The following is a 56768-nucleotide window of genomic DNA, read 5'->3' on the forward strand; positions in this document are numbered from 1 at the left end:
AGGCGACGCTGCTGGCGCTGCTGGACGGCGTCAGCGCGGCGCTCGGCGCCGGTGACGACCTGGAGTCGGCGGCCCGGGCGACGCTGCGTGCGATCCGCACGGCGACCGGCTGGACGCTGGGCCACATCTGGGTGCCGGAGGGCGGCAGCGGCTACTTCGTCTCCTCGGGGGCCTGGACGGGCGCGGTCAAGGAGTTCCCGCTGCTGTATCGGGCCACGGCCGTCACCCGGCTGGCGCCGGGTACCGACATCGTGGGCCGGGCCGCGGCCACCGGCAAGCCGGTGTGGTCGCGCGACATCACCCGTGACCCGTCGTTCGTGCGTGCCCGCCAGGGCGTGGATGCGGGGATCCGGACGGCGTTCGCGTTCCCCGTGATGACCGCCGACGGCGTGGCCTCGGTGTGGGAGTTCTTCTGCCGGCAGGAGACCGAACCGGACGAGATCCTGCTGCGGGTGATGGCGGGCCTGGGCCACCAGATGGGCCGGGTGATCGAGCGCCACCGCGCCCGTCAGGAGGCCGAAGCCGCCCGGACCCGGCTGGAGCAGATCATCGAGACGTTGGTGGAGGCCTTCGTGTCGGTCGACGCCGACGGGCGCGTCATCGGCTGGAACGCCGCGGCCGAGCGCGTGTTCGGGTTCGAGCGCGGTCAGGCCATCGGCATGGTCATGCACGAGACGATCATGCCGGTCCGCTACCGGGAGGCCTATCTGGCCGACCGGGCCCGCTTCCTGGCCAGCGGCCGATCCCGGCTGATGGGGCAGCGGCTGGAGTTGGCCGCGCTGCGTTCAGATGGCAGCGAGTTCCCGGCCGAGATGGTGTTCTGGGCCACCCGCCAGGCCGATGTCTGGATCTTCAACGCCTTCGTCCATGACATCACCGACCGCCGCCGCGCCGAGCAGGCGCTGCGCGAGGCCTACAGCCAGCAGCAGGCCGTGCTGGCGCGTCTTGAGGAGCTGGATCGGGCCAAGGATGAGTTCATCGACAGCGTCGGCCACGAGCTGCGCACCCCGCTGGCGGGCATCCTCGGCTATCTGGAGATCCTCACCATCGACAACGACGACCTGCCGGCCGGCCGGCGCCTGCAGATGCTGGGCGTCATGACCCGCAACGCGCTGCGGCTGCAGCACCTGGTCGAGGACCTGCTGGCGGTCACCGCCGACGGCGAGCTGGACATCACCCCGGCCCCGGTGGTGGTGGGCGAGGTCATCGCCGAGGCGGTGCAGGCGATGTCCGCCCGGGCGCGCTCCGGTGATCACCCCGTCCGGGTGCAGCTGGATGCCGAGCTGCCGGCCGTCCGGGCCGATCGGGCCCTGCTGGTGCGGGCGCTGGGCGCGCTGCTGTCCAACGCGGCCAAGTTCTCCGCCGCGGGCAGCCCGATCACGGTGTCGGCCTCGGCCGCCGATGCCGCCGTATCGATCTCCGTGCGCGATGTCGGCATCGGCATCGCCGCCGAGGATCTGCCGCAGGTGTTCGACCGCTTCTACCGCACCCGCTCCAGCGTCGAGGCCGCCGTGCAGGGCATCGGGCTGGGGCTGACCGTCGTCAAAGCCGTCGCCGAGGCCCACGACGGCACCGTAACCGCCACCAGTACTGCGGGTGAGGGCTCGACCTTCACCCTCACCCTTCCCTGCCCGCAGCCGGGATCCCGAGAAGGCCCGGCGTCCCGGGAAGGCTCGGGGCACTCCGAAAAATCTTGAAAAGATCTGCGGGCGTCTGTCGAAAACGCCCCGCCTCGTTCGCCGGGTATGCACGGGGCCGGATGAGCCGGCCCCGCCGACACGAGGTTGAACGACCATGACCCAGCAGCTCGCCCGCCCTCCTGCTCCTGGACCAGGACCGCAGCCGCTGGGACCGGCCGCTCATCCGGCGCGGCCTGGCCGCGCTGCGCCGTGCCGAGGAACTGGGCAGGCTGGGGCCGTACGGCCCGCAGGCCGCCATCGCCGCCTGCCACGCCCGCGCGCTCACCGCGCGTGAGACCGACTGGGAGGGCATCGCCGCGCCGTACCGCCTGCTGGCCCATCTGACGCCCTCGCCGATCGTCGAGCTGAACCGGGCGGTCGCGGTCGGCGTGGCCTACGGCCCCGAACGCGGGCGGGAGATCGCCGACGCGCTCAGGGACGATCGCGCCCTGCGCGACTACGTGCATCCGCCGACTGTCCGCGGGGAGCTGCTGGCCAAACTCGGCCGGGCCCGGGGAGGCCGCCGCCGAGTTCCGGCGCGCCGCCGAGCCGACCAGGAACGGGCGCGAGCGCGATCTGTTCCTGGAGCGCGCCGCCGCGCTGTCGGCGTGATGCCCGGTGAAGCCCGGGCCGCCGCAGGTCACGGCCTTGCGCAAGCGGGTGCGGGATACGGCGGAGCCGGGCCCTGCCCACTCGTGATCGATCTTGCGGGCGCACCGGGAGAGCGCTCAGCCGCCGGGCGCCGGGCACCGGCTCGCACCGGAGCTCCGCGGCCGGGACCGCCACCGCGAGGCGGGGGAAGCGGCCGAACAGCGCGCGAAGGGCCACCTCGCCCTCCAGCCTGGCCAGAGCGGCGCCTGGGCAGCAGTGCATGCCGTGGACGACGATTCCGAGATCGCGATCCGGGTGCGGGACGGGCGGATCGCCGCCATGGCCGACGGGCCCGGCGCGGGGTACGCGCTCGCGGCTCAGCGCGCCCTTCCGTGACCGGTCCACGGGACCGGGCGGGGCGGCCGGAAAAATTTGAGAAATCGGGCCGGCGGATGTCGAGAATGCTCCGGCGGCTCCGTCCCCGGGGCGGATCACGACAACGGACCCGGAGGGACGGCCATGCGAGCGAACGAGATCACCGAGATTCTGGACCGGCCGATCAGCCGGGAGCCGCTGGCACGTGACGTGGCCCGGCTGGCGTACGTGGGCAAGGACGGCACGCCCCGGAACGTCCCGATCGCGTTCACCTGGAACGGCTCGGAGGTCGTCATGTGCACCACGAAGAACGCCCTGAAGCTCCCGGCGCTGCGCGAGAATCCGATGGTCGCCCTGACGATCGACACCGAGGTGCACCCGCCCAAGATCCTGCTGATCCGCGGCCGGGCCGAGCGCGAGCGCGTCTGAACACGGTCCCGACCACACTGAACCGAGGAGAACATGATGGCCAAGTATCTGCTGCTCAAGCACTACCGGGGCGCCCCGGCAGCGGCCAACGACGTGCCGATGGACCAGTGGACGCCGGAGGAGATCTCGGCGCACGTGAAGTACATGGAGGACTTCGCGAGCCGCCTGGAGGAGACGGGCGAGTTCGTCGACGCCAGGGCGCTCTCCCCGGAGGGCACGTTCGTCCGCTACGACGGCGAGGGGCGGCCGCCGGTCACCGACGGCCCGTTCGCGGAGACCAAGGACCTGATCGCCGGCTGGATGGTGATCGACGTCGACAGCTACGAGCGGGCGCTCGATCTGGCCGCCGAGCTGTCCGCGGCCCCGGGCGCGGGTGGGAAGCCGATCCACGAGTGGCTGGAGGTACGCCGGTTTTTGACCGAGCCCCCGACCATCACGGAGTGACGCACGGTGGACGAGGCCCTGCTACGGACTCTCACGCCCACGGTGATCGGTGTTCTCGTCCGCCGCGGAGCCGACTTCGCGGCGGCCGAGGACGCCGTACAGGAAGCCCTGGTCGAGGCCCTGCGCGTGTGGGCGGACGATCCGCCGCGGGACGCCAAGGGCTGGCTGGTCACGGTGGCCTGGCGCAAGTTCCTCGACGCCGCCCGCGCCGACAGCTCCCGGCGGCACCGCGAGGAGCTCGTCGAGGCCGAGCCCGCCCCCGGCCCCGGCGAGGCGGCGGACGACACGCTCCGGCTGTACTTCCTGTGCGCCCACCCGTCCCTGACGCCGGCCTCGGCCGTCGCGCTCACACTGCGCGCGGTCGGCGGCCTGACCACGCGCCAGATCGCGCAGGCCCACCTCGTGCCGGAGGCGACCATGGCCCAGCGCATCAGCAGGGCCAGGCGGACCGTCTCGTCCGTCAGGTTCAACCAGCCCGGTGACGTGGCCACCGTGCTGCGCGTGCTCTACCTGGTGTTCAACGAGGGGCACGGCGGGGACGTCGACCTGGCGGGTGAGGCGATCCGCCTCACCCGCCAGCTCTTCGCCCTGACCGACGAGCCCGAGGTCGCGGGGCTGCTCGCGCTCATGCTGCTGCACCACGCGCGCCGCGCTTCCCGCACCGGCCCCGGAGGCCGCCTGGTTCCGCTCGCCGATCAGGACCGGTCGCGCTGGGACACCCGCCTGATCGCCGAGGGGGTGACGATCCTGCAGGCGGCGCTGGCCCGCGACCGGCTGGGCGAGTACCAGGCGCAGGCCGCGATCGCCGCCCTGCACGCCGACGCCCCGAGCACCTGCGAGACCGACTGGGTGCAGATCGTGGAGTGGTATGACGAGCTGCTGCTCCTCACCGGCAGTCCGGTCGTACGGCTCAACCGCGCGGTGGCGGTCGGCGAGGCCGACGGGCCGCAGGCGGGCCTGGCGGCACTGGCCGGGGTGAGCCCCGGCCTGCCCCGTTACGCCGCGGTACAGGCCTACCTGCTCGAACGCGCCGGCGACCTCGGGCAGGCCGCCGAGCTGTACGCCGAGGCCGCCCGCGCGGCGACCAGCCTGCCGGAGCGCGACCATCTCACCCGCCAGGCCGCCCGGGTGCGGCAACTGCTGCAGGAGTGAGTACGGCCCGCCCCGGCGACTGCATACAGAAAGTAAATGATCGTTTATGGGGAAATGTGTAGGCAGAGCGGCCCGTAGGTAGATCTCGCGAGGAGCCCGCCCCGGCGTGAACCGCGGTCAGAACGTGGCGATCGGGTTGACCGGGCTGCCGGACGTACCGGCGAAGCGGACCGGCGCGACCGCGAGGTGGAAGTCCCACTGGCCGAGCTCGGCAGCCGTCGTCGCGCACGCCTCCAGGTCGCAGTTGTCGAGCATCCACAGACCCATCGCGACGAGGCTCACGGCGTGCACCGGCATCAGCACGTCGTCGTACCCCGACGGCTGAACGTCCTGGGGGGTGTCGGCGCCGATCAGCGCGACCTGCCGTTCGTGCAACCACGGCAGGCAGGACGCGTGCCAGCCGGCCTGCGTGAAACCGCCGGCCGGACCGGTCTCGTGCCGGGCTCGGCCATAGCCGGTGCGCAGGAGCACCGCGTCGCCGGGTCGCACCCGCACCCCCTGGCGGCGCTCGGCCTCCTCCAGATCGTCGGGGAACACCCCCTGCCCCGCCTCCAGCCACGGCACATCCCGAACCCTCGCGACATCCAGCAGGACGCCACGCGTGACGATCCCGTTGGCCGCCGCCGTGACGGCCGCCCACGCCGATCCCGTCGCGGCGCCGACCAGCGAGTGCGAGCGCCCGTTGTAGGTCTTGCCGTCCCAGAAGATGTGGCACGGCGAGTCGAGGTGGGTGACGGTGTTGCCGTGGAAGGTGATGCCGAGCCGTTCGGTCGAGAAACCCCAGCGCCGGTCGTTGCGGAACCCGGGCGCCGGCATGTTCTCGGCCCCCGGCATGTCGGCGGCGCACGGGCACGTCGTCGTCGACCGCTCCATGTCCTCGGGTGCGGCGACCTCCCAGGCGCACGACACGCTCCTGCCGTGGCGTACGGCCCGCGCCGCCGCCAGCCGGACGTCGTCGGTGATGTGGTTCAGAGTGCCGAGCTCGTCGTCGTCGCCCCACCGTCCCCAGTTCGACAGCGTGTCGAAGTACCCGAGCACGTCGTCCTGTGTGGGCGTCGGTCGCTCCGCCGTCATCCCAGCATCGACTCCTCCGGTCACGCGGTTCGAGGCACCGAAGGCAAGGTATCCCACCCTCTCCTCTGACACGGCCTCCCGAGTCGTCATCTTGTGTCTACCGGGTGTGGGTCGTCGGCAGGGGGCGAGGCGGTGAGGCGGGCCGTCAGCGCCGCCTTGACGGCCGGCCATTCGGCGGCGATCACGGAGAACATGGCCGAGTCGCGCAGCCGGCCGGTCTCGCCGGGCGCCCACGAGGGGGACGCATTGCGCAGCACGCCCTCGAAACGCGCCCCGAGACGCTCGATCGCCCGGAGGGACCTCTGGTTTCGGGCGTCGGTCTTGAGGTCGACGCGGGCCACGCCCAGTGTCTCGAAGGCGTGGGTGAACAGAAGCAGCTTGGCCTCGGCGTTGATTCCGGTGCCTTGCGCGGTGGCCGCCAGCCAGGTCCAGCCGATCTCGATGGCGTACAGCTCGGCCCGGCCCGGCCACGGGCGCGGGTTCCAGAACGCGGTGCATCCCACCGCCATGTCGTCCCGGACCCGGATCTGGGCGAACGGGGTCAGCCCGTCGAGGCCGAGCTGGACGCGCAGATGCTCCTCCATCCCGGCTGCGCGGGGGACCGTCGTGAAGCCGTAGGAGGAGCGTTCCTCCTCGGCCGCCCGCGCCAGGTCCGGAGCGTGCCGCATCGCCAGCGGCTCCAGCCGGACGCGCGATCCGTGCAGCACGGGAACATCGAGCCGGGGGGTCATGGCACCGTCCTCGTCGGTCTTCGGTGTCGGCGCCTTCCCGCAGGGAGGCCACCGGGTCGTCATCGGGCCGGGTCGCCCGGATCCTCCGGCCGAGGGTCCGTGCCCGATCGGAGGCTACTCGCGCTCGACCCTGCGCAGCCCCTGCGCGGGCGTCCACCACTCCACGACGAGCATCGTGGCCTTCTCGTCGAGGTGGGTGTGCACGACCTCGGTGATGTCGGCCTGGAACCGGTCGCCTTCCGATCCCTCGGTGGTCGCTCCGGCGAAGACCGCCCGGCCGGAGATCTTCGCCTCGCCCGGCCACTGCGCCTCGGAGCCCTCGACCGGGTCGACCGTGGCGCTGTGCAGGGCGAAACGCGGATCGCGGCGGAGATCCGCGCCCTTGCGCGAGTTCGGCATCGAGCCGAAGACCAGTTCGCCGTCCTCGAAGGCCGCCTCGATCCCGGAGATCCGCGGCGACCCGTCGGCTCGCACGGTGGCGATCGTCTTGTGCCTGCGGGCGTCGAACAACGCCCGCACGCGCTGCGCGAACTCCGGCTCCGTCTGTTCGATCTCATGCCACGCCGTCATACGCCCATGATGCACCGGCGGATCCGACGCGTCCCGCCTCTGCCCGGAACACGAGTCACCTCCTGCTCGGCGTCGAGCCGGACTCCGCCGGAGTGACCGCCGCCCGCGGGGCGCTCCACGCCAGCAGCACGCGCAGGGCGTCGTGGGACGGGGTGCCCGGCCGGGCGGCGCGCGGCGGCCGGGCCAGGCGGTGCAGATGCAGGGTCTCGTCCGCGTCCAGCAGCGGCAGGGCCTTCTGGATCGTGAAGAACACCCCCTTGAGGTTGACGTCGACGGTGTGGTCGAAGTCCTTCTCGGTGACCTCGTCGCCGCGCTGGAACACTCCGACGCCGGCGTTGGCGAACACCCCGTCCAGACGCCCGTGACGTTCCCGGATCAGGAGGGTCAGCCTGTCGAGATCCGGGAGACTGGCGGCGTCCGCCCGGACCGCGAGCAGACGGGAACCGTCCCCGCCGGAGGCGCGCAGCTGCTCGGCGGCGCGGCCGAGACGGGCGTCGTCCCGGCCGGTGATGATCACGTGGGCGTCGCCGCCGGGGAGCAGACGCGCGGTGGCCAGGCCGATTCCGCCGGTCCCGCCGGTGATCAGCACAACTCGGCCGTGGAAGGCGGCCGCATCGATGTGGTCGTCGGTCATGTCGACAGCCTCGCCACCGGGCCCGCGACCGGCCAGGTCCGGACCAACCCGGGTCCCCCGGGGCCGCCCGCCGCGGTCAGGCGGCGCCGCTGTGGGCCGGCCAGGCTGTGTCGTCGACGGCCAGCCATGGTTCGTCGACCGAGGCCGTGGGGGGCGCCGCGGTGAACGCGCGGACGTCGCGGTGGAGGTGGGACTGGTCGGCGTAGCCGCCGTCGGCGGCCACCCGGGCGGGGGCGTGTCCGCCGGCCAGGCGGTGGATGGCGTGGTCGAAGCGGACCAGCATGGCGGCGCCCTTGGGCGTCGGGCCGATCTGCGCGGCGAAGCGTGACCACAGACGCTGGCGGCTCCAGCCGGTGCGGGCGGCGAGGTCGCCGACGCGGACCCGGCCCCGGGTGGCGACGATGCGGCGCCAGGCGAAGGCGACCTCGGGGTCGATCACGCGATCCGCCCGGAGCCGGCGGGACAGCGTCGTGTGGATGAGCGCGAAACGTTCCGGCCAGGTCCGCGCGTGGTGAAGCCGCTCCCGGATGCGCTCCGCGTCGCGGCCCCACAGATCGTCGAGGGCGACCACGGTCCCGGTCAGCTCCGCCGACGGGACGCCCAGTACGGCGGGCACGACGAGGGGGGACAGGCGGATCTGCACGCACTCGGCGGACTGGACGTGCACGTCGACCGCGCCCGGCAGGAGCCCGACGGCCATGCTGCCCGACCATCTCCGGCCCGCCGCGTGGACGTCGAACGCGCGCCCCCCGGACTCGACGGCCACGGCGACGGCCGGGTGGGGGATGGCCCGCATGGCGAGCGGGCCGTCACCGCGATAGGAGAATCCGGCCATGTCGACGCCGGGCAACGCGCTCGTCCGTGCCGGCCGCGAGATCTCCCACGGAAGGGCCGGAGCCGTCTGTGCCAAGTCCGGTCGCACGTACGGACCATACGAACCCTCCGGCGGCCCGATCAACCACGAGCGGGGGCTGACATTTCTCCAAGACGCGTCACGCCCGCGGCCGTGAGGATGGCGCCGGCATCGCGGATCGACCGACGGAGGCGTCATGGACGAGATCACCACCTCGAATCACCCGCACGCGGAGCCGCGAGAAGGCGGCACGAGCGCCGGGTCCGGAGAGAACCTTCACGTCGTGCGCAGCGGGCCGCCCGGCGCGCCCACCGTGGTGCTCCTGCACGGCCTGGCCGGCTCGACGGCGTGGTGGGACCCGGTGCTGCCGGCGCTGCGGGACCTGCATGTGGTGCGCGTGGACCTGCTCGGGCACGGCAGATCGGCCAGACCGCCGGGTGGGTACGGCATCGCCGAGCACGCGCGCAGGGTCGGGGCCGTGCTAGACCGGCTCGGGGTGCGCCGCGCGACCCTCGTCGGGCACTCCACCGGCGGCATGGTCGCCACGTCACTGGCCGAGCAGCGGCGCGACCTGGTGAAGGCGATCGTGCTGATCGGCACCGGCCCGCGGGCGGACGCGTACATCGGCGACAGCCTGATCAGCCGCCTGCTCCCCGTGTCGTGGGTGGGCCGGCTGATCTGGGGGCTTCGTAACGACAACACGATCCGCGGCGCCCTCGGCACCGCGTTCACCCGCGAGGTGGCGATCCCCGACCAGATCGTCACCGACGTCCGGGACATGCCGTACCACAGCGTCATCGCGACCTCCCAGGCGTCGGACGCGTTCCTCGCGGAACGGCCCGTGCCCGACCGGCTCGCCGGCCTCGGCCTCCCCGTCCTGGTGATCTTCGGCTCCCGGGACCGGCGATGGCAGCCGTCCTCCGCCCAGGACTACCGCCGGGTCCCGCAGGCACGCATCGAGATCCTCGACGAAGTCGGCCACACGCCCATGTTCGAAGATCCCGGCACCACCGCGGCGCTCATACACGGCTTCGCCGCCACCGCATCACACTGACCGCGCGGTTCAAGGGCGGCGCAGGGGTGGGCGGGTGGTCCAGGTGGCCCAGCGCCAGAGCCATTCGAGGGGGCCCTGGCGATAGCGGCGCAGCCAGAGGGTGGACAGCAGCCACTGGGGGAGGAGGACGGCTCCGGCGATCAGGAGAACCGTCGACGAGGACCAGCCGTCCGGTGAGCCGCCGATGAGGCGGGCGGTCACCAGGACGAGGACGGTGGCGGACAGATAGTTGGTCAGCGCCATCCGGCCCAGCGGGGCGAAAACTCCCTGGAGCAGCGACCGGAGCGGTGTTCTGAGCAGGAGCAGTACGGCGCACACGTAGGCGCCGGCCATCAGCAGTCCGGCGAGGGCGAACCAGGAGCCGAAAGCGCCCGTCCCGCCGTCCCCGGACTCGATCTGCAGCCACAGGGCCGGTACCGCCCCCGCCGTGAAGGCCAGGCCGAGCACGGCCGGGACGCGGGTGGAGCGCTCGATCCGGTCGGTCACGCCGTACCGGGTCAGCGCCGAGCCGAGCAGGAACAGTCCGGGTACCAGGGGGATGCCGTTGCTGCCGAGGATCGGCGGCAACGCGATGAGGACCGCGGCGAGTCCCGCGACGGCCCACCGCGGCAGCCAGGTCGAGGGCAGCAGCACCAGCAGGCCGACGACGGCGTAGACGGTCAGGATGTCGCCCCGCCACAGCAGGAACATGTGCGCCAGGCCCAGGGCGAGCAGCGCCAGGAGCCGGCGCAGCAGGAGCAGCCGGGGGTTGGGGACGCGATCCGCGGCGGAGGCCAGCAGCAGCGAGAAACCGATGCCGAACAGCAGGGAGAAGATCGGGAAGAACCGCTGGTCGACGAACATCCCCAGCCAGGCGTCGCCCTGACCCGTCGTCACCACGGGCTGCACGGCCGGCGCGGCGCCGCCCATGTGGGCGATCGGTTTGATGTTGGCCAGCAGGATTCCGCACAGGGCGAACCCGCGGATGACGTCGAGTGCGGCGATGCGGGGGCGGGAGGCAGAACGCGGCCGCTCTTGAGCGGTGGCGCGCCGGACCCGCTGCGCCGCGGGGAACTCTTCACGTGACATGAGGACACATCCTGCGAGCCCGGGCCCGCGGCGGCACGGGTCGAAAGCAGGGTTCGCAGCGGGCCGGATCATACTTTCGGCCGGTTCGGGAGAAAGGACCGGCGGCCTAGCCTGAAGCGCGTGAACGGCCGGGATCGACTGGACGGGCGCCCGGCGGGGGCCGGGTTCCGCGGTGTGCGCATGGTGTCCGAGGCCGGGCTCGGGGTCGTGTCCGCCGGGCTGCTGGCCTTCTGGGCCTACCGGGTCGCCGGCAGCTGGGGCGGCGGTTACTGGTGGTTCGGGTGCGCGGCCGGGGCGGTCGTGTGCGGGCTCGCGCTGGTACGGCGGCGCGGCCGGGCGTGGGCGGCGCTCGCGGGGCTGGCCGTCGCGGTGGTCGCCGTCCTGGCCTCCCGGGCCGCCGGGCTGCCGGCCGAGCCGGGCCCGGCCATGGCGCTGGCCCTGTCCGTACTGGTCGGATCGGCGGTCAGAGCCCTCCCGGCCCTTACGGCCTGCGCCGTCGCGGCAGGCGGGCTCGCGGTGACCGCCTGCACCCTGCTGACCGCCCACCCGTCCGCCTCCTCCCCGCCGCCCGTGACGGCGCTGAACGCCGGTACGTGGCTCGCCGGGGTCGTGATCGGGCTGGGCGTACGGCTGCGGACCGCCCGCCGCCGGGCCGTGGCCGAGGACGTACGGCGCCGCGAGCGTCTCCGGCTCGCCAGGGAACTGCACGACGTCGTCGCCCACCATGTCACCGGCATCGTGCTCCAGGCCCAGGCCGCCCAGGTCCTCGTCCGCAGGCAGCCGGACCGGGTGGGCGGCTCCCTGTCGGGCATCGAGAGCGCAGGTTCCGACGCGCTGGCCGCCACCCGCCGCCTCGTCGGCCTGCTGCGCGAGGCCGACCCGCCCGCGCCGCCCCGCGAGAGCCTCGCCGACCTGGTCGAGCGCTTCAACCGGCCCGAAGCCGGCCTCGGAGACGGGCCTGAAGACGAGTGTGAAGACGGACGTGAAGCCAGACGTGAAGCCGGACGTGGAGCCGGACCCGAAGTGCGGCTGAGCCTGCCCGGTGACGGCGAGGACGAGTTCTCCTGGCCGCCCGAGGTGAGCAGCACCGTCTACCGGGTGGTCCAGGAGTCGCTGACGAACGTCGCCCGCCACGCCCCGCACGCCCGCCGGGTCGAGGTCACCGTCACCCGGCGGCACGACACGATCACCGTGGAGGTCTGCGACGACGCCCCGCCCGCCCAGGCACGGTTCCACCGTCGAGGCGGGTACGGCCTGCTCGGCATGCGCGAACGCCTGGAGGCCCTGGACGGCACGCTCCGCGCCGGTCCGCGCCCGGGGCCGGAGCCGGGCGGATGGTCGGTGCTCGCCACCCTGCCGCTGCCCGCCCGATCACCTGCCCGCCGGCCTGCCCGGACCGCCGGTGACCGTACCGGAGAGCGGCCGTGACCATCCCGGAACGCCGATGGCCGCCCCGGAGACCGGCCGTGATCTTCGCAGGACGCCGGCGGCCGTCCCGGGAATCGGCCGCGACCATCCCGGAAGGGCCGGTGACGACCCGGCGGAGGCGCCCATGACGATCAGCGTCCTGCTGGCCGACGACCAGGCGATGGTGCGTGCCAGCCTGCGCGTCATCCTCGAGGACCACCCCGGCATCACCGTCGTCGCCGAGGCCGCCGACGGCCACGAGGCGGTCGCCCTGGCCCGGCGGCTGCGCCCGGACGTGTGCCTGGTCGACGTCCAGATGCCCCGCCTCGACGGCATCGAGGTCACCCGCGCCCTGGCCGGGCCAGGCGTGCCCGACCCGCTCCGGGTGGTCGTGGTCACCACGTTCGACCTCGACGAGTACGTCTACGGCGCGCTCCGCGGCGGCGCCGTCGGCTTCGTGCTCAAGGACGCCGGACCGGACCTGCTGGTGGAGGCCGTACGGGCGGCGCACGCCGGGGACGCGCTCATCTCCCCGGCGGTCACCCTGCGGCTGCTGCGCCACGTGACCTCCCGCGGCGTCCCGGCTGCCCGCCCGCCGGGGCAGCCGCTGTCGGAGCGGGAGACCGAGGTCGTGCGGGCGATCGCCAGAGGCCGTACCAACCAGGAGATCGCCGCCGAGCTGTTCATCTCGCTCAGTACGGTCAAAGGCCACGTCTCCGCCGTCCTGACCAAGCTCGGCGCCCGCAACCGGGCCGAGATCGTCGCCTGGGCCTGGGAGAGCGGCCTGATGACCGCCTGAGGCGTCCGGAGACCGTACGCGCCGGACCCCCGATTCCCGTTGACTTTGTCGCAAGCTATGGCGCAACATATTGGTACAAAGCTTGCGACAAAAGGAGGGGGCATGGCTGACACATCCATATCCGACGGCGCGCCGCAACCGGCGGACATCCGATGGGCCGGGACCTGGCTGCAGCGGCACGGCCTGGGCGACGGTCCGCCGACGCCGCTGCTGACCGCGCGCCTGGCGGTGCGGGGGCGGGTGCGGGTGCTGGACAGCGTCCTGCAGGCCGTACTGATCATCGCGGCCTCCCTGGCGCAGGTCGCCGCTCTGCCGAAGCCCGCCGACCGGTCGGTGCCGGTGCTGGTGCTGAGCGTGCTGGTCGTCGTGCTGTTGCTGGCCCGGGCGCTGCTGGACGCCTGGGTACGGCGCGTCGACCGGCGGGCCGGGGCGGCGCTGGCCCGGCGTGCGACCCATTCGATGCAGCCCGGCCTGTGGACTCTGCTCGGATGGCCCTACGTCGTTCTGGCGGGCGCCACCTTCGCCGGCGCGTTCGCGCTGGGGGTGAGCGCGCTGGCCGTCGCCGAGGGCATCGCACGGCACGCGGCCGTCGTGCTGCTGGTCGCCGTGACCGGGGTCGCCCTCGGTGTGGCCCTGCAGCTGCGCGAGATACTCGCCCGGCCGGTCGTGGCCGAGGACGAGGCCTCGCTGACGGCCGACGTCGTCATGCGCATCGAGGACGCACGCGAGAGCGCCGTGCCGACCGTGCTGTGGTCGCTGCCGGTGGTGCTGCTGTTCGGGTTCATGTCCGGGTGGTGGAACGCCGCCTCGATGGCCTTCGTGGTGCTGGGGGCGCTCGCCTTCATCGCCGTGCGGGTCAGGGCGCCGTCGTGCGCAGCCACGGCGCGTCAGGCGGTGGGCCTTCGATGATCGTCATCGATGCGAATTCGCCGGTGCCGCCGTTCGAGCAACTGCGGGCCCAGCTCGCCCGGCAGATCCAGGACCGCACGCTGGCCGTGGGCGCCCGGCTGCCGACCATCCGCCGGCTCGCGGCCGACCTGGGCCTGGCCGTCAACACGGTCGGCCGGGCCTACCGGGAACTGGAGGAGGCCGGGCTGATCGAGACCCGGGGGAGGGCGGGCTCGTTCGTGTCGGCCGCCGGCGAGCAGGCCCGCGAACGGGCCCGCCGGGCCGCCGCCGACTACGCGGCCGTCGTGGCCAGCATCGGCCTGGACGAGAGCGAGGCGCTGTGCATCGTGCAGGCGGCCCTGAGATCCGGCGGCGCCGCGGCCTCCGCCTCGTTCTGACCCGGCGGCGGTGGGAGACGCGGGAGCGGTACGAGATCCGGGGCGGCGCATGGGCCGGCGGCGGTCCGGGATCCGGCGGCGGTCCGGGATCCGGGGGCGGTCCGGGATCCGGGGGCGGTGGGAGACGCGGGGGCGGTGCGGGGTCCGGCGTGGTGACGCCGGGCCCCGCGCTATCGTGCCGGCCCGGGCCGGTGCTCCGGGGGCGGCGGGGTGATGTGGAGGCGGTCCAGGAGCATCTGGAGAAGCTCGTCGGTGATCTGGTCGAGGGTGGCGTCGACCCAGCCGACGGCCCAGTCGTGCATGAGGCCGTTGACGGCGCCGATGAACGCGGCGGCGGTGACGCGGTAGTCGCGGTGGGGGATGTGGCCGCGGTCGGCGGCGTCCTGGGCCTGCGCGCACAGGAAGTCGATCCAGCGGGCGCGGCGGTCCAGGCGCTGGCGGTCCAGGCGGGGGCTGACGCCGATGATCTCGACGAAGGCGATGCGGGTGTGGCGGGGATCGCCGGTGGCCCCGGCGGCGTAGGCGCGGAACAGGCGGGTGTAGCGCTCGTGCGGCTCCAGGTGCTGGACCTGGGGCAGGACGTCCAGGACGGCCCGCTCGGCCGCGTCGTTGACGTACAGGTGCAGCTCGGCCAGAAGGTCTTCCAGGGAGTGGAACTCCTCGTAGAACTGGCGGGTGGACAGCTCGGCGGCCCTGCACAGGTCGGTGATCCTGGTGGCGCGGTAGCCGGGCCCGGCGCCGAACAGGTCCAGGCCCGCCTGCATGAAGCGGGCGCGGCGCTCGGCCTGCCGTTCGGAGGCCGACCTGCCCCCGTACCGGCCCGCCGCCGGTGTGATCCTGCCCGCCACCGTGCCCTCCGCTCCGCGATGCCCCGATTTTCTCCCATCGGGACTTGTGGCGCGCGTCACACGTCCCTACTATCGGGTAACAAGGTTTGAAAATATAAATATTCAGACTTACCTCGTCATTCCTGACTCCTGAGGCATTCCTGAGGCGCGAAGCATCTCTGAGGCGCGAAGTCCGTCTTTCACGCTCCTTCACCCCTCTCACCCCCCATGGAGGAATGACCATGCACGCCTCGATCCGTGCGCGCCGGCGCAGGCCCCTGCTCCGCGGCGCCGTAGCGGCCATGGTGGCCGCCGCCACCGTCTGCGGGACCGTCTCCGGCTCCGCGAGCGCCGCCTCCGGCCCCGCGCACACAACCTCCGCCCTGCAGGAGGTGATGCTGGTCGGCAACAACTGGGAGGGCACCGCCGACGTCATCAGGTCGAGCGGCACCTTCGCCAAGATCGGCCGGATCAACCTCATCCCCGACAAGAACGACCGGCTGCGCGAGATCTACCTCAACCCCATCCGCCTGGCCTTCTTCCTGGGCATCCGGGAGACCGTCGGCGAGGGTCACGACCAGTTCGTCGACGACCTGTACACCACCCCCGACGGATCGGCGATCGTGGTCTCCCGCCCCAGCTTCGCCGACGTGGCCTCCGTCGACACCGCCACCGGCAGGCTCAGGTGGCGCTTCCCGGTCTCGGGATTCCGCTCCGACCACATGGCCGTCTCCCCTGACGGCACCCGCGTGGCTGTCTCGGCGTCCACCTCCAACACCGTCCACGTCCTGGACATCACCACGGGCCGGCAGCTCGGCTCGTTCAGGACCGGCGACAAGCCGCACGAGAACGTCTTCACCGACGGCGGCGGGCACCTGTGGAACATGTCGATCGGCGAGGTCAACAACGACTTCGACGACCCGTCGCAGGACTGGCTGAAGGGCGACCGCAAGATCACTGTCGTGGACGCCGCGACCTTCAGGAGGATCAAGACCATCGACATGCGGCCCCGGCTCGACGCCTTCGGCCGCAGGGACCTGTCCGACGCGGTCCGGCCCGTCGCCTTCACCCCCGACGAGTCCAGGCTGTACTTCCAGGTGTCGTTCTTCAACGGCATCGTCGAGTACGACGTGGCCGCCGACAGGATCCTGCGGGTCAAGACGCTGCCCGAGAACCCCGACACCAGCGACGACCGCACGACCTTCGTCAACGACTCCCGCCACCACGGCATGTCCATGAGCCCCGACGGCACCAAGCTGTGCGTCGCCGGGACCATGGACGACTACGCCACCGTCGTGGACCGGGCCACCCTGCGGGAGGGGCCGCTGGTGAGCGCGGCCAAGCCGTACTGGGCCACGGTCAGCGGTGACGGCGCGGCCTGCGTGATCTCCGAGAGCGACGCCGACCAGGTCACCGCCATCGACTTCGCCACCGGCCAGAAGATCACTTCTGTCCCGGTCGGCGACCACCCGCAGCGGGTCCGCCTGGCCCGCCTGCCCGCCGGCTGGACCGGTACGACCGGCTGAGCGCCGCCCGGTGCCGGTGCCGGTGCCGGGGCCGGACCCCCTGAACTCCGCCCCGGCACCACCGGCCCATCCCGGTCACGCTCCCGCCCCGGCACCGCCGGCCCATCCCGGTCACGCTCCCCGGACGGCGTCCAGGCGGGCCAGCTCCTCCGGTGACAGCCGCAGCGCGCCGGCGGCGACGTTGTCGGCCAGGTGATCGGGGTTTCCGGTGCCGGGGATGGCCAGCACGTGCGGTCCCTGCTGCAGCGTCCACGCCAGCCGTACCTGCGCGGCCGTCACCCCGTGGGCGCGGGCGACGGCCAGCACCTCGTCGCTGTCGGCGGCGCCCGCGCCCGCCTCGGCCCCGGCGCCGGCGATCGCGAAGAACGGCACGAACGCGACCCCCTGCCGCCCGCAGGCCTGCAGGAAGGCGCGGTCGCCGGGTCGCAGGCCGATGCCGTAGGGGTTCTGCACGCACACCACCGGGGCGATGGCCAGGGCCTCGGCCAGGTGGCCGGGCGTGGCGTTGGAGATTCCCAGATGACGGACGAGCCCGGCCTCGCGCAGCCCGGCCAGCGCGCCGAAGTGCTCGGCGATCGAACGGGTCCGCGAACCGGGCGGGATGCGCAGGTTCACCACGTCGAGGTGGTCGCGGCCGAGCTGGCGCAGGTTCTCCTCGACCTGCCCGCGCAGCTGCTCCGGCGCGGCCCACCACCACTCGCCCGACGGGTCCCGTCCCGGCCAGACCTTGGTGACGATGACCAGGTCGTCGGGGTACGGCGCCAGCGCCCGGTTGATCAGCTCATTGGCCGAGCGCAGCGGGGAGAAGTAGAACGAGGCCGTGTCGATGTGGTTGACGCCGAGCTCGACCGCGCGGCGCAGTACGGCGATCGCCCGGCCGCGGTCGCTCGGGACGCCGTCGCCGAACGCCTCACCGTTCTGGGTCAGGCGCATCGCGCCGAACCCCAGTCGGTTGACTGTCAGGTCGCCGAGCTGCCAGGTGCCCGCGGCCGCCGCGGTGATCGTTTCTGAGACCATGATCGGATTCTGCCATCGCCGGTCTCCACCCGAAGCCGGTCACCCGACCGGCGACGGCCCGGCTCAGGCTTCGGGCTCCCAGTACGTCTCCACGCGGTGCCCGTCCGGGTCGGCGCATTTGAACGCCACGTAGGCGGGCTCGTCGTAGTCCTCGCCGATCCCGACGCCGTCGGCCCGCATCCGGGCCAGCAGGGCGCGGACCTGCTCCGGCTCGTCCAGGCGGAAGCCGAAGTGCAGGAAGTCCGGCGGCGGGCCCACCTCCCGGACCGCGTGCAGGGCCAGGTCGAATCCGTCGGCGTTGCGGACGATGACGGTGCCGTCCTCGTAGTGCCGGGCGGTGGCGGGGTCGAACCCGAAGTACCTCTCGTAGAAGCGCAGGCTGCGCCGTGCGTCGCGCACGGGCAGGCCGAGATGGCTCAGGCGCATGGCCCCAGCGTGCGGCCGCGTCCGTCCCGCCACAAGGTCCTTTTCCACGCCCGTCGTCCCGGCGCGGCAGGACGCCGTCAACCCTCCCGGTGGTCCCGCAGGGCGGCTACGGCCTCTTCCGGGGTGTCGTAGAGGGAGAACAGCCGGTCCAGGCCCATGATCTGGAAGACGTAGACGATGTCGCGCTCCATACCGGCCAGGGCCAGGGCGGCGCCGGCCTCGTGGGCGCGCCGGTGCGCGGCGACCAGGATGGAGATGCCGGTGGAGTCGCAGAAGGTCATGGCCGACAGGTCGATCACCACTCCGGTGCCGGGGGCGAGGGCGATCTCGTCGAGGGCCGCCCGCAGGCGGGAGGCGGTGTGGTGGTCCAGGTCACCGGCCACGAGCACCATGTGAAGGTTGGCCGAGTGCGGCCGGAGGGTGACGGTCAGACCGTGCTCGTGTTGCACCAAGGCTCCTGAGGGACGGTCGTCGGACGGGGTGCGGGCGGGGGGAGCACCACGGTGTCGTACGATACGCCCTCGCCCAGGGTCGCGATCAGTTTATGCACGGTGACGACGAGGTCATCGGCGCCGGTGATGCCGGGATCCCTCCTCCCGTCGTACGGCCTGCGGGACGGGCCCGGACCGTGGAACGATTTGCCCTATCCTACGTAACCGTTGAACTGCTCCTTGTGATCTGCCGGGCCGGGATGGCCCGGCGCGCAGTGGCGGCTCGGCGCGGACGAAAGGGTGTCGGATGACGCGCTGTGGCGACGCCGGGCACGGGCCGGCGGCGGGGGTCGAGGTCGAGCTGTTCGCCGCCGACGACCAGGTCGGCCGGGACCTGGCGGCGGTGGACTGGCGGGCGACCCCGCTCGGACCGCCGGCGGAGTGGCCGCAGAGCCTCCGGACGGCGGTGAGCATCGTCCTGTCGTCCCGGTTCTCCATGTGGATGGCGTGGGGGCCGCAGCTGACGTTCTTCTGCAACGCCGCCTACCGCCGCGACACCCTGGGCCGCAAGTACCCCTGGGCGCTGGGCCGGCCGGCCAGCGAGGTGTGGGCGGAGATCTGGGACGACATCGGCCCGCGGATCGGGGCCGTGCTGGCCACCGGGAAGGCGACCTGGGACGAGGCGCTGCTGCTGTTCCTGGAGCGAGCCGGTTATCCGGAGGAGACCTACCACACCTTCTCCTACAGCCCCCTGCACGACGACGCCGGTGCGGTGGTCGGCATGCTGTGCGTCGTCAGCGAGGACACCGACCGGGTCATCGGCGAGCGGCGGATGGCGACACTGCGGGATCTCGGCTCCGACCCCAGCGTGGTCCGCACCGAGCAGGAGATGCTGGCCTTCGCCTGCCGGCAGCTCGGCCGCAATCCGCAGGACCTCCCGTTCACGCTGACCTACCTGTTCGACGACGACGGCGGCGCGCGGCTGGCGGGGGCGAGCGGGATATCCGCCGGGCATCCGATCGCCCCAGCCGTCCTGCCGCCCGGCGAGCCGGACCCGGTGTGGCCCGCGGCCGTGCTCGCCCGGGGAGAACCGGCGCTCGTGGCGCTCGACGGCCCCCTGTCCGCCGATCTCCCGGCCGGGAGCTGGCCGGAGCCGCCCACGCAGGCGCTGGCGGTGCCGCTGCTGCAGCAGGGCGGTGCGCCGTACGGGTTCCTGGTGGCCGCGCTCAACCGCTACCGGCCCCTGGACGACGGCTACCGCGGGTTCGTCGAGCTGGCCGCCGGACACGTCGCGACCGGGATCGCGAGCGCCCGCAGCTACCAGGCCCAGCAGCGGCGGGCGGAGGAGCTGGCCGAGCTGGACCGGGCCAAGACCGTCTTCTTCTCCAACATCAGTCACGAGTTCCGCACCCCGCTGACCCTGATCATGGGGCCGGTGGAGGAGATGCGCGACCGTCTGCGGGAGACCGGCGGGCAGATGCGCGACGAGCTGGAGGTCGTCCACCGCAACGGGCTGCGCCTGGGCAAGCTGGTCAACACCCTGCTCGACTTCTCCCGCCTCGAGGCCGGCCGCATGCAGGCCCGCTACGAGCCGGTGGACCTGGCGGCCGTGACCGCCGAGCTGGCCGGCGTCTTCCGCTCCGCGATCGACAAGGCCGGACTGGCCTTCGAGGTGGACTGCCCGCCGCTGGCCGAACCGGTCTACATCGACCGGGGCATGTGGGAGAAGGTGGTGCTCAACCTGCTGAGCAACGCCCTGAAGTTCACCTTCGAGGGCACCATCGGCGTCCGGCTGCGGCAGGAGGACGGCCACGCCGTCGTCACGGTCACCGACACCGGCATCGGCGTCCCCGGCGGGGAGCTGCCGCGGCTGTTCGAGCGCTTCCACCGCATCGAGAGCGCCCGCTCGCGCTCGAACGAGGGCAGCGGCATCGGGCTGGCGCTGGTGAAGGAGCTGGTCGGCCTGCAGGGCGGCACCATCACCGCCGACAGCGTCGAGGGCGCGGGCACGGCCTTCACCATCCGGCTGCCCTTCGGCTCCGGCCACCTGCCGGCCGACAGCCTGGTCCCGGCCGGTTCGGCGGAGGCGGTCTCGGTCACCGCCGAGCCGTTCGTCCAGGAGGCCCTGCGCTGGCTCCCCGGAAACGGCACGCCCGCCCAGGGGACGACCGCCCCCGGCGTCTCCGCCGGAGCGCAGTCCTCGGCGCCGGACGGCGCCGTACCGGCCCGGGTGCTGGTCGCCGACGACAACGCCGACATGCGCGCCTACCTGACCCGGCTGCTGCGGCCCGCCTACCGGGTGAGCGTGGTCACCGACGGCCGGGCCGCGCTGGAGGCGGTGCGCGCCGACCCGCCGGATCTGGTCGTCAGCGACGTGATGATGCCGTGCCTGGACGGCCTGCAACTGGTGGCCGCGCTGCGCGCCGATCCGCGCACCGCCGACGTCCCGGTGCTGCTGCTGTCGGCCCGCGCCGGGCAGGAGGCCTCCATCGAGGGTCTGGAGGCGGGCGCGGACGACTATCTGGTCAAGCCGTTCTCCGCCGCAGAACTGCTGGCGCGGGTGCGGGCGAACATCGAGCTGGCCCGGATGCGCAGCCACCACACCCGATGGCGCAACGCCATGATCGAGTCACTGCAGGAGGCCTTCTTCGTCGCCGAGGAGGACGGCACGATCATCGAGATCAACGCGGCGTTCACCGACCTGCTCGGCTACGGGCCCGAGGACCTGCCCTACACCCCGCTGCACCCGTGGTGGCCGGACGAGGCCGACGACCCCCAGGGGTACGCGATGGTCGCCGACGCCTTCGCCCGGCTCGTCAACGAGGGCAGGGGCAGCTGCGCGGTCCCGGTCAGGCACCGCGACGGCCACCAGCTCTGGATCGGGGTCACCTTCAACGACGTCACCGACCCCGAGACCGGCCGGCGGCGGGTCGTGGGCACCTTCCGCGACGTCACCGGCGAGCACTATCTCGTGCAGCGCGAGAGCGCCCTGGCCGCCCTCAGCATGCGGATCTCGCAGGCCGACAACCTCCACGACGCCCTGTGCGGGTCGCTGGAGGCGCTGCGCGAGGTCTGGAACGCCCGGCAGGTCTTGGCCGTCCTGTGGGACGACGCCTCCGGTCCGGAGGTGACGTGCTCCGGACCCGAGATCCGATGGCCGGACCTGCCGGAAGGCCTGCGCGGGAAGCTGACGGAGCTGCGTGGGCACCCGCCGCTGCGCCCGGTCGGGCACGAGACCGACGGGACCGGCATCACGCTGGAGCACCCGAGGGGTCTTCTGACCGTCTGGGTCGACCTGGGCCGGAACCGGCCCTTCACCGGCGAGGACCGGACCCTCCTGGCGCTGCTGGCCGGCCATCTGGGCCAGGGGCTGCACCGGGCCCACCAGCTCGACCAGCAGCGCGAGGCCGCCGTGGCCCTGCAGCGCGCCATCCTCGGTCCCTCGCAGCTCCCCGAGGGCTTCGCCGTACGCTACGAGCCGGCCACCCGCCCGCTGGAGGTCGGCGGAGACTGGTACGACATCGTGCCGCTGGCGGACGACCGGATCGGGATCGTGGTCGGCGACTGCGTGGGCCGGGGGCTGGAGGCCGCGGCCGTCATGGGACAGCTGCGCAGCGCCTGCCGCGCCCTGCTGCTGCAGGACGCCGGTCCCGCCCAGGTGCTCACCGCCCTCGACAGGTTCGCCGCCTTCGTGCCGGGCGCCAGGTGCACGACCGTCTTCTGCGGGGTGCTGGCCACCCCCACCGGTCACCTGGTCTACTCCAGCGCCGGTCATCCGCCCGGCATCCTGGCCCACCCCGACGGCACCACCGAGTTGCTGGAGGGCGGCCGGTCCATCCCGCTGGCCGTACACCCCGGGCATCCGCGGCCCGAGGCGGGGCACACCATGCCGGCCCGCTCCACCCTGCTGCTGTACACCGACGGCCTGGTCGAACGCCGACGGCGTCCGCTGACCGAGGGCATCGTCCAGGCCGGCGCCGCCGTCCAGGACGGCCGGTGGGCCCCCGTCGAGGAGCTCGCCACCCACGTCATGACCCGGCTGGAGCCTGAGCGCGGCTTCAGCGACGACGTCGCCCTGCTGCTGTACCGCCAGCCCGCCCCGCTGGAGGTGGCCTTCCCCGCCGATTCGGCCCAGCTGGCCCCGGTACGCAAGGCGCTGCGCGACTGGCTGGGGCGCTGTGACCTCAGCTCCGCCATGGTCCAGAGAGTCCTGGTCGCCGCCGGCGAGGCCTGCGCCAACGCCATCGAGCACGGCCACCGCCAGGCGCCGGGCCGTACGGTCCGCCTGCGGGCGGTCGCCACCGCCGGTGACCTGCACCTGACCGTGGTCGACAGCGGCCGCTGGAAGACGCCGCAGCCCGAGGCCAACTCCCACCGCGGTCGGGGCATCGCGCTCATGCGTGCCCTGATGCACGAAGTCAGCATCGCGCCCGGTGCCGCCGGGACCACCGTCGACATGCATGCGAGGATCAGCCGATGAGCACCCCTCTGACCCTGGCCGCTTCGCGGCGGCCCGACGGGACGGCGGTCCTCGCCGTCACAGGTGAGATCGACATGAGCAACGCGCCCGCCCTGGAGGCCGGGGTGGCCCGTTCCGCGGGCGACGGCGTGCTGGTCGTCGATCTCAGCGGGGTCGACTATCTCGACAGCGCCGGACTGTCCGTCCTGTTCGCCCACGCCGAGCGGATCCGGGTCGTCGCCAACCCCCTCATCGCTCCCGTTCTGATCGTCTCGGGTCTCACCGAGGTCACCGCCGTCGAGGGGATGGGCCCCGGGTCCGATCTGGACGAGGACGAGCTGTAGGCCCTGCCGCACCGAGGGGACGGTCTGCGGGCCCGGCCGCCGTACCGGGACGTCACGACCCGCCGGAAGGACCGGGATCGCCGGGAGCCGGGAGGACCGACGACGGGTGCAGTGTGAGGTGGACGCACACGCCGTCGTGCGTCTCCTTCTCCATCCGGGCGGTGCCGCCGTGCATCTCCATGATCTTCTCGACGATGGCCAGGCCTATCCCGGTCCCTCCGACGGCCTGCTCCTTGGCGTGCTGGGTCCGGTAGAACTCCTCGAAGACGCGCCGCAGGTCCTCGGACTCCACTCCGATCCCGGTGTCGTGGATCTCCACCTCGGGCGGGGGACCGGCGACGACGACCACGTCGACGGCGCCGCCGGAGCCGGTGAATTTGATCGCGTTGTCCAGGACCTGCAGCAGCGCGTTGCGCAGCTGCTCGGCGTCGGCCCGCACCCGCACCCGGTCACGGGCGTGCAGGTTGAGGGCCAGCCCTTTGAGCTCGGCTGCGGAGGCCACCCGTTCGACCGCCTGGCGGGCCAGGTCGGACAGGTCGACGGAGTCCGGGGTGAAGGTGGTGGTCTGCGCCTTCAGGCTGGCCATCAGCAGCAACGCGTTGATCAGATGCAGCATGCGGTCGCTGTTGCGCTCGATGATGCGCAGGAAGCGGTGCTCGGTGTCCTCGTCCAGGCCGCCCTCCTGGACGAGTTCCAGATAGCTGCGGATCGAGGTGAGCGGGGTGCGCAACTCGTGGTTGAGGCTGCTCAGGAACTGGTTCTTCAGCCTTTCCAGGGCGTGCAGCCGCCGGACGACCTCCTCCGCCTGGTGGGCGCGGCCGTGCAGCTCGATCAGGGTGACGGCGTGGGCGGCCAGGGTGTTCAGGGCCTGGCGCTGGGCCTCGTCCAGCCGGTCCGGCTCGGGGCCCATCACACAGACCGTGCCCAGGGCGTTGCCCTGGCGGGTGATCATCGGCATGCCCGCGTAGAAACGCACCCGGGGCGGACCGGTCACGATCGGATGATCACGGAAACGCGGGTCGGCCCGCGCGTCGTGGACCTCCAGGAACTCCCGCTCGGAGATGGCCCGATCGCAGAACGGGACCGGCGGGTTCACCCCCGTCAGATCGATGCCGGCCCGCCCCTTGACGTACTGACGCTTCTCGGCGATCAGATTGACCAGCGCGATCGGTGCCCGGCAGACGTGCGCGGCCGAGATGGCGATGGCCTGGAAGTCTGGTTCCAGCAGACTCTCCAGCGCGTTCAGCTCATCGAGCTCCCGTACGCGCTCGGTCTCATCGGCCGCCCCCGGTGCGTTGGTCATTCTCGGTTTTCCGTCCACTCCGTCGAGAGGTTCCCACGGATAGGCCCTACCCGGTTGCGGCCGCCGATCATCTGCCGCACCTCACGGGGCGGGTAAAGAACAGGATGGAGGAGGCCATCCTGACCCGGCAGTATCAGTTTTTCCGGTAATGCCGCCGGATATCTATTTGCAGTCCGGCCTCAAGCGGGCTGAAAGCAACTCGCCGCACATTGTGTTCAGTCGCAGACCGCAGGAAAGGCCCCCGCATGAACACCGCTCGCGCCCTGGCCGTCATCTCCCTCGCCGGCGTCGCCGTCCTCGCCCCGGCCGCCGCCCACGCCGCCACCGGTCCGGCCGTACCGGCCACGGACGCGCACTCCGCGCAGACCGCCGCTCCCACCTCGTGGGGGCCCTATCACGCCACCGGCCGCAAGGCCGTGGCGTCCGGCTCGCTGACGGCCACGCCCAAGGACGACCGCAGCGCGCCCGCGGCCCGGGTCATGGTCACCGGCACCGTCACCGACCTGACCCGCAAGCCGACCTGCGGCTGGGCCATGTTCCGCGTCTCCGTCAAGGCGTCCGGCGGCAAGGTGGCCCTCAAGCACCGCAACTACCGCACCTGCTCCTATGACAAGCCGCGCAAGTTCACCTTCTCCCACACCGGCGTCTACGAGGTCGAGTTCAAGATCTGCGCCGAGGCCAAGGCGGCCAAGCCCTCGCTGAACTGCCTGTACTCCGGCACCTGGAAGCCGCTCTACACCTACTACGACGCCTGACCGGTACGGCCCGGCCGACCTTCACGACAACCGGCCGGGCCGATCATGCATCTAAGGGTGCGTGGAGACAGAGGGGTTGCGTTCGGGGGACCCGGTACGCCTGGGTGATTACTGGCTGGCGACACGACTGGGGTCGGGCGGGCAGGGGGTCGTGTACGAGGCCTACGACGCCGCCGCCAACAGGGTCGCCGTCAAACTGCTGCATCCGCACCTCGTGGGCGATCCCGCCTTCCGGCGGCGCTTCGGCAAGGAGGTCAGGGCGCTGCGGCGGGTTCCCCCGTTCTGCACGGCCCGCGTGATCGGCCACGACCTCGAGGGCGAGCGGCCCTACATCGTCAGCGAGTTCGTCCCGGGCCCCAGCCTGCGCCGGGCGGTGAACCAGGGGGGACCCCTGGACGGCGACGCCCTGCACCGGCTGGCGATCAGCATCGCCACCGCGCTGGCCGCCATCCACCGCGCGCACGTGGTGCACCGCGACCTGAAACCGGAGAACGTGCTGCTGGGCCCGGACGGGCCCCGGGTCATCGACTTCGGCATCGCCCGCACCTCGGACGCCTCGGCCGCCACCACCGAGGAGCTGATGGGCACCCCCTCGTACATGGCGCCGGAGCTGTTCTCGGGTGGCCAGGCCGAGCCCGCCGCGGACGTGTTCGCCTGGGGTGCGGTGGTGCTGTTCGCCGCCACCGGCCGTGACGCGTTCACCGGCCCCGCGCCGGTCGCGGTGATCAACCGGTTGCTGACCCACGACCCCGACCTCGGCATGCTGCCGGGCAAGCTGCGCGGCCTCGTCGGCGCGGCACTGTCGAAGGATCCGGCCTCGCGTCCTTCGGCGCAGCGGCTGCTGCTCGGCCTGCTCGGCGACGACGCTCCGCCGGGGGACCTGCCCCCGGCCGGGGAGGACCTGCTGTCGGACGGCGCGCAGGCCGCGACGGGAGTACGGCCTCCGGACGCCCTGGCCGCCGAGCCCGCCCTGGGCGTGGTGGCCGAGCAGGTCTACGCCGGGCTGCCGCCGGCCGGGCGGGACATGATGCGGGACATGCTGCTGCGCCTGGTGGACGTGCGCGACGACACACAGCTGCCGCGCGCCGCCGGGCTCGGCGAGCTGACCGAGGGCCTGCCCGATCCCGCCCCGCAGGTGCTGACCGAGCTGGAGCAGGCCTCGCTCGTCCGGATCACGGCCGGCACGGTCACCATGGGCAAGGCGGCGCTCCTGCACGCCTGGCCCCGGCTGCACGAGTGGATCAGCGCCGAGCACGAGACGATCGGCCGCCATCGCCGGCTCGGCGAGGCCGCCTACCACTGGGCGGCCAACGGGCACCACCCCGAGGACCTCCTGCAGGGCAGCGCCCTGAACGCGGCTCTGACCTGGACCTCCTCCGCCCGGGTGCGGCTGAACCCCACCGAGACCGAATTCGTCCGCACCAGCAGGGCCCGGTCCCTGCAGCGGCGCAGGCGGCGCAGGCTGGTGAGCGCGGGCATGGCCGTACTGCTCGTCGCCTCGCTCACCGGCGGCGCGCTCGCCTGGCAGCAGTCACTCAGGAGCGACGAGAGCGACCGGCGGCTGGCCGAGCAGCGCGCGCAGGTCACCGCCCGGCGGCTGGCCCTGCAGGCCGACGCGCTCCGCGACCGCGACCCGGCGAAGGCGATGCTGCTGAGCGTGGCCGCCTACCGCGTCGCGGACGTCCCCGAGGCCAGGGCGGCGGTGCTCAGCTCTCTCGGCCAGCAGCAGCGGCACGTCTTCACGGACCCGATCCCGGCCAACACCGGACGGGCGCTGAGTGAGGACGGCCGGATCCTGGTCAGCGCCGGCGGCGGCAGGGTGACCGCGTACGACGTGCGGACCGGCAAGACGATCACGACGTTCACCGGGGTCGGCCAGGGCCCTTTCAGTGCCGCGCTCAGCCCGGACGGCGACACTCTGGCCCTGGGCGGGGACGGTGTCCGGCTGTGGAGCCTGCGCACCGGGAAGCTCCTGGGCGGCGGTCCTTCGCTCCCCGGCACATACCGGGAGGACGGGGGGAGCGGGGGAGAGCCCACCGGCCTGCGTTTCAGCCCGGGCGGCGGCTACCTCCACGTGTTCCAGAACGTGGGCGGACCGTTCCGCGGACTGTGGAACGTCGCGCGCCGCAAGCTGGAGCTCCCGCAGGACGCGCCTCCGGGAGCCACGGAGGTGGGCAACGTGGTCCTGGGACCGGGCGATCGCTTCGGCGCGGTCGGCGACGAATCCGGCGGGGGGAACCTGCGGAACTTCACCGGGGACGGCCCGGTGGAGGGGAGACGCCTCCCCGGCGACCTCGCCGGCCGGGTCCTGGCCTTCTCACCCGACGGTGAGATCGCCGCCGTGGGCGGTGAGGAGAAGGTGAGGCTGTGGAACCTGTCGCGCGGCGCGTGGGACGAGCGGGGGCTCGAGGGCGCGGGCGGCGAGGCGGTCTTCAGCGCCGACGGTGAGTTCATGGTCACCTTCGACGCCGGGACGGGGCGGTCCGCCCTCTCGCTGTGGCGGCTGAGCGACGCCGTCCAGCTGCTCCGCCTCCCCATGGCCTCCACCGTCGTCGGACCGCCGAGGATCAGCGCCGACAACCGGATGCTGACCGTGCTGGACGACTCGGGACAGGTCACCGTCTACGACATCGGCCGCCAGACCCGCCCGCCGCGCGTGCGGACCGATGTCACCCGGCTGCGCTCCGCCGCGGACACCCTGTTCGGGACGACCGGCGGGACCGTCCGCACCTGGTCGCCGCCCGCCCTCACGGAGAGGGATCTGAAGATCAAGGTCGGTGCGGGCGACGAGTTCGACGACGTGGGCCTGGCCGTCACCCCGGACGGCCGCACCCTGGCGACCGGCTTCATGAACAGCTCGGCCGAGGGGGTGAAGCTGTGGGACGTGACCACCCGGCGCCCGCTGCTTGAGATCGAGATGGAGTTCGACGGCGCCGAGAAGGCCGATATGGAGATCAGCCCGGACGGCCGCCTCCTGGCGGTCAGCGCCGGCCTGCCCAACGACTACCACGGTGAGGGCACCGTCATGATCGTCGATCTCGGGCGCGGGAAAGTCGTCAAGCGGTTCCGGCCGGTCGCCGGAGGACGGCTGTCCTTCAGCCCCGACGGCGCGACGCTGGTCACCGCGGACCCGGGCGGGGTCGACGTGATCGACCTGCGCGCCGGGAAGGTGCTGCCGCGGGCGAAGGGTCCGGGCACACTCGCCAGGGAGTGGATGGTGCTCGCCCCCGCGGGCTCCCTCGCCGTCTCGCCGTACGGCACCGGGGCGGTGACCCTGTGGGACACCCGGACCTGGAAACCGGCCGGGCAGCTGTTCAGGCTGCCCGGCCGGGCGCAGAGCGCGGAGTTCTCTCCCGACGGGCGTCTTCTCGCCGTCGCGCACGGCACCCAGGTCACCGTGTTCGACGTCGCCACCGGCCAGCAGCTCGGAGCACCGCTGGGAGCCGCCGTGAGCGGGGAGACGGACTACAGCGTGGACGCGCCCTTCGCCGCCTTCTCCCGGGACGGCGGCACGCTGTACATGCTCGGCCCGGACGGAGGCTTCCAGAGTGTGCCGCTCGATCCCCGGCGCGCCCTTCCCGAGGTGTGCGGGCGGGCGGGCCGTTCGCTGACGTCCGCGGAGTGGCAGGAGCACGTGGGCGGTGACACGCCGTACGTGAAGGTGTGCTGAAGGAGCTCCGCGAGCCTTCGGGCCTTCGCGGGCCGGACCCGTGGTCCGGCGGGTCGTCACGGCGGGATCGCTTCGATCGCGCAGCGCAGGCGGCGCAGCGCCGGCCCGAGCCCGTCCAGCGGCGGCGTGCCCAGCGCCAGCCGGAGCGCACGGGGGCGGGAGGGGCCGGTGGCGAACGCGTCGGCGGTGGACACGAGGATCCCTTCCCGCGCGAGGACCGCCGCCACGTGGTCGGGACGCTGGTGCGCCTCCAGGCCGAGCCAGACGCTGTAGGAGACGGGGTGCGCCGTGACGTCCAGGCCGGCCAGCTCGGCCCGGGCGATGTCCTGCCGCGCGGCGGCGTCCCGGCGGCGGGCCCGCTCCAGCCGCGCGACCGTGCCGTCGGCCATCCAGCCGGTGGCGATCGCGACGACGAGACCCGGCACGCCCCACGAGGCCGCCCGCAGGCTCCTGGTGACGGCTTCGACGTGCCGGGCGGGCACCACGGCGAAGCCGAACCGGAGCCCGGTCGCGACGTTCTTGGACAGACCGGCGACGTAGCAGGTGCGCTCGGGGGCGAGCGCCCGCAGCGGAGGAGGCGGCGCGGCCTCGAGGAACGCGTAGGTGCCGTCCTCGACGATCACGCAGTCGTGGGCGCGCGCCGTGGCGGCCAGCCGCAGGCGCTGCTCCCGGTCGAGCACCCAGCCGAGCGGGTTGTGCACCGTGGGGATCGTGTAGATCGCGCGGACGCGCCGTACACGGCACAGCCGCTCCAGCGCGTCGAGGTCCGGGCCGGTCGGTGTCACCGGGACGGGGGCCAGGTCCAGGCCGTGCTGGGAGGCGAGCAGCCTGATGCCCGGGTAGCTGAGCGCGTCGACGGCCAGGACGTCGCCGGGCCGGGTGAGCGCGCGCAGCACGCAGTCGAGCGCCTGCTGGGTCCCGCCGGTCAGCACGACCTCGGCCGGTGCGGCGTCGATCGCGCGGTCGAGCAGGTAGGTGGCCACGACCGCGCGGTCGTGCGCGCGCCCGCCCGGCGGGTGCTGGCGGAGCAGCGACTCGATCCCGCCAGAGGAGGAGAGGGCCCGCAGGGCCAGGCGCAGCTGGTCGGCCTGGCCGTGGGCCAGCGGCTGGTTGAACGACAGGTCGGCCACGCGCGGCACCGGCAGGGCACGCGAGGGCTCCGGCCCGTCGTAGCCCGCCTGGTGCCGGACGAACGTCCCGCGCCCCGGCTCGCCCGTGACCAGCCCCATCGCGGCCAGTTCGGCGTAGACCCGGGTGGCCGTGGCCAGCGCGATGCGCCGCTCCCGCGCGAGATCGCGGTGTGCGGGAAGGCGGGCGCCCGCCGGGAGCGCGCCGGAGCGGATCGCCGCGGCGAACTCGTCGACGATGGCCTTGTAGAGCGGTGACCGGATGCCGGACTCCCCGGGTCTGCTGGGGCACTGCTGGATCTGGGACGCTGCTGTATCTAGGACGATTGTTGGATCGTCCTAGATTACGGCTCCTAGGCTCGGTACGGCCGACCCCCAGCGAACGGAGTCCCGAGCGCATGACCGTCCACATCGACCAGGATGACCGCCTGATCACCATCACCATCGACCGGGAGCGCAAGCTCAACGCGCTCGACTATCCGACGATCGACACGCTGCTGGCCGTGCTCGACCGCGTCGAGTCCGACGACTCGGTCCGCGCGGTCGTCCTGACCGGGGCCGGTCCCAGGGCGTTCAGCGCCGGTGCGGACATCCCGTCTCTCGCCGGGAGCATCGCGGGCGGGACCGAACGCGCTCTCCGCGAGATCGTCCGGCGCGGTCACGCGCTGACCCGGCGGATCGAGGAGTTCCCCAAGCCGGTGATCGCCGCGGTCAACGGCCTGGCCTACGGCGGCGGCTGCGAGATCGTCGAGGCCGCTCCGCTCGCGATCGCCGCCGGGCACGCGACGTTCGCCAAGCCCGAGATCACCCTCGGTTTCCCTCCGCCGTTCGGCGGCTCCCAGCGGCTGCCGCGCCACGTCGGCCGCAAGCGCGGCCTGGAGATGATCCTGACCGGGGACCCGATCCCCGCCGCACGGGCCGCCGAGATCGGCCTGGTCAACGCCGTCGTCCCCGCGGACGAGCTCCTCGCCGCCGCGCGGGACCTGGCGGCCCGGATCATCCGGCACGCGCCGACGGCCGTGGCGGCCTGCCTGCGTTCGGTCACCCGCGGTGTCAACCTGCCGATCGACGAAGGACTGGCGGTCGAGGCCGCCTGCTTCGCCGCCACCGTGCCGACCGACGGGGTGCGAGACGGGTTGCGCCGCTTCCTCGACCGCGCCGCGGCGGGTGTTCCCGCTCGAAGCGCGCAGTTCTAACGCCGCGGGTCGTCCTGCTGTCGTTCGGCGGCGTCCATGCTGTCGTCGGTGACCGTCCGCAGGCCCGTCAGGAGGGCGAGGGTCAGCACGGCCATGACGGCGAACACCGCGCGCAGCCCGAACAGCTGGGCCAGCAGGCCGCCCGCCGCGGCGCCCAGCGGGCGGGTGCCCCAGGCCACCAGCCGGTAGCCGCTGTTGAGGCGGCCGAGCAGGCGGTCGGGGGTGATGCGCTGGCGCAGGGAGACCGTGACCACGTTCCACACGACGATCCCGACGCCGCCGACGAAGAACCCGGCGCCGATCAGGAAGGGCCGGGCCGTCACCGCGGGTATGCCGAGCAGCAGGGCGCCGCCGGCGAAGGCCAGCGCCAGGCAGCGGGCCCGGCCGAGCCGGCGTTCGATCCGTTCGGCGACGAACGAGCCGCACAGGCTCCCGGCGGCGATGGTGGCCAGCAGCAGGCCGAAGGCCGGTTCGGACAGTTCCATGACCGATGCCGGGCCGACCGCGTACAGGACGAAGACGGCCAGGACCGCGTTGGTGGCGAAGTTGAACACGCCGACCATGACCGCGAGCGTGCGCAGCAGCCGGTGGCGCCACAGGAAGCGCAGTCCCTCGGCGATGTCGGCGCGCAGGCTGGTGGAGAGGTCCCGTTCGACCCGGAACGGCCCGCGTACCAGCAGCAGGGCGGCCACCGCGGCGGCCCACATGGCGGCGGGCGCGAAGAAGGCCGCGGCCAGGCCCGCCGCGACCAGGAATCCGGCCAGGGGCGGGCCGACGAACTCGTTGGCGGTCAGCTCGACCGCGTACAGCCGCCCGTTGGCGCGGGAGAGCCGCTCGCGCGGCACAATCTGCGGCAGGATCGACTGGGCCGCGGTGTCGTAGAGCGTTTCGGTGGTGCCGATGCAGAACGCCACGACGTACAGGACCCAGATCGATCCGGCGTCGAAGACGATCATCAGTGCGAGGACGGCGAGCAGCACGGCGCGTGCGCCGTTGGCCGCGAGCATCATCCGGCGGCGGTCGGCGCGGTCGGCCAGGGCGCCGGCGTGCAGCGCGAACAGCAGCCAGGGAAGCGTCACGGCGATGGCCAGCCCGGCGATCAGCGCGGGGGAGCGGGTGACCTGCACGGCGGCCAGCGGCAGGGCGATGCGGACGATGCCGTCGGCGAGGTTCGACAGGCCGCTGGAGGTCCACAGCCTCCAGTAGGAGGGACCCAGCGACTCCCGTCCGGGGGGAGGGCCGGTGGTGTCCGATGCCATGAATTGAGTATCACCCACCGATGGATAAAATTCCATCGATGTGTATTTCGTCGATCGATTCGGTACGGTGAACGCGTGGACGAGCGGACCGGCGGACGGCAGGGCGGACAGCCGGCCGGCCGGACCGCCCCCCGGGAGCGCCGGGCGGCGACGGTCCAGGAGGCCAAGGCGCTGGCGCACCCGCTGCGCGTGCGCATCCTGCGCCTGTGCGCCCAGCAGGAACTGACGAACAAACAGCTCGCCGACCGGCTCGACCGCGACCCGGGCACGGTGCTCTATCACGTACGGCAACTCGCCGACGCGGGCTTCCTCGAACCGGCGCCGGTCCGCACCGGCGTCAGCGGCGCGCTGGAGAAGCCCTACCGGTCCACCGGGCTGTCATGGTGGCTGAGCCTGGAGTCCGACGTCGCCGACCCGGAGGCCAGATTCGCCCCCATCGAGGCGTTCCAGCAGGAGCTCCACGAGGCGGGCCCGGAGTCCGTGCAGACCTTCGCGCGGTTCATGCTGCATCTGTCGGCCGAGGACGCCGCCGCCCTGGAGAGCCGCATCCTCGCGATCCTCGACGAGTACATCGTCACCGAGCCCGGGCGCCTCGACCAGCCGGCCTACGGCGGCATCCTCGTGCTGCACCGCATCGACGACCGGTAGGCGGGCGGGACGTCCAAGCGGTACGGCAGGCCGTCCGCGTACCCCTCGTCACTGCCGGAGCGACCGGTGGACCGCGGCCAGGGCCTCCTCGTCGGAGGCTCCGGCCCGCCGGGCGGCCCTGACGAACTCCTCGGCCGCGGCGGAGAGCCGGAGGCGGAGCTGGTCGGCTGCGCCGGTGACGACGGCGGTGCGGCCGCGGCGCAGCTCTATCAGGCCCTCGTCGCGAAGTTGCTGGTAGCCGCGGAGAACGGTGTGCAGGTTGATGCCGAGGGCGGCGGCCACGGTGCGGGCGGAGGGGAGCCGGTCGCCGGGGGCGGCCATGCCGTCGGCCAGCGCGGCGCGGACCGAGTCGGCCACCTGGTCGGCGAGGGGCCGGGCCGACGAGGGGTCGATCGTGATCAGCACGGGGTCGTCTCCGCTCCCCGCTGCCTGCGCAGCCATCCGTTGACCAGGGCGGCGGCCGTCTCGGCCTCGCGCGTGGAGTAGACGAACCGGCGGCCGTCGGCCAGGGCCAAGATGAGCACCGGCGCCCTTCCGCCGACGACGCCCCAGCCCGCCGGACCGTCGTCCAGCCTGTAGCGTCCGGCGGGGGCCTCGGTCCCGGCCTCGGCCGACCGGATCGACGCGTAGGGCACCGTCCGCCGCAGGACGGGCAGCCAGGGGACGCGCACCGTGACCCCCGAGCCGTCGATCTGCAGGTGGGTGCGTGCCTGCGCCGCCTCGAACAGCGTCCACAGCGCCAGCATCACCGGACCCTGCCACGAGCGGGGGTCACCGGACGTGACGTACGCGGTGACCGCAGCGATCGCCACGGCCGCCGTCAGCCTGCGCATCGACCAGGCCGAGGCGGTGAACACGGCGCGCTGTCCGGGACTCAGCACCATGGCGGGGGCGTGCGGAGGCGGTGCGGCGGTGGCCTCGGGCGACGGCGGCAGCGGGCCCGCCAGCGCCCAGCCCAGCGCGGGCGCCGCCACGCTGACGGCGATCTCCACCGCCAGGTGCCAGCCGGGCCGGGTGGCCGCGCCCGAGGCCGCCGCGAGCATCGACAACGTCTCCGTCACCGGCACCGACAGGCCGAGGAAGAAGGCGGCGGCGACCAGGGCCTGCTGGACCCGGGGCAGATGCCGGTAGCGCAGGAAGGTGATGAGCAGTATCGCCTCGAAGTAGACCACCATGACGACGGCATTCCCCGCGGACCAGCCCTGCCCGGGACCGTGATCCGGCAGGTGCCCGCCGTACAGGCCGATCGAAGCCAGGGGGATGAGCAGGAGGAACACCGGGCCGGCGGCCGTCAGGGCCAGCCGGCGCCGCCGTCCTGGCGCGGCGGGATCGAGGGAGCGGGGAGACGTGAGAGCGACCATGACCGGATCTCCACTGTTTGGTTTTGAATATAACACTCCAAACAGTTTTGGAAAGTGCCCGGTGCCGGACGCCTCTTTCTCACCAGTGGGACAGGGGGCCCGCCTGGCGGCGGCGTTCCTGGAAGTCGGTTATCTTCCAGACGATCATTCCTGCCAGGACGGCGCAGGCCAGGACCGGTCCGGTGAAAATGATCTCGGTCCTGGCGGCCGTGAGGTAGGACTGCAGGTCGTCGCCGGGGGCGAGGAAGCGGTAGATGAGGTTGGGCACATACATGCCGGCGATCCACAGCAGCCACCAGGCCAGTACCAGCCGGGGGCGGCGGATGGTACTGAGGGTGAGCCCCGACAGGGTGGTGATGCCTCTGGAGCCCAGCCAGGAGGTCGTCCAGATGTCGTCGACGATCTGGCGGGGGAACCAGAAGCTGACGATCGGCATGCTCCAGCCGAAGATGATCCAGGCGGCGTGGCGCCGGTGCGGGACGTCCATCATGGCCTCGGCGTTGGAGCGGGCCCGGAACAGCCAGATCATGAAGACGATCGCGGTGATGAGATAGGTCGCCATCTGCACCAGTGCGCCCAGCGCGTAGAGGCTGTCGCTGGCCTCCGCCTTGGCCATCTCCACCGAGGAGGGATCCTCCATGAGGGCGGACACGACGGAGACCCGTTCGAAGGCGGCGACCAGGGCGAACAGGTCGGCGAGCGCGTTGACGCCCAGCAGGGTGATGACGGTGATCGCCAGTCCGCGGACGGGGCGGATCGGCCGTACGGGCGCATACGGCATGGTTGCTACGGGCTGGGGATGCATGGCTGTCCTTGTGGCGGGGCGGGGAGCCGTACGGGCGAGGAGGTGTGTTCCCGAGGGGATGCCGCTCAGCGAAAAAGGCAAAGCGGCTTTATGTACGATTTATGCCCTTTCGTACTGATTGAGAAGTATACGAATGCCTGCGGAGTGTGATGACGCTCAGCCGGAGCGCGCGAACCGCTCGCGGTAGGCGGAGGGGCTGAGGCCGGTCTGCCGTCGCATCTGCGCGCGCAGGTTGGCGGCGCTGCCCAGGCCGCTGGCCCTGGCCACGGCCTCCAGTCTGGTCTCCCCGCGCTCGATGAGCCTGCAGGCCAGGGAGACGCGTTCGGCGGTGAGCCAGGCCAGCGGGGTGGTGCCGAGCTCGGCCTGGAAGCGCCGGTGCAGGGTCGCAGGGCTGACGGCGGCGCGGGCCGCCAGGTCGGCGACCGCCAGCGGGAGGTCCAGGTTCTCCTGCGCCCAGCCGAGGAGGGGCGCCAGCGAGACGTCCGGAGCACCGGCCACCGGGCGTTCGATGAACTGGCGCTGCCCGCCGTCGCGGTGGACGGCGAACACCAGGCGCCGGCTCACCGCGTTGGCGACCTCGGCGCCGTGGTCGCGGCGGATCAGGTGCAGGCCCAGATCGAGCGCGGACGCGCTGCCGGCGGAGGTCAGCACGTCGCCGTCGTCCACGAACAACACGTCGGGCTCAAGCCGTACGGCGGGGAACCGGGAGCGGAACAGCCCGGCCCAGCGCCAGTGCGTGGTGGCCCGGCGGCCGTCGAGTACGCCCGCGGCCGCCAGGGCGAACGCGCCGGTGCAGAAGCTGACCAGCCGGGCGCCGCGTCCGGCGGCGCACCGGACGGCCTCCAGGACCGCCGGGTCCGGTGCGACCTCCGGATCGGGCCGGTTGGGCACGATGACCGTGTCCGCGCGCTCGACCGCCTCCAGCCCGGCGACGCCCGACATGGTGAAGAACCCGGCGTGCATGACCACCTCGCCGCCCGTGGCGCACAGGCCGAAGTCGTACCACGGCCGGTCCAGTTCGGGACGGCGCAGGCCGAACAGCTCAGTGGCCACCCCCAGCTCGAACGGGTTCGAGCCGGAGTCGACGATCATCACGACCCGGTGCGAGGATCCTTGCGACATATGCGATTCCTAGCACTCACCGTTCCGTCCGGCCAGCGGGCATGGTGATCGGGTGAGCAACGAACCGATCGAACTGCAGACCGCCCTGGCCACCTTCACCGACCTGTGGAGCCCGCGGATCGTCACGCGGGTGAACGACTACGACGTCCGGATCGCCAAGGTCGAGGGCGAGCACGTCTGGCACGCCCACGACGACACCGACGAGTTCTTCCTGGTGCTGGACGGTGAACTGGCCATCAGCCTGCGAGACGGCGGCGGTAACGGTGGCGCCGATGACGCCCACGTGGCGGAGCGGGCCGTCACCCTGCCCAGGGGAGCGGTGTTCGTCGTCCCGCGCGGTGTCGAGCACCGGCCGTTCTCGCCCGGCGGGGCCTCGATCCTGATGTTCGAGCCGACCGGCACCCTGAGCGTGGGCGACCGTCACGAGACCGTGCCGTCCCACGTCGACGTCACCACGGGACACGCGCTCACCGACCGGAGCGGCGGCCCGGCCGGTACGGCCCGCTGACCTCAGCCGCCCGGCGACCGCCCGCGCCGGTGTGGCCGAGGGCGTCGTCGAGGAGCGCCGAGATCACCCGGCGGAGCGCCGGCTGCGCCCCGCGCACGATGTGGTCGCAGGCGTCCTGACGGCGCACCTCGATCTTCACATCGCGCTCCCTGGCGCGGGCCGCCTCGGCCAGCGCGGTGAGGCCGACGGGACCGAACGACCCGCACGCCCGCCTGAGCCGGGCCGCCGGCAGCAGGTCCTCCACCGCCTCGCCCAGCTGCCGGGTGCCGGGTGCCGGGGACCAGCTGGTCCACATCGTCCATGACCAGGGCCGGGTCGGTCCCGCGCCGCAGCCGGCAGGCGACGAGCTGGGCGCAGGTGTGCAGGTGTGCAGGTGTGCAGGCGGGTCAGCGGCGTGCGCAGCTCGTGGCTGACGTCGGCGAGGGGCGCGGCCGGGACTGGGAAGAGCTGTTCGACGGGTTCCCGGCGGCGGCGGACTGGCCCGCCGCGGCGTACTGGCGGGAGCCGGCCGAGCACTATCCCGGCGCGAAGGTCGTCCTCACCGTCCGCGATCCGGACCGGTGGTACGACAGCGTCAGCGAGACCATCTTCGCGAGCGCCCTGGCGGAGCGGCGGCCGACGCCCCCGCACCGCAGGGTGACGCGCCGGCTGGTGGCGTGGCGGGCCCCGGACTTCGCGCTCTACCCGCGCATGGCCGGGGCGACCGTCATGGACCGCGTCTTCGACGGCCGCATCGACGACCGCGCCCACGTCCTGGCGGTCTTCGAGCGGCACGTCGCCGAAGTAAAGGCCGCGATCCCGCCCGACCGGCTGCTGGTCTTCGACGTCCGGCAGGGCTGAGGGCCGCTGTGCGCCTTCCTCGCGCCCCCCGTCCCGGAGGCCCCTTTTCCCCAGGTCAACGAGCGTGCGGCGTTCCGGCGCAAGCGGCCCCTCAGGCGGCTGCGGCTGATCCTGCTCAGGCGCTGACGGCCCCGGCGGCCGCCGGAGCAGGGCGTCGCCGGTGTCAGGGGGTGAAGATCTCCTGAACCTGGACGATCTCGCCGCGGTACACCGTGATGAGCGCCGGTCGCTTCTCGTTCTTGACCCGCTTGATCAGCGTGCTCCTGGAGCAGCGCTTGGCGCCCAGCCCGGTGCGCCGGTCGACCGTCAGGCCGCCGGCGGCGCTCGTGCATCCGTAGGCGCTGAGATAGCGCACGCCGGAGGCGACTGGGGAGGCGTAGGCGCGCACGTCGCCCTCGGGCGGGCCGACGAAGTAGCCCTCGGTGTGCTTGTCCCGCTTCCAGCGGATCGGCTCGTACTCGGCGACCCGGCCGCGCACCGAGGTGATCCAGCCGCGGAGGATGCCGTCGCGGCGGGAGTGGATGCCCTTGGTGAAGTCGTGGCCGGGATCGGCCTGGAAGGTCGTGCCGAAGACCTTCGGCTGCTTGAAGTCCGGAATCGTCGCGGCGTGAGCGGCGGTGCCCGACAGCACGGCGGCCGCGGCGGCGCCGGTCGCGATCAGGGTGCGGAATGTGTGTCTCACACCGTTTTGGATTATCCGGCGTCCCGCAGGGTTCGCGGGCCGGCCGGTGACGCCGGTCACACCGGTGGATCCGCGACCCCGCCGGCCTCCCCGCTCCAGCGGGCGAGGCCGGCGCGGGCGCGCAGGGTGTCGGGGTGCTCGGGACCCAGGACCCGTTCGCGTACGGGGACCAGGGCGGCGAAGTGGTCCCTGGCGGCGGCCGGGTCGCCCGCCACGCCCGTCCAGCGGGCCAGGTTGGCGCGGGCGCGCAGGGTGTCGGGGTGCTCGGGACCGAGCACCCGTTCGCGTACGGGGACCAGGGCGGCGAAGTGGTCCCTGGCGGCGGCCGGGTCGCCCGCCACGCCCGTCCAGTAGCCGAGCTCGGCGCGGGCCCGCAGGGTGTCCGGGTGCTCGGAGCCCAGCGTCCGCTCGTGCACCGGGACCAACTCCGCGTACCGGTCCCTGGCGGCGGCCGGATCGCCCGCCGCCCCCGTCCAGCGGGCGAGGCCGGCGCGGGCGCGCAGGGTGTCGGGATGGTCGGGCCCGAGGATGCGTTCGTAGGCCGGGACCAGTTCCGCGAACCCGTCCCGCGCCGCGTCCGCGTCCCCCGACGTCCCGGTGAAGCGGGCGAGGTTGGCCCGGGTCCTGAGCGTCTCGGGATGCCCGGGGCCCAGCACCCGCCCGTACGCCGGGACCAGCGCCGTATACCGCTCCACGGCCGTCCGCGCGTCTCCGGCCTCCCCGGTGAAACGGGCGAGCGCGGCGCCGGCCACCAGCGTCTCGGGATGGTCGGGCCCGAGGATGCGTTCGTAGGCCGGGACCAGTTCCGCGAACCCGTCCCGCGCCGCGACCGCGTCCCCGCTCTCCCCGGTGAAGTAGGCCAGGTCGGCGCGGGCCGTCAGGGCGTCCGGGTGCTCGGGGCCCAGGGCGCCGAGCAGGACGGCGCAGCGGCGCTCCTGCAACGTCCGGGCGGTGCGGTGGCCGCCGCTCGCCCGCAGATAGTCCAGGACGGCCCCCATGCCGGGGGAGTCCGGGGCCAGGACGGCGCGGGCGTGCGGCAGCAGCCCGGCGTAGGCCGCCCAGGAGCCGGGGTGCTGCGGATCGGGCGGCAGCGCGTCCCGCAGCAGCCGGGCCGCCGTCTCCCGGGCGGCGGCGCGCTCGTGCTCGGGCAGGTCGGCCAGGACGACGGCCTGCACCAGGCGGTGCACGCCGACGCGCAGGCCGTCGGGTGATCGGCTGATCATGCTGTACGAGGCCAGCATGCCCAGCGCCTCGGCCACGGCGGCCTCGTCGGCGTCCGGCAGCCCGTACAGCACGTCGCACGGCAGGTGGTCGGGGGCGTAGCAGGCCATCAGCCGCAGCAGCCGCGTCGCCAGCGGGTTCGCCCGCTCGACGCGCGCCTCCGTCACCGCCCAGGTGCGGGCCACGACCTCGTCGCCGCGCCGGGGGGATCCGGCGGCCAGGGCGCGCTGCGGGGTAGTGCGCAGCAGGCGCAGATAGCGGGCGGCGTCCATGCCCGGGGTGGCGGCGATGTAGGCGCCGGCCTGCTTCAACGCCAGCGGCAGCTCGCCCAGCTCCGCGGCGAGCTCTCCGGCCGCGGCGCGGTCGGCCGAGGCCGCGGGCCCGGCGGTCCGCAGCAGCAGCCGGACCGCGTCCCCCCGGGACAGGGGGGCCAGGCGCAGCACCGGTCCGAGCTCCTCCCAGCCGATGTCGCGCCTGCTGGTGACGAGCACGTGCCCGGCGCGCAGACGCCCGAGGATCGGGTGGAGATGACCGGCGTCCTCGACGTTGTCGAAGACCAGCAGCCACGATCCGCAGGAGGCCAGCCACGTCAGCGCCCAAGCGGCGGCCTCCTCGGCGGGGGCCTGGACCGCCGCCGCGCTCGCGGTCGCCGCGCACAGCGCCCGGCACAGCCCGGCCAGGCCCGCCTGGATGCTCTCGGGGCTCTCGGCGTCGATCCACCACACCAGCCGGTAGTCCTCGCGGTGCCGGTGGGCGTGGTGCAGGACCAGCTCGCTCTTGCCGACGCCACCCAGCCCGACCACGACCTGCGCCACCACACCCTGCGCCGCCCCGCTCTGTCCGGCCCCGCTCTGCCTGGCCCCGCTCTGCCTGGGCCCGCCCTGACCGATCGTGCCCGCACCGGCCCGCTCCAGCAGGCGCAGCTGCTCCCGGCGGCCGGTGAACACCGGCGACGGCAGGCGCGGCAACCCGATCGTCCCGGCGGCTGACACGCTCGCGACGGCCGGCAGCCTCGGACGCAGCGCGGGGAACGCCGCGGGCGCCGCGACCGCGGCGGGACTGTCCGGGCTCCGCCCGGCGATCGCACCGGCGCCGTTCGCGTCCCGCCCGGGGATCGCACGGGCACCGTCTCCGGAGGCGGGCCCGCCCGGGGGAGATCGGCGCAGCTGCGCCAGCAGCGCGGCCCCGGCGACCAGCAGACCGGCGATGCCGACGAACATGCTGATCACGCTGGCCCGCTTGTCGAGGACTTCCAGCACCTCCTCCGGCACCCGCAACGGATCGGCGAGGAAAAACCCCACCAGTCCCGCGGTCAGGAGCACCGCCGAGACGGTCACCACCGCGACGACCGCCGCCCGGCGCCGGGCACGCGGCCGGGGCGCGGGAGCGCCGGGGGAGACGGGAGGAGACCCGGAAGAGGGTTCCGAGGGGGAGGCGGTCGGCACTTTCCAAGATTGCCCGCTGCACGGGAAAACCGCACGGGCATGCCGCGAACCCGCCACCGCCGGCCCTGCGGGCGGAACTCGTCTCAGGCGTCCGGCTGGGATCCGCCCCGGACGCTCGGGCGGGACCTGTCTCAGTCGTCTGCCGGGATCCGCGTCGGGCACCCGGCCGGGCCCGCCTCGGACGGCCAGGCGGGATCCGCCGCAGGCGTCCGGGTGGCACCCCGCCTCAGACGAAGGCGCCGAGGCCGGTGATCGCGCGGCCCACGATCAGGCTGTTGATCTCCCGGGTCCCCTCGTAGGAGTAGATCGCCTCGGAGTCGGCCACGAACCGGCCCATGCCGTAGTCCAGGACGATCCCGTTGCCGGCCATGATCTCCCGGCCCCAGCCCACGGCCTCGCGCATGCGCGCGGTGCAGAAGGCCTTGGCCATCGCCGAGTGCTCGTCCTTGTAGACGCCCGCGTCCTGCAGCTGCGCCAGCCGTACGACCATGCCCAGCGAGCAGGTCACGTTGCCCAGCATGCGCACCAGCAGGTCCTGGACCAGCTGGAATCCGGCGATGGGGCGACCGAACTGCTCGCGTTCCTTGGCGTAGGACAGAGCGCGCTCGTAGGCGCCCATCATGCAGCCCACCGCCTGCCAGGCCACGCCGCCGCGGGTCTGGCGCAGGATCGTGGCCGTGTCGCGGAAGCCGTTCGCGCCCTGCAGCCGGTTGGTCTCGGGGACCAGGCAGTTGGTGAGGGTGATGTCGGCGTTCTGCACCGTCCGCAGGGCGATCTTGTTCTCGATCTTCGTGGCGGTGAACCCCGGCGTCCCCTTCTCCACCAGGAAGCCCTTGACCTGGCCGTCGGCCTCGTCCTTGGCCCACACGACGACCAGGTCGGCGAAGGTCGCGTTGCCGATCCAGCGCTTGGCGCCGTTGAGCACCCACACGTCGCCCTCGCGCCGCGCCGTCGTGCGCAGTCCGGCCGCGACGTCGGAGCCGCCCTCGGGCTCGGTGAGGGCGAAGGCGCCGATCTTCTCCATGGCGGCCATCGGCTCCAGCCACCGCTCGCGCTGCTTCTCGGAGCCGAGCCGGTGGATGCTGCCCATCGCCAATCCGTTGTGCACGCCGAAGAACGTGCCCATGGAGGGGTCCACCCGGTTCATCTCCAGCACCACGAACCCGGTCAGCAGGCTCCGCGCCCCCCGGTACGCCAGACCCGCGACGTCGAGCTTGGCGAACTCCGGGATCAGATGGTGGGGGAACCTGGCGTTGGTCCAGGCCTCGTCGGCGATGGGCGCGACCTTCTCCGCCATGAACTCGCGCACGCGAAGGACGATCTCCTTCTCGTCGTCGCCGAGCAGTTCGAAGTAGTCATAGAAGTCACCTGTCATCATGCGCCGCCCCCTGCCCAGGAAGCGCAGGGTCAACCGGTCGCGGCCGATCCCGCGGTAAACCGGATGCCTTTCGCCGCGGCGCCTCCCGGTGCGGTTCCCGGCCGCCTCACCGGCCCGGATGCCCAGGTCGTGCCCCCGACGTCCGACACCGCCGTTTCCATGGACGCCTACGGCTTTCGCTCCCGAATGACGGAAAGCGGGCCGACCCGGTGCGAGGGGCGCTCATCATCGGCGCGCAATTCTAAAGAAAGGCAATGGCATCCTCACAACGCATTACTGGTCGATTACTTTTAGTAGTACGGTGATGCGGTTCGCGGCACCGCCGTACGACGTCCACCCGTCCGCTCACCACCCCCGGAAGGAGCCGGATGACGCTGCAGCAACCATGCGCGGCGCGAGCACGCCGTGTGGATCACATCCCCGTCGCGGGAACGCCACCGCCCGAGGGCGGTCCGGGAGGTGATCATGCATCATGACCCCTCTCCCGGCGAGCTGGCCCGGCGCCTCAACGACCTGCAGTACGCGGCCCAGCGACTCACCTCCCAGGAGCTGTTCCTGGCCGAGCAGCGGGCGAGTGAGCGGCGGTTCACCTCCATCGAGCGGGACCTGGAGGAGCTCCAGCGCCGCATCGACGAGGAGCTCAAGTCGATCATCAGCAGGATCGAAGCCCGCGAACGCGACAGAGGGGCCAACTGGCGGCAGAGCGTCTACGCGGGGGTCATCCCCGCGGGCCTGCTGCTGGTGTCCCTGCTGGTCCAGATCTGGCTCTCACTGAACGGAACCGCCTGATGCGCCTGGCCAGATTGCACGTCACCCGACGCGACCTGTTGCTCGTCCTGACCCTCGGGGTGCTGGTGGCTCTGGCGGTGTGGGTGTCGATGGCCATCCGCGACCTCGGAGAGCGGCTCCAGGACGCCCAGTACGACCGCGAGGTGCTCGTCCATCAGGTCCGCCAGCTGGGCGGCGTCCCCCACGTCGGCCCGGCGGGTCCCCAGGGGCGGGCGGGCCGCCCCGGACCGATGGGGCCGCAGGGCCCCCCCGGGATCCAGGGCCCGCCGGGCCCGGAGGGATCGCCAGGCCCGGCCGGTCCGCGCGGCCGCCAGGGTCTCAAGGGGAAGATCGGACCCCCCGGTCCCGTCGGCCCTCAGGGCTCCTCCGGTCCGCAGGGGGAGACGGGGCCCAGGGGCGAGGCCGGCCCGCAGGGCGAGCGGGGAGCCGACGGCGAGCGGGGTCCTCAGGGTGAACGGGGACCTCAGGGCGAGCAGGGACCGCAGGGTGAGCGGGGGCCCGCCCCCGACCGGGTGTTCTGCAGCCCCATGCCGGAGGGGACCCCGTGGCCGTGCACCACGGAGACCGCGCCCGCCGGGGTCCCGGCGCCCTGACCGGGTCGGGCGGCCGGGATCAGGCGGCCGGGACCAGGCAGCGGCGGGAGGGACGCGGCGCGCGGCGGGAGGCGGAGCGGTGCGGAGCCGGCACGGGCCGGTGCGGCGCGACGGCGCGGCCATCGGGCAGCAGGGCGCCGGTGTCCTCGAACAGCACGACGCCGTTGCACAGCAGGGTCCAGCCCTGCTCGGGGCGGAAGGCGACGGGGCGGGCGGCCTCGCGGTCGGAGGCGTCGGCGGAGGGGCAGTGGGGTTCGTGCTGGCACATGACAGGCCTCGGGGGTTCGTCTCGGGTACGGATGCTGGCCGTCGAACTCCCTCAGCATCGCCCCCGGACCCCGGCCCGTCCTCGTACAAATACCCGTGAGACCGCTCTGTGGAGAAGTACGGGTCCGCTCCGGCCGTCCAGGATTTTTTACCGGTTGCGGCTGTGCAGAGCTCCATGGCGGGGGATCCGCCGCCGGATGACACTCCGGGCATGTCCTCTCTCACCGATCGGCTCCTGGAGCTGTGGCAGGCGCCGCCCGCCGACCCCGCGGCCGCCGAGGCGGCCTTCCGCGCGCTGTACGCCGACCCGCTGACCGTGAACGGCACGGCCTTCACCGTCGCCGGCCTGGTCCAGCGGGCCCGCGAGCTGCACCGGACCTACGCCGACCTCGCGATGGAGCCGGTGGAGGTGGTCGAGACGCCGGGACGGGTCGTCCTCGCCTTCCGCATGCGCGCCCGCCACGTCGGCCCGCTGACGACGCCGTTCGGCACGGTCCCCGCCACCGGCAGGACCGTGCGGCTGCGCGTGATCGACGTCCTCACCGTGGAGGACGGCCTGGTGACCGCCGTGTGGATGGTCGCCGACGAGCTGGACCTGCTCCGCCAGCTCACCGCCGGGACGCCCGCGGGCGCGCACCCGATCGACCTGGACAAGACGGTGGAGATCCGCCCCCGCGCGGCCGGTTCACGCCTGCGGTGATCCCCGGCGCGGCCGGTCCCCGGCCGCGCCGGGGATCACCCGCGGCCCAGGATCCGCCAGCCGTGGGCCGGGACGAGATACGGGTCCGCGGCGGTCCCGCCGGAGGACTCCAGTACGGCCCGGCCGGCGCTCTCGGCCGGGAATCGGTGGGGCCGGTCGCCCACGTTGAGCAGCGTCAGGAGCTCCTCACCGGGATGGTCGGGGTCGGCGGAGAGCAGGGCGACGGTGGTGTTGTCCAGGTTCCGGGCGGTGGTGCGGGCCCGCACCAGCCACGGGTGGCGGCGACGCAGCCCGATCAGCCTGCGGTGCAGCCGGTGGACGGGCCGGCCGGCCGCGGGCAGTCCGGCGGGGGAGCCGGGGAAGACCGGGCGAACCGCGTCGTCGCCGCCCGCGCGTTCCTCCTTGATCCCCCGGTAGGCCTGCTCGTCGCCGTAGTAGACGCTGGGCACGCCCCCGACGGTGAACAGCACGGCCAGGGCGTGGCCGAGATGACGCCCGTCGGTCAGCCGGCTGGCCAGCCGGGTCACGTCGTGGTTGCCGGCGAAGGTCAGCGGCGCGAAGGTCTTCAGGAACCCGTTGTGCCGCTCCAGGGCCCAGGCGAGCTCGTAGAAATTGCCGTCGTTGAGCGAGCTCCAGATCGCCTTCCACAGCTCGTACTGGGTGACCGAGTCCAGCCCGCTCTCCCGGACGTACTCGGCGTAGTCGCCGTGCAGCACCTCTCCGGCGAACCACGCGCCGGGGTGGCGCGGGCGGACCCGCTCCAGGGTCCGGCGCCAGAACTCCGGCGGTACGGCGTAGGCGGCGTCGAGCCGCCATCCCGACACGCCCCGGCCGAGCCAGTGGTCCATGACGCGCACGACGTGGTCGAGCACGGCGGGCTCGTCGTGGTTCAGGGCCACCAGATGGCGGTGCCCCTCGAAGGTGTCGTAGTCCCCTCCGGAGGGGGAGCGCCGGAACCAGGCGGCGGCGCTCGGGTCGGCCTCCGCCCGCTCGAACACCGGGAAGCCCCGGGCGACGTGGTTGAACACCCCGTCCAGGAGCACGTGCAGGCCCCGGTCGCGGGCGGCGGCGACGAAACGGTCGAAGTCGGCGTCGTCCCCGAGCCGGGAGTCGATCCTGAAATGGTCGACCGTGTCGTACCCGTGGGTCTCCGAGGCGAAGACCGGGCCCAGCTGCAGGCCGGAGCAGCCCAGCTCGACGGCGTAGTCCAGCCAGTTCTCCAGGTGCCGCAGGCGGTGCCGTACCGGCTCGGCGGCCGGGAGGGCGGCGGCCTCGGCACCGGTGAACCCCAGCGGGTACACCTGCCACCAGATCGCGTGATCGGCCCATGACGCCACGGTCGCTCCTTCGCGGGCGGTCCCCGAGGGGAGACGGTCGGCTGCCGGGGTTTTCCGGTCCATCGGGTTCTCCCATGAATGGCGTACCGGAAACCGCCCTGCCGTGTTTCTCGTATCACATGCCACATTGCTCCCGCCGTGTTGTGGCGGGAGGCCATAGATCACGACCGGCGGGCGGGGCCAGGATCGGCTCCCACCGACGTGACACTTCAGGGGGCGCCCGTGCCGGGCCTGAGACGTTCCGCCACCGCGGCCGCCGGTCTCCTCGCCGCGCTGCTCCTGGCCTGCCCGCTCCCGGCGACCGGCGCCGCGGCCGCCGGACCCGCCGCGGCGGACAGGGGGGCCGACCCCGGACGGGACCGGCGGCCCTGGCTCGACGAGAACCGGTCCGTCGCCGAGCGGGTGGAACTCCTCCTCGATGCGATGACGACGGACGAGAAGCTGAACATGGTGCGCGGTCACGGCCTGGCGCTGGTCCCGCGGGGCAGGGTCAAGGGCGTCCCCCGGCTCGGCATCCCTGAGCTGCGCCTGCACGACGGCCCGCACGGCGTCAGCGACGTCAAGGGCGTGACCGCCTTCCCCGCGCCCATCACCCTCGCCGCCACCTGGGACCCCGCCCTCGCCCGCCGGTTCGGCGCCGCCCTCGGGGCGGAGGCCCGGGGCAAGGGGATCAACGTGCACCTCGCGCCCGCCGTGGACATCCTGCGGGTGCCCCAGTCGGGCCGGGTCTGGGAGAGCTTCGGGGAGGATCCGTACCTCACCGGTGAGCTGGCCGCCCAGGAGGTCAGGGGCATCCGCAGCCGGAACGTCATCCCCACCGTCAAGCACTACGTCGGCAACAACCAGGAGACCGACCGCATGCTCGTGAACGCGGTCATCGACGAGCGCACGCTGCGGGAGATCTACTATCCGCCGTTCGAGGCCGCCGTCGAGGCCGGGGCCGGGGCGGTCATGTGCGCCTACAACCGGGTCAACGGCGCCTTCGCCTGCGAGAACCGCAAGACGCTCACCGACGACCTGAAGAGGTCCATGGGCTTCGACGGCTGGGTCATGTCCGACTGGCTGGCCACCCGGAGCGGTCAGAGGGCCGCCCGCGCCGGGCTCGACCAGGCCATGCCCGACGACCCGCTGTTCTCCGCCAACCTCAGGGTGGGGCTGGCCACGGGGAGCTTCCCCGAGGCCCGGCTGGACGACATGGCCCGCCGGGTGCTCACGCCGATGATCGCCGACGGGCTCTTCACGACGAGGTACGGCACGCCGGGCCGCAACGTCCGCACCGCGGCGCACACCGCCCTGGCCCGCGAGATCGCGGTCTCCGGGACCACGCTGCTGAAGAACCGGGGCGGTCTCCTCCCGCTGCGGGAGGACACCGGCAGCATCGCCGTCATCGGGACCGCCGCCCACGACGACGTCCGGATCACCTCGGCGGGCTCGGGGCGGGTGCTGCCGCCGTACGTGGTCACGCCGTACGAGGGGATCAGGGGGCGGGCCGGCGGCGAGGTGACCTACACGCCGGGGGACGGCGGGGGCGCGGCCGGGCTGCGTGAAGCCGCCGACGCCGCGCGCGAGGCCGACGTCGCCGTGGTCGTGGCCGGGCTGGTCACCCAGGAGGGGGAGGACCGCAAGAGCCTGCGGCTGCCCGGGAACATGGACAGGCTGATCGAGACCGTCGCCGCCGCCAACCCGGACACCGTGGTCGTGCTCACCAGCCCCGCCCAGGTCCTCATGCCCTGGACCGGGAGGACGAAGGCCGTGGTCTCGTCCTTCCTCGGCGGTCAGGAACTGGGCAACGCGCTGGCCGCCGTGCTGTTCGGCGACGCCGACCCCGGCGGGCGCCTGCCGATGACCATCGCCGGGCGCGCGTCCGACTATCCGGCCGGCACCCGCCGGCAGTTCCCCGGGGTGGGCCTGCGGCAGGTCTACAGCGAGCGGCTGCGCGTCGGCTACCGCCACTTCGACGCGGCCGGCATCGAGCCGCTGTTCCCCTTCGGGCACGGGCTGTCCTACACCACGTTCTCCTACCGGGGGCTGTCGGTCTCCGGGACCACGGTCCGGGCCACGGTGCGCAACACCGGGAAGCGGCCGGGCGTCGCCGTACCCCAGCTCTATCTGCAGTTCCCCCGCGGCGCCGCGGAGCCGCCGCGGCAGCTGCGCGGGTTCGCCAAGGTACGGCTCGCGCCGGGGGAGTCGGCCACGGTCACCTTCCGGCTCCCGGCCAGGGCGTTCCAGATCTGGCGCGGCGGCAGGTGGACGACGGTGCCCGGCGGGTACACCGTGCGCGTCGGGGCCTCATCGCGGGACCTGCCGTTGCGCGGGACGATCCGCCGCTAGAACCTGGGTGTGCGGGGATGACCGCCAGGCGCCTCTCCGGGCGGGCGGAAGGAAGTTCTAGACTAGCCCGAACGACCAGAATGGAGTTCGGTAGCGATGCGAATCGGACTGTACCTCGACGAGCCCCAGGGCCCCGAGGCGCTCGGCAAACTGCGGGACAGGATCGCCCGCACCGCCGACGAGGGCTTCCCCTCGGCATGGGTATCCAACATCTTCGGCCTCGACGCCCTGACCGCGCTCGCCGTGGCGGGCAGCCAGGTGCCGGGCATCGAACTCGGCACCGCGGTCGTGCCGACCTACCCGCGCCACCCGGCCGTCCTCGCCCAGCAGGCGCTCACGGTCAACACCGCCCTCGGCGGGCGGCTGGCGCTCGGCATCGGGCTCTCGCACCAGATCGTCATCGAGGGCATGTACGGCTACAGCTTCGACAAGCCCGCCCGGCACATGCGCGAGTACCTTTCGGTCCTGGTCCCGCTGATACGCGGGGAGAACGTGGAGTTCGAGGGCGAGACCCTCACCGCGAAGATCGGCCTGAACACCCCGGGCACGGGCGACATGCCGGTCCTCATCGCCGCGCTGGCCCCGCGCATGCTCAGGCTCGCCGGAGAGGTCGCCGACGGCACCGTGCTCTGGATGACCGGTCCCAAGACCGTCACCGAGCACGTGGCCCCCGCCGTCACCGAGGCGGCCCGCGCGGCGGGACGCCCCGCGCCGAGGATCGTCTGCGGCCTGCCGGTCTGCGTCACCGACGACGTCGAGGCCGCCCGCGCCCGCGCGGCCGAGGTCTTCGCCGTCTACGGCCATCTGCCCTCCTACCGCGCCATGCTCGACAAGGAAGGCGCGGAGGGCCCCGCCCAGGTCGCCCTCATCGGCGACGAGGACACCGTGGGCGCCCAGCTGGAGACCCTCGCCAAGGCCGGGGTCACCGACTTCGCCGCCTCCGAGTTCGGCCGCGACCAGCGCACGAGGGACTTCCTGCGGTCCCTGCTCTGACCTACAGATGATCGCGGAAGAGGGCGCCGAACTCTTCCTCGAACAGGTCGTAGCGGTGGCGCAGCTCTGCTCCCGGCCAGTCTCCGGGCAGGAGGCCGGGCGGGAGCAGGGGGTCGGTGAGCAGGTGCCGCAGGATCGCCGCGGCCAGGGTGAACCGGTCGGTGACGGAGGAGGCCGCGTCGAACCGCGCCCGCAGCGCCCGCGCCCGCTCCGCCCAGGCCGGAAGGTCCCACAGGGACGCCGCCAGCGCGGCCGGATCCCCTTCCGGTACGGCCCGCAGGAACGTGCACTGCCCGGCGGCGATCGCGGGATGGGGGATTCCGCCTTCCCCGGCCGGGCCCTCCCGGACCAGGTTGTCCGGGCGCATCCACACGCCCTCACGGATCTCGGCCATGCGCAACGCCGCCATGGCCTCCCGGAACGCGGCGCGTTCGGCGGCCGGGCGCCGTTCCGCGGTGACGATCGCCACCTGCCACGAACCGTCCCACGCGCGCGTGACCGGGGAGCGGCTGGCGTCCTGGCGCGCCTGGCGCTCTCGCAGGCGCTCGCCGAGCCGGTAGGAGCCGTCGCCGGTCTGGCCGAGATCGCCCGCCGCGACCATGCGCGAGAGCGCCACCCGGACCGTCCCCTCGGAGATGCCGAACAGCTCGCCCGCGCGCACCAGGTGGCGGGCCTTCAGGTGGGGCGGGTGGGCGCCCAGCAGCGTGCTGAGGACGACCGAGCGCGCGGTCAGCGGCCGGAGGTCCGGCGGGTCTTCGTTCTTCATCGGCGGTCCAGAGCATAGGGCCTGCCCGGCGGGGCTTCGGAGCGCGAGCCGTACCCGGTGGCGGATGAAGCCGTCCGCGATCCTGGCCATTACATCTTCCCATCACGTGTCAGAAAAACGTAATATCCGAGTATGGCTTCCTATCTCGTCGAGCCGGTCGACCAGCTGCCCTTCGGCACCCCGGACAAGTCCCGGCGCTACGCCACCGAGCGCTACCAGGGCGCGGCCGGGCTGAACTGGTACGGCTGCGACCCCACCCTGGGCTTCCTGATGCGCCGTCACCTCGGCGCCGAGGGCCTGCGGTGGGCCGCCCCCCACCTGGAGCGGGCCGGCGCGCTGATGGCCGGGCCGATCCTGGAGCACGCCGAGGAGACCGACCGCAACCCGCCCCGCCTGGAGCGCTACGACCGCTGGGGCCGCGACGTCAGCCGGATCGTCATGCCGCCGTCCTTCGAGGCGGCCCGGCGCGAGCTGGTCGCGCGCAGCTTCACCCGGCCGGAGTTCGGCGCGGAGGCGAAGGAGGCCGGGGCCGATCCGTCGGTGATGACCGCGGCCTGGCACTACCTGCTCTACCAGGCCGACATCGGCATGGGCTGCGCGCTGGGCACCGGCGGCGACATGGTGGTGCTGATGGCCGAGTCGTTCGCGCCCGAGGACGTCAAGGCGCGGGTCCGGGAGATCTTCGCCGACGGCATGTTCTCCGGCGAGGCCGCGCAGATGTTCACCGAGCGCTCCGGCGGCTCCGACCTCGGCGCGCTGGAGACCACCGCCACCTCCGACGGCGACGCCTGGCGGCTGAACGGCCTGAAGTGGTTCGCCTCCAACGCCAACGGCTCGGCCTTCGTCGTGCTGGCCAAGCCCGAGGGCGCCGAGGACGGGGTGCGCGGGGTCTCGCCCTTCCTGGTGCTGCGCGAACGCCGCGACGGGAGCCACAACGGCATCCGGATCCGCCGGCTCAAGGACAAGCTCGGCACCCGCTCGGTGGCCTCGGCCGAGGTCGAGTTCGCCGACGTCGAGGCGTTCCTGCTCGCCCCCGACCCGCGCGGCACCGGCGACGGCAAGGGCCTGGCCCGGATGATGACGCTCACCAACGGCGCCCGCCTGGCCATCGCCATGATGGGCCTGGGCTGCGCCCGCCGCGCCCTGGTCGAGTCGATCTGCTACGCCCGCAGCCGGGAGGCCTTCGGCGCCGCGCTCATCGACCAGCCGCTGATGCGCCGCAAGCTGGCCGAGATGATCGTCGAGGTCGAGGCCGCCCAGGCGATGGTCTTCGACGGCACCCTCAACCCCGGCCTGCGCCTGGCCCCCGCACTGGTCAAGCTCCGCGCCGCCCGGCTCGGCGTCACCGCGGCCAGCGACGCGATCGAGATCCACGGCGGCAACGGCTACATCGAGCAGTGGCCGGTCGCCCGCATCCTGCGCGACGCCCAGGTCAACACGATCTGGGAGGGCGGCGACAACATCCTGTGCCTGGACGTGCGGCGGGCGATGCTGCGGGAGAACGCCCACGAGCCGTTCCTGGACCGCCTGACCGGGGCCGTACGGCAGGCGCCGCCCGGTGACGAGGCCACCGCCAACCTGGTGCGGCTGCGGATCGAGGACCTGCGCAAGGCGATCACCGTCTGCTCGGGCCTGGATGCGGCCGCGGCCGAGGCCCGGCTGTTCCCGCTGGCCCGGTTCATGTGCGACGTCTACGCCGCCGCGCTGCTGCTGGAGCAGGCGGGCTGGGAGCGCCGTGAGTTCGGCACCGACCGCAAGGCCCTGGTCGCCCGGCTGTACGCCGAGGCCCACCTGGCCGACCACGGCCCGCTGCGCGGCCTGGACCGCCCGGCCGAGGACCTGACCCGCTTCGACGAGCTGCTGGAGGGAGCCCTCACCCTCTGATCCCGATGCACCTGGCCGGGCCGCGTGAGGCGAGGACGGTCGCATCCGGCAGGATGGCGGGATGCCGACGCGTCTGGACTGGGAGGACTTCGAACGGGTGCTGGCCGACGAGCTGGCGCAGCGCATTCGGCTGACTGTCGCCGAGCACGGTGACGAGCGGTTCTACGCCGCGGCGCTGGACCGGATCCACCGGGAGACCGAGTCTCGGTCCGGCCGTCGCCCGGCGGGTCGTGCCCCTGATCGCCCGGTCGATCGGCGAAGACCCGGACGCCGCCGTGCGGCGGCTGGCGATCCTGTCCCTGCTGTGGTGGAAGAAGGCCGCCCATCCGTATGCGGACGCGGTACGCGCGGCAGCGGGCGATCCGGCCGAGGAGGTCCGGGAGGCCGCCGCATACTGGCTCCGCGAACAGTCGGGGACGACGGCATCGCCGCCGGATCCCGGCCATCGCGGTCCGGAGAACCGCGATGGCGGCGATATGCGATGACCGTTGCGACCGCCGGAGGGCTCGCCGCCCGCGGTCACGGTCCTTCCAGAAGCAGGACGGACGGGACGGAGGGCTCGGCGAGCCGGAGGAGTCCGTACCCGATGCCGGCCAGGCCCGTCATCAGGCCGGGCGATTCCACGCCGATCGGCAGGCCGCACTGCCGGTGGCCGCGCTCGACGGCGTCCAGCACCCGGGTCGCCGCCACCGCCGCACGTGCCGACAGCTCCGGTTCGCCCAGCGTGTCCGCGGCCCTGGTGAGGAGTTCGAGGTTGCCCAGGTCGCCGTGGCAGAGCGAGTGGCTCTGACCGAAGCCCTGGGCCGAGGCTGTGACCGCGGCGATGAGCGCCTCGGCGCGCAGGCCGGCGGCGCGGTCCGGTTCGCGGCAGTGCGAGAGCATCGCGAGCCGGCCCAGGCCGATCCCGGCCGCGCCGTGGCACCACGCGACCATCGGTCTCCTGTCCGCACCGGGATCGCCCCAGGTCCGCAGATCGGGCCAGTTCGCCAGTCCGGCGTCGAACCGCTCGCGTTCGTAGGACAGGGCCTCGTAGGCCGTCGTACGGAAGCGTTCCAGCCCGCTGAGCTCAGCCAGTTCCGCCAGGGCCCAGGCGATGCCCGCGGTCCCGTGCGAGAACCCGGTGAGCGGCTCGGGTCCCAGGGGCGGGTTCGGCCAGGTCGGGACGTTGCGGACAAGCCGGCTGTGGGAGAGCAGGTGGTCACCGCACCGGACCGCGGCCGACAGGGTGCCCGGAGTGGGACGCGCGCGGTGAAGGCAGGCCAGGGCGCCGATGCATCCGGCCGCGCCGGCGATGACGTCGTACTGGTCGTCCAGCTCGATGAGCGGTGGGAGGCGCTCGGCGACCTCCTGCGCCCGGTCGAGCAGCCGCGGCGTGCCCGTGAGCACACCGAGATGCGTCAGCGCGTAGACCGCTCCGGCCAGGCCGTTGAACGCGCCGATGCCCTGCGGCGCGTCCCCGGCACGTGACACCTGTCTCTCCAGGGTCCGGGTCGCGGCCCGCGCGAGGGAGGCGTAGCGGTCCTCTCCGGTGACGGAGGCGAGCCGGCCGAGGAAGAGGGCGATCCCGGCGGTCCCGTCGTACAGGTCGGGGCCGAGCACGGTGGGCGTCCACTGCCCGTGGCCGGCCAGGCTGAAGCCCGGCCAGACGGCGTCCTCGTCGGCCTTCCCGCGCAGCGCCAGCGCCTCCAGCCGGTCCCCGGTCGCTCCGGCGGCCGCCAGGAGCCGGTCCCGGCCGGGGAGTTCCCGGCGGGTGACGTCGCGCACCGACGGCGCACCCGCTGCCCGGCCGGCGGGCGGAGTTTTCGCGTCCATCGGATCGAGTCCGCGGCGCGCGGCCGCCAGCGTCCCTTCGATGAGCCAGATCTGCCGTTCCAGGTCCTCCGGCCCGAGCCGGCGGATCCGCCTGCGCACGCGGTCGAGCCCGCTCTCGGGCAGGAACCCGTCGAACCGGGCGCCGGTGCCGGCGGTCAGGTCACGCGAACCGGCCCGTGCGGTGAAGACCGGCACGTCGCCGTCCCACAACTGCTCGCGCTCGCAGGCCACGACGCGGGCGAGGTACGGGCGGGTGGCGACCTGGGACCACAGCCGGGCGAACAACAGCTCGCACTCCATCCCGTCGCGCAGCACGCTGGGATGCAGGCTTTCGTACAGCAGGGTGCCGTATGTCCGGGTCTCCCGCAGGACCACGCGAACCTCGTCCCCGGCGAAGGCGGCCAGGGGGCCCGCCGGGGCCAGCAGTTCGTCGCGGTGAGCGAGCAGGAGCCCGTAGAAGTGCCGGAAACCCTGGAGGACGGCGTCCGCGTGGTCGCGGAAGTCGGCGTCGCCGCCATCGGGCAGTCGGGGGCGGCTGCGGCATCCGCGCACCGGCTTCGGCTCCCTGACCACCCGCATGACGTCCGTACCGGCGTCCTTGCAGTGAGGCACCCCGTAGGGGGTGAGCTGGCCGTCGGCCGCGCCGATGCCGCTCATGTCGAAGCCGGGGGAGTCGGCCGTCGCCCACGTGCGCTGCGGGAGCAGCCCCACCCGCAGGACCGAGTCCTCGAGCAGCTCCGCGGCCACCTGCTCGGCGGAGGACAGGTCCCGCTCCACCGGCGCGGGATGGAACAGGGCCTCGAGATCGACCATGACGGGGTGGGCGCCGGAGGCGAGCACGTTCTCCCCATGGAAGTCCGTCGCCTGAAGCGCGTAGAGCAGTGCCAGGAACTCGCCTTGGCGCAGGTAGAAGTCCCGGACCTCCTCCAGTGACGAACACGGCGTGTGCGCGACGTACTCGGCCCAGCCGTAGGCGCCGCGGTCCACGACCGTGAGCACACGCAGCGGAGGCGTCGCTCCGGCGTGGTTGAGCCATGACAGCAGCTGCTGGAAGTGCGCCGCCACCGCCATCGGCCGGGGTTTGTAGACCACGCGCAGCCCGTGGGCGAACTCGGCGATCAAGACCGAGCGGCCCCGACAGTGGCTGTCGCCCAGGTTCCCGGCGACCCCGGTCACGACCCCGGGATCCCGGCCGGGGCTGAACGCGGCGCGCAACGTCCGGTGGTCCGCGACGAGCCGCCGCGCGAACTCCAGGCCGGCCTGCAGCCACCACTCGGTCCGTACGGCCAGCCGGCGGCCCAGAACGGGGTAGCGGTCCAGCAGCCGCAAGGCGGTGTCGACGTCCCTCAGCCCTTCGACGAACGAGGTGAACCGCTCACGCGCGGTGGCGCCGCGCAGTTCCCCTCGCAGGCGGCTGAGGTTCAGTTCCATGACCAGTGTGCGGTTGACCATGCGCAGCAGTTCGGGTAGCAGCACGTCCAGCAGCGACTCCTCCAATCCGCGGGAGTCGAAGACCTCTGTGCCCGTGGTTTCCGCGACGGCGGCCAGCCCCGTGCACAGCCGTTCCCGGCCCCGTGTCACGAGCGGCTGGACCAGCCACAGGAACGCGCGCTGCTCCTCGCCCCAGGCCGACTTCAGCGGACGCCCGGGAGCCCCGGGCCCGGCGACCGGGGTGTCGGCCGGCTGCGGCCGCCCGTAGGCGCGCTGGAGCTCAAGCCGCCACCACGGCGGCGGGCCCGCCTGCGACGGCCACGACGGGTCGGCCTGCAGCGCCCGCCCGAACTCCGGCTCCGTCACGCCCGCATGCTCCAGCCAGGCCGGCCACTGCTCGGCGGAGGCGAACTGAGGCTCCGCGCGCCACCGGGCCAGCACGGTCCGGTCGGTGTCCCGGCCGTCGCCTCGCCCGGTGGGGGCCGGACCCGCCGCACGCAGCAATCCGATCCGTTCGTCGAGCCCGAGCGCGTCGGCCCAGCGGCCGGCGGGGCCCGGTGACACCGCGGTCATGCGCCGTCCGCCTCCGGCTCAGGCCTCACAGGCGCAACCGCCGCTCGACTGACACGAGATCGAGACGCAGCCCGCGGTCGAGCAGCAGATCTCCATGTCGATCGTCAGGGTCACGGTGTGCGGGAGCCCTTCCGCGGCCATCACCTGCAGACCCGGAACGTCGAGTTCCACCTCGCCCCCCGGATTGACCGGCAGGACGTCCCGCTCCGGCAGCTGGAGGGCGAACAGGTAACGCCGGTCGACCCAGGCCCTGGCCACGTCGACACCCGCGATGATGTCCTGAAGAGCCCGGGCCCAGCCGTAGGCGCTTTCCATCGCCGCGTCGAGGCTCTCGTCGTCCTTGGCGACCATCACGAGGGCGAACGTCTCGGCGCCGCGCCGGGCGACCCGCTGGAAGGCCGCCATCCGGCGCTGATGCCGCAGCCTCGTGAACTCCGGCCGTGTCACCGTGGCGGCGACGGCGTTGTACAGGACGGTCATCTCCTGCCCCAGCAGAGGCGGCAGGGACGACGTTCCGTCGGTGTGGATCGGGGCGGCGCCGAAGACCGCCGCCACCGCGGGATCGCCCAGCACGTCGCGGGCGCGGCCGAACAGGGCGTCCAGCCGGCGGTCCGCCAGTCTCATGGGAGAACCCTCGACGCGCTCGCACGACTCCTGCAGCGCCGTGACCGCCTCCCGGGCGGCACGGCGCAACCTCGGCTCGGCGGCACCGGTGCCGCGCTCGGTGAAGACGATGGCCGCCTTGCGCACCGCGGCCGCCTCCACGGCCAGCCCGTCGAGCACCCGGCCTGACAGC

The 56768-nt window shown here is 73.2% G+C and carries 50 protein-coding genes and 1 pseudogene (2 of these 51 running past the window's edge); 25 read left to right on the forward strand and 26 right to left on the reverse strand.

What is annotated here, in order from left to right:
* The 4 genes from Psi01_RS24375 to Psi01_RS24390 form a co-directional block, all read left to right on the forward strand.
* Positions 1 to 1697: the 3' portion of a sensor histidine kinase gene (locus tag Psi01_RS24375; protein ID WP_204066410.1), read on the forward strand. 19 nt of this gene lie to the left of the window's left edge; the window shows 1697 of its 1716 coding nt (coding positions 20-1716); its start codon lies beyond the left edge, outside the window; the stop codon is at positions 1695 to 1697.
* Between the two features lie 1092 nt (positions 1698 to 2789).
* Complete coding sequence (locus Psi01_RS24380) at positions 2790 to 3074, forward strand: pyridoxamine 5'-phosphate oxidase family protein (RefSeq protein ID WP_204066411.1); 285 nt, start codon at positions 2790 to 2792, stop codon at positions 3072 to 3074.
* A gap of 36 nt (positions 3075 to 3110) precedes the next feature.
* Positions 3111 to 3518 (forward strand): YciI family protein, encoded by a 408-nt coding sequence (locus tag Psi01_RS24385; RefSeq protein ID WP_204066412.1) that lies wholly within the window; start codon positions 3111 to 3113, stop codon positions 3516 to 3518.
* Positions 3519 to 3524: 6 nt separating this feature from the next.
* Complete coding sequence (locus tag Psi01_RS24390) at positions 3525 to 4670, forward strand: RNA polymerase sigma factor (RefSeq protein WP_204066413.1); 1146 nt, start codon at positions 3525 to 3527, stop codon at positions 4668 to 4670.
* 117 nt (positions 4671 to 4787) lie between these two features.
* Here the strand turns inward: Psi01_RS24390 and Psi01_RS24395 are convergent, their stop codons facing one another.
* From Psi01_RS24395 to Psi01_RS24415, 5 genes are all read right to left on the reverse strand, one after another.
* The gene (locus tag Psi01_RS24395; RefSeq protein WP_204066414.1) at positions 4788 to 5744 is read right to left on the reverse strand and encodes a cyclase family protein; all 957 of its coding nucleotides are present in this window, start codon (positions 5742 to 5744) and stop codon (positions 4788 to 4790) included.
* A gap of 86 nt (positions 5745 to 5830) precedes the next feature.
* On the reverse strand, positions 5831 to 6475 hold the full coding sequence (locus tag Psi01_RS24400; protein WP_204066415.1) for a GNAT family N-acetyltransferase: 645 nt from the start codon (positions 6473 to 6475) through the stop codon (positions 5831 to 5833).
* A gap of 114 nt (positions 6476 to 6589) precedes the next feature.
* Positions 6590 to 7045 carry a pyridoxamine 5'-phosphate oxidase family protein gene (locus Psi01_RS24405; protein WP_204066416.1) on the reverse strand — a complete coding sequence of 152 codons (456 nt, stop codon included), beginning with the start codon at positions 7043 to 7045 and terminating at the stop codon, positions 6590 to 6592.
* Positions 7046 to 7100: 55 nt separating this feature from the next.
* Complete coding sequence (locus Psi01_RS24410; protein ID WP_204066417.1) at positions 7101 to 7679, reverse strand: SDR family NAD(P)-dependent oxidoreductase; 579 nt, start codon at positions 7677 to 7679, stop codon at positions 7101 to 7103.
* Between the two features lie 76 nt (positions 7680 to 7755).
* Positions 7756 to 8601: an AraC family transcriptional regulator gene (locus tag Psi01_RS24415; protein WP_239127981.1), complete on the reverse strand. Its 846-nt coding sequence runs from the start codon at positions 8599 to 8601 to the stop codon at positions 7756 to 7758.
* A gap of 127 nt (positions 8602 to 8728) precedes the next feature.
* On the opposite strand from Psi01_RS24415, the gene Psi01_RS24420 reads away from it, so the two are divergent.
* Complete coding sequence (locus Psi01_RS24420; protein WP_204066418.1) at positions 8729 to 9586, forward strand: alpha/beta fold hydrolase; 858 nt, start codon at positions 8729 to 8731, stop codon at positions 9584 to 9586.
* A 9-nt stretch (positions 9587 to 9595) separates the two neighbouring features.
* Here the strand turns inward: Psi01_RS24420 and Psi01_RS24425 are convergent, their stop codons facing one another.
* Positions 9596 to 10654, reverse strand: coding sequence for a DUF418 domain-containing protein (locus Psi01_RS24425; RefSeq protein ID WP_204066419.1), 1059 nt, complete (start codon positions 10652 to 10654; stop codon positions 9596 to 9598).
* 120 nt (positions 10655 to 10774) lie between these two features.
* Here Psi01_RS24425 and Psi01_RS24430 point away from each other — a divergent pair, with 120 nt between their 5' ends.
* From Psi01_RS24430 to Psi01_RS24445, 4 genes are all read left to right on the forward strand, one after another.
* On the forward strand, positions 10775 to 12082 hold the full coding sequence (locus Psi01_RS24430) for a sensor histidine kinase (protein WP_239127982.1): 1308 nt from the start codon (positions 10775 to 10777) through the stop codon (positions 12080 to 12082).
* A 124-nt stretch (positions 12083 to 12206) separates the two neighbouring features.
* Positions 12207 to 12860 carry a response regulator gene (locus Psi01_RS24435; RefSeq protein WP_204066420.1) on the forward strand — a complete coding sequence of 218 codons (654 nt, stop codon included), beginning with the start codon at positions 12207 to 12209 and terminating at the stop codon, positions 12858 to 12860.
* A 102-nt stretch (positions 12861 to 12962) separates the two neighbouring features.
* Complete coding sequence (locus Psi01_RS24440) at positions 12963 to 13769, forward strand: hypothetical protein (protein WP_204066421.1); 807 nt, start codon at positions 12963 to 12965, stop codon at positions 13767 to 13769.
* Positions 13766 to 14146: a GntR family transcriptional regulator gene (locus Psi01_RS24445; protein ID WP_204066422.1), complete on the forward strand. Its 381-nt coding sequence runs from the start codon at positions 13766 to 13768 to the stop codon at positions 14144 to 14146. Before Psi01_RS24440 ends, Psi01_RS24445 begins: the two co-directional genes overlap by 4 nt.
* 170 nt (positions 14147 to 14316) lie before the next feature.
* Here the strand turns inward: Psi01_RS24445 and Psi01_RS24450 are convergent, their stop codons facing one another.
* A complete protein-coding gene (locus Psi01_RS24450; RefSeq protein ID WP_204066423.1) occupies positions 14317 to 14994 on the reverse strand; it encodes a TetR/AcrR family transcriptional regulator in 678 nt (225 codons plus the stop codon).
* 221 nt (positions 14995 to 15215) lie between these two features.
* Between Psi01_RS24450 and Psi01_RS24455 the strand changes: the two genes are divergently transcribed.
* Positions 15216 to 16499 carry a YncE family protein gene (locus Psi01_RS24455; RefSeq protein WP_204066424.1) on the forward strand — a complete coding sequence of 428 codons (1284 nt, stop codon included), beginning with the start codon at positions 15216 to 15218 and terminating at the stop codon, positions 16497 to 16499.
* Between the two features lie 111 nt (positions 16500 to 16610).
* Here the strand turns inward: Psi01_RS24455 and Psi01_RS24460 are convergent, their stop codons facing one another.
* From Psi01_RS24460 to Psi01_RS24470, 3 genes are all read right to left on the reverse strand, one after another.
* Positions 16611 to 17516 carry an aldo/keto reductase gene (locus Psi01_RS24460; RefSeq protein ID WP_204066425.1) on the reverse strand — a complete coding sequence of 302 codons (906 nt, stop codon included), beginning with the start codon at positions 17514 to 17516 and terminating at the stop codon, positions 16611 to 16613.
* A gap of 63 nt (positions 17517 to 17579) precedes the next feature.
* Positions 17580 to 17942 carry a VOC family protein gene (locus Psi01_RS24465; protein WP_204066426.1) on the reverse strand — a complete coding sequence of 121 codons (363 nt, stop codon included), beginning with the start codon at positions 17940 to 17942 and terminating at the stop codon, positions 17580 to 17582.
* A 77-nt stretch (positions 17943 to 18019) separates the two neighbouring features.
* Positions 18020 to 18391: an STAS domain-containing protein gene (locus tag Psi01_RS24470; RefSeq protein ID WP_239127983.1), complete on the reverse strand. Its 372-nt coding sequence runs from the start codon at positions 18389 to 18391 to the stop codon at positions 18020 to 18022.
* 289 nt (positions 18392 to 18680) lie between these two features.
* On the opposite strand from Psi01_RS24470, the gene Psi01_RS24475 reads away from it, so the two are divergent.
* Together Psi01_RS24475 and Psi01_RS24480 are read left to right on the forward strand one after the other, a co-directional pair.
* Positions 18681 to 22853 carry a SpoIIE family protein phosphatase gene (locus Psi01_RS24475; RefSeq protein ID WP_204066427.1) on the forward strand — a complete coding sequence of 1391 codons (4173 nt, stop codon included), beginning with the start codon at positions 18681 to 18683 and terminating at the stop codon, positions 22851 to 22853.
* Positions 22850 to 23176: an STAS domain-containing protein gene (locus Psi01_RS24480; RefSeq protein ID WP_204066428.1), complete on the forward strand. Its 327-nt coding sequence runs from the start codon at positions 22850 to 22852 to the stop codon at positions 23174 to 23176. Before Psi01_RS24475 ends, Psi01_RS24480 begins: the two co-directional genes overlap by 4 nt.
* Positions 23177 to 23228: 52 nt before the next feature.
* Here Psi01_RS24480 and Psi01_RS24485 read toward each other — a convergent pair whose 3' ends face one another.
* Positions 23229 to 24479 (reverse strand): GAF domain-containing sensor histidine kinase, encoded by a 1251-nt coding sequence (locus Psi01_RS24485; protein WP_204066429.1) that lies wholly within the window; start codon positions 24477 to 24479, stop codon positions 23229 to 23231.
* Between the two features lie 245 nt (positions 24480 to 24724).
* On the opposite strand from Psi01_RS24485, the gene Psi01_RS24490 reads away from it, so the two are divergent.
* Both Psi01_RS24490 and Psi01_RS24495 read left to right on the forward strand, forming a co-directional pair.
* Positions 24725 to 25234: a hypothetical protein gene (locus Psi01_RS24490; RefSeq protein WP_204066430.1), complete on the forward strand. Its 510-nt coding sequence runs from the start codon at positions 24725 to 24727 to the stop codon at positions 25232 to 25234.
* Positions 25235 to 25310: 76 nt separating this feature from the next.
* Positions 25311 to 28904, forward strand: a complete 3594-nt coding sequence (locus tag Psi01_RS24495) for a WD40 repeat domain-containing serine/threonine protein kinase (RefSeq protein ID WP_204066431.1) — start codon at positions 25311 to 25313, stop codon at positions 28902 to 28904.
* A gap of 56 nt (positions 28905 to 28960) precedes the next feature.
* Here Psi01_RS24495 and Psi01_RS24500 read toward each other — a convergent pair whose 3' ends face one another.
* Complete coding sequence (locus tag Psi01_RS24500) at positions 28961 to 30358, reverse strand: aminotransferase-like domain-containing protein (protein ID WP_307819263.1); 1398 nt, start codon at positions 30356 to 30358, stop codon at positions 28961 to 28963.
* A 71-nt stretch (positions 30359 to 30429) separates the two neighbouring features.
* On the opposite strand from Psi01_RS24500, the gene Psi01_RS24505 reads away from it, so the two are divergent.
* On the forward strand, positions 30430 to 31227 hold the full coding sequence (locus Psi01_RS24505; RefSeq protein WP_204066433.1) for a crotonase/enoyl-CoA hydratase family protein: 798 nt from the start codon (positions 30430 to 30432) through the stop codon (positions 31225 to 31227).
* Here Psi01_RS24505 and Psi01_RS24510 read toward each other — a convergent pair.
* Positions 31224 to 32486, reverse strand: coding sequence for an MFS transporter (locus tag Psi01_RS24510; protein ID WP_204066434.1), 1263 nt, complete (start codon positions 32484 to 32486; stop codon positions 31224 to 31226). The two genes, Psi01_RS24505 and Psi01_RS24510, sit on opposite strands and share 4 nt — an antisense overlap.
* Before the next feature lie 75 nt (positions 32487 to 32561).
* On the opposite strand from Psi01_RS24510, the gene Psi01_RS24515 reads away from it, so the two are divergent.
* Positions 32562 to 33134, forward strand: coding sequence for an ArsR/SmtB family transcription factor (locus tag Psi01_RS24515; protein WP_204066435.1), 573 nt, complete (start codon positions 32562 to 32564; stop codon positions 33132 to 33134).
* A gap of 48 nt (positions 33135 to 33182) precedes the next feature.
* Here the strand turns inward: Psi01_RS24515 and Psi01_RS24520 are convergent, their stop codons facing one another.
* The 4 genes from Psi01_RS24520 to Psi01_RS24535 form a co-directional block, all read right to left on the reverse strand.
* Entirely contained in the window at positions 33183 to 33539 is a 357-nt protein-coding gene (locus Psi01_RS24520; RefSeq protein WP_204066436.1) for a GntR family transcriptional regulator, read from the reverse strand.
* A complete protein-coding gene (locus tag Psi01_RS24525; protein WP_204066437.1) occupies positions 33533 to 34495 on the reverse strand; it encodes a hypothetical protein in 963 nt (320 codons plus the stop codon). The genes Psi01_RS24520 and Psi01_RS24525 overlap by 7 nt, the downstream gene beginning before the upstream one ends.
* Before the next feature lie 79 nt (positions 34496 to 34574).
* On the reverse strand, positions 34575 to 35276 hold the full coding sequence (locus tag Psi01_RS24530; protein ID WP_204066438.1) for a DUF4328 domain-containing protein: 702 nt from the start codon (positions 35274 to 35276) through the stop codon (positions 34575 to 34577).
* A gap of 180 nt (positions 35277 to 35456) precedes the next feature.
* Positions 35457 to 36422 (reverse strand): helix-turn-helix domain-containing protein, encoded by a 966-nt coding sequence (locus Psi01_RS24535; protein ID WP_204066439.1) that lies wholly within the window; start codon positions 36420 to 36422, stop codon positions 35457 to 35459.
* 52 nt (positions 36423 to 36474) lie between these two features.
* Between Psi01_RS24535 and Psi01_RS24540 the strand changes: the two genes are divergently transcribed.
* Positions 36475 to 36930, forward strand: coding sequence for a cupin domain-containing protein (locus Psi01_RS24540; RefSeq protein WP_204066440.1), 456 nt, complete (start codon positions 36475 to 36477; stop codon positions 36928 to 36930).
* Here Psi01_RS24540 and Psi01_RS24545 read toward each other — a convergent pair.
* Positions 36890 to 37225: a hypothetical protein gene (locus Psi01_RS24545; protein ID WP_204066441.1), complete on the reverse strand. Its 336-nt coding sequence runs from the start codon at positions 37223 to 37225 to the stop codon at positions 36890 to 36892. The two genes, Psi01_RS24540 and Psi01_RS24545, sit on opposite strands and share 41 nt — an antisense overlap.
* A gap of 5 nt (positions 37226 to 37230) precedes the next feature.
* Here Psi01_RS24545 and Psi01_RS24550 point away from each other — a divergent pair.
* Positions 37231 to 37896 (forward strand): annotated as a pseudogene (locus Psi01_RS24550) (sulfotransferase family protein).
* Between the two features lie 37 nt (positions 37897 to 37933).
* Here the strand turns inward: Psi01_RS24550 and Psi01_RS24560 are convergent.
* The 3 genes from Psi01_RS24560 to Psi01_RS24570 all read right to left on the reverse strand — a co-directional run bounded on the left by Psi01_RS24560 (position 37934) and on the right by Psi01_RS24570 (position 42496).
* Positions 37934 to 38452 carry a hypothetical protein gene (locus tag Psi01_RS24560; protein WP_204066443.1) on the reverse strand — a complete coding sequence of 173 codons (519 nt, stop codon included), beginning with the start codon at positions 38450 to 38452 and terminating at the stop codon, positions 37934 to 37936.
* Between the two features lie 56 nt (positions 38453 to 38508).
* A complete protein-coding gene (locus Psi01_RS24565; protein WP_204066444.1) occupies positions 38509 to 41118 on the reverse strand; it encodes a tetratricopeptide repeat protein in 2610 nt (869 codons plus the stop codon).
* Between the two features lie 226 nt (positions 41119 to 41344).
* On the reverse strand, positions 41345 to 42496 hold the full coding sequence (locus Psi01_RS24570) for an acyl-CoA dehydrogenase family protein (RefSeq protein ID WP_239127984.1): 1152 nt from the start codon (positions 42494 to 42496) through the stop codon (positions 41345 to 41347).
* A gap of 465 nt (positions 42497 to 42961) precedes the next feature.
* On the opposite strand from Psi01_RS24570, the gene Psi01_RS24575 reads away from it, so the two are divergent.
* Complete coding sequence (locus tag Psi01_RS24575; protein ID WP_204066445.1) at positions 42962 to 43285, forward strand: hypothetical protein; 324 nt, start codon at positions 42962 to 42964, stop codon at positions 43283 to 43285.
* Positions 43285 to 43878: a collagen-like domain-containing protein gene (locus Psi01_RS24580; protein WP_204066446.1), complete on the forward strand. Its 594-nt coding sequence runs from the start codon at positions 43285 to 43287 to the stop codon at positions 43876 to 43878. The genes Psi01_RS24575 and Psi01_RS24580 overlap by 1 nt, the downstream gene beginning before the upstream one ends.
* A 19-nt stretch (positions 43879 to 43897) precedes the next feature.
* Here Psi01_RS24580 and Psi01_RS24585 read toward each other — a convergent pair whose 3' ends face one another.
* Positions 43898 to 44146 carry a DUF5999 family protein gene (locus Psi01_RS24585; RefSeq protein ID WP_204066447.1) on the reverse strand — a complete coding sequence of 83 codons (249 nt, stop codon included), beginning with the start codon at positions 44144 to 44146 and terminating at the stop codon, positions 43898 to 43900.
* A gap of 210 nt (positions 44147 to 44356) precedes the next feature.
* Here Psi01_RS24585 and Psi01_RS24590 point away from each other — a divergent pair, with 210 nt between their 5' ends.
* Complete coding sequence (locus Psi01_RS24590) at positions 44357 to 44845, forward strand: ester cyclase (RefSeq protein ID WP_204066448.1); 489 nt, start codon at positions 44357 to 44359, stop codon at positions 44843 to 44845.
* A gap of 35 nt (positions 44846 to 44880) precedes the next feature.
* On the opposite strand, the gene Psi01_RS24595 is transcribed toward Psi01_RS24590, so the two are convergent.
* Positions 44881 to 46182 (reverse strand): alpha-amylase family glycosyl hydrolase, encoded by a 1302-nt coding sequence (locus Psi01_RS24595; protein WP_204066449.1) that lies wholly within the window; start codon positions 46180 to 46182, stop codon positions 44881 to 44883.
* A 222-nt stretch (positions 46183 to 46404) separates the two neighbouring features.
* On the opposite strand from Psi01_RS24595, the gene Psi01_RS24600 reads away from it, so the two are divergent.
* Positions 46405 to 48513 (forward strand): beta-glucosidase, encoded by a 2109-nt coding sequence (locus Psi01_RS24600; RefSeq protein ID WP_204066450.1) that lies wholly within the window; start codon positions 46405 to 46407, stop codon positions 48511 to 48513.
* A 96-nt stretch (positions 48514 to 48609) separates the two neighbouring features.
* Positions 48610 to 49506: a TIGR03564 family F420-dependent LLM class oxidoreductase gene (locus Psi01_RS24605; protein ID WP_204066451.1), complete on the forward strand. Its 897-nt coding sequence runs from the start codon at positions 48610 to 48612 to the stop codon at positions 49504 to 49506.
* Position 49507: 1 nt separating this feature from the next.
* Here the strand turns inward: Psi01_RS24605 and Psi01_RS24610 are convergent, their stop codons facing one another.
* Complete coding sequence (locus Psi01_RS24610; protein ID WP_204066452.1) at positions 49508 to 50272, reverse strand: PaaX family transcriptional regulator C-terminal domain-containing protein; 765 nt, start codon at positions 50270 to 50272, stop codon at positions 49508 to 49510.
* A 132-nt stretch (positions 50273 to 50404) separates the two neighbouring features.
* Here Psi01_RS24610 and Psi01_RS24615 point away from each other — a divergent pair, with 132 nt between their 5' ends.
* Together Psi01_RS24615 and Psi01_RS24620 are read left to right on the forward strand one after the other, a co-directional pair.
* Complete coding sequence (locus Psi01_RS24615) at positions 50405 to 52156, forward strand: acyl-CoA dehydrogenase family protein (protein WP_204066453.1); 1752 nt, start codon at positions 50405 to 50407, stop codon at positions 52154 to 52156.
* A 230-nt stretch (positions 52157 to 52386) separates the two neighbouring features.
* A complete protein-coding gene (locus tag Psi01_RS24620; protein WP_204066454.1) occupies positions 52387 to 52641 on the forward strand; it encodes a hypothetical protein in 255 nt (84 codons plus the stop codon).
* A gap of 34 nt (positions 52642 to 52675) precedes the next feature.
* Here the strand turns inward: Psi01_RS24620 and Psi01_RS24625 are convergent, their stop codons facing one another.
* On the reverse strand, positions 52676 to 55972 hold the full coding sequence (locus tag Psi01_RS24625) for a type 2 lanthipeptide synthetase LanM family protein (protein WP_204066455.1): 3297 nt from the start codon (positions 55970 to 55972) through the stop codon (positions 52676 to 52678).
* An 18-nt stretch (positions 55973 to 55990) separates the two neighbouring features.
* A protein-coding gene (locus Psi01_RS24630; RefSeq protein WP_204066456.1) for a hypothetical protein crosses the window boundary here: on the reverse strand, positions 55991 to 56768 show its 3' portion. It continues 152 nt past the right edge of the window; only the last 778 of its 930 coding nucleotides appear in the window; its start codon lies off the right edge, out of view; its stop codon occupies positions 55991 to 55993.

The sequence above is a fragment of the Paraplanobispora siamensis genome (assembly GCF_016863175.1).
GTDB lineage: Bacteria > Actinomycetota > Actinomycetes > Streptosporangiales > Streptosporangiaceae > Planobispora > Planobispora siamensis.

Bases quoted from the DNA above. Each gene is read 5' to 3' on its own strand.
- Psi01_RS24380 (WP_204066411.1), top strand. From the start codon at position 2,790: ATGCGAGCGAACGAGATCACCGAGATTCTGGACCGGCCGATCAGCCGG.
- Psi01_RS24385 (WP_204066412.1), top strand. From the start codon at position 3,111: ATGGCCAAGTATCTGCTGCTCAAGCACTACCGGGGCGCCCCGGCAGCG.
- Psi01_RS24395 (WP_204066414.1), bottom strand. From the start codon at position 5,744: ATGACGGCGGAGCGACCGACGCCCACACAGGACGACGTGCTCGGGTAC.
- Psi01_RS24400 (WP_204066415.1), bottom strand. From the start codon at position 6,475: ATGACCCCCCGGCTCGATGTTCCCGTGCTGCACGGATCGCGCGTCCGG.
- Psi01_RS24405 (WP_204066416.1), bottom strand. From the start codon at position 7,045: ATGACGGCGTGGCATGAGATCGAACAGACGGAGCCGGAGTTCGCGCAG.
- Psi01_RS24410 (WP_204066417.1), bottom strand. From the start codon at position 7,679: ATGACCGACGACCACATCGATGCGGCCGCCTTCCACGGCCGAGTTGTG.
- Psi01_RS24420 (WP_204066418.1), top strand. From the start codon at position 8,729: ATGGACGAGATCACCACCTCGAATCACCCGCACGCGGAGCCGCGAGAA.
- Psi01_RS24425 (WP_204066419.1), bottom strand. From the start codon at position 10,654: ATGTCACGTGAAGAGTTCCCCGCGGCGCAGCGGGTCCGGCGCGCCACC.
- Psi01_RS24435 (WP_204066420.1), top strand. From the start codon at position 12,207: ATGACGATCAGCGTCCTGCTGGCCGACGACCAGGCGATGGTGCGTGCC.
- Psi01_RS24440 (WP_204066421.1), top strand. From the start codon at position 12,963: ATGGCTGACACATCCATATCCGACGGCGCGCCGCAACCGGCGGACATC.
- Psi01_RS24445 (WP_204066422.1), top strand. From the start codon at position 13,766: ATGATCGTCATCGATGCGAATTCGCCGGTGCCGCCGTTCGAGCAACTG.
- Psi01_RS24455 (WP_204066424.1), top strand. From the start codon at position 15,216: ATGCACGCCTCGATCCGTGCGCGCCGGCGCAGGCCCCTGCTCCGCGGC.
- Psi01_RS24460 (WP_204066425.1), bottom strand. From the start codon at position 17,516: ATGGTCTCAGAAACGATCACCGCGGCGGCCGCGGGCACCTGGCAGCTC.
- Psi01_RS24465 (WP_204066426.1), bottom strand. From the start codon at position 17,942: ATGCGCCTGAGCCATCTCGGCCTGCCCGTGCGCGACGCACGGCGCAGC.
- Psi01_RS24475 (WP_204066427.1), top strand. From the start codon at position 18,681: ATGACGCGCTGTGGCGACGCCGGGCACGGGCCGGCGGCGGGGGTCGAG.
- Psi01_RS24480 (WP_204066428.1), top strand. From the start codon at position 22,850: ATGAGCACCCCTCTGACCCTGGCCGCTTCGCGGCGGCCCGACGGGACG.
- Psi01_RS24485 (WP_204066429.1), bottom strand. From the start codon at position 24,479: ATGACCAACGCACCGGGGGCGGCCGATGAGACCGAGCGCGTACGGGAG.
- Psi01_RS24490 (WP_204066430.1), top strand. From the start codon at position 24,725: ATGAACACCGCTCGCGCCCTGGCCGTCATCTCCCTCGCCGGCGTCGCC.
- Psi01_RS24505 (WP_204066433.1), top strand. From the start codon at position 30,430: ATGACCGTCCACATCGACCAGGATGACCGCCTGATCACCATCACCATC.
- Psi01_RS24510 (WP_204066434.1), bottom strand. From the start codon at position 32,486: ATGGCATCGGACACCACCGGCCCTCCCCCCGGACGGGAGTCGCTGGGT.
- Psi01_RS24525 (WP_204066437.1), bottom strand. From the start codon at position 34,495: ATGGTCGCTCTCACGTCTCCCCGCTCCCTCGATCCCGCCGCGCCAGGA.
- Psi01_RS24530 (WP_204066438.1), bottom strand. From the start codon at position 35,276: ATGCCGTATGCGCCCGTACGGCCGATCCGCCCCGTCCGCGGACTGGCG.
- Psi01_RS24535 (WP_204066439.1), bottom strand. From the start codon at position 36,422: ATGTCGCAAGGATCCTCGCACCGGGTCGTGATGATCGTCGACTCCGGC.
- Psi01_RS24545 (WP_204066441.1), bottom strand. From the start codon at position 37,225: ATGTGGACCAGCTGGTCCCCGGCACCCGGCACCCGGCAGCTGGGCGAG.
- Psi01_RS24570 (WP_239127984.1), bottom strand. From the start codon at position 42,496: ATGATGACAGGTGACTTCTATGACTACTTCGAACTGCTCGGCGACGAC.
- Psi01_RS24575 (WP_204066445.1), top strand. From the start codon at position 42,962: ATGCATCATGACCCCTCTCCCGGCGAGCTGGCCCGGCGCCTCAACGAC.
- Psi01_RS24580 (WP_204066446.1), top strand. From the start codon at position 43,285: ATGCGCCTGGCCAGATTGCACGTCACCCGACGCGACCTGTTGCTCGTC.
- Psi01_RS24585 (WP_204066447.1), bottom strand. From the start codon at position 44,146: ATGTGCCAGCACGAACCCCACTGCCCCTCCGCCGACGCCTCCGACCGC.
- Psi01_RS24590 (WP_204066448.1), top strand. From the start codon at position 44,357: ATGTCCTCTCTCACCGATCGGCTCCTGGAGCTGTGGCAGGCGCCGCCC.
- Psi01_RS24605 (WP_204066451.1), top strand. From the start codon at position 48,610: ATGCGAATCGGACTGTACCTCGACGAGCCCCAGGGCCCCGAGGCGCTC.
- Psi01_RS24610 (WP_204066452.1), bottom strand. From the start codon at position 50,272: ATGAAGAACGAAGACCCGCCGGACCTCCGGCCGCTGACCGCGCGCTCG.
- Psi01_RS24615 (WP_204066453.1), top strand. From the start codon at position 50,405: ATGGCTTCCTATCTCGTCGAGCCGGTCGACCAGCTGCCCTTCGGCACC.
- Psi01_RS24625 (WP_204066455.1), bottom strand. From the start codon at position 55,972: ATGACCGCGGTGTCACCGGGCCCCGCCGGCCGCTGGGCCGACGCGCTC.